Source organism: Alterinioella sp., from assembly GCF_058343375.1.
This window is the reverse complement of sequence record NZ_JBTUJH010000019.1, coordinates 57,672-113,957: the sequence shown is the minus strand read 5'-3', so window position 1 is coordinate 113,957 and position 56,286 is coordinate 57,672. Positions and strand designations below refer to the sequence as shown.

Sequence of the window (56,286 nt, the reverse complement as noted above, 5' to 3'; positions counted from 1 at the left end):
CCTTTTCCAGCCGCAGCGTTTCAATCGCCCGGTAGCCGGCATTGCGCAGCCCATACGCAGCCCCGGCCCGGTGCAGCGCATGATAGACCGTGACGGCATATTCGACCGGCAGATGCAGCTCCCACCCCAGTTCGCCCACATAAGTTATGCGCAGCGCATTGACCGGACAGCCCGCGATGCCGATGGTTTTTGCGGTGCCAAAGGGGAAACCCTCATGGCTCACATCATCGCGGGTGACCGCAGACAGGATGTCACGCGCGTTGGGGCCAAACAGCGACAGAACCGAATAAGATGATGTCACATCAACCAGTTGCGCATTCATGCCATCAGGGATCGAGCGCGCGATATGGCTGAAATCATGCGTCGCAAATCCGGTGCCGGTGATGATGTAATATTCATCCTCGGCGATCCGGACACAGGTCAGGTCGCACTCGATGCCGCCATGATCGTTCAGCATCTGGGTATAGGTCAGCGACCCCACCGGCTTGGCCACATCGCCCGCCGCGATCCAGCCAAGTGCTGCCTCCGCATCCGGGCCTTTCAGGATGAATTTGGCGAATGAGGTCTGGTCAAACAGCACCGCCTTTTCGCGGGCCGCCTTGTGTTCGCGCGCCACCGCAGCATGCCAGTTGGGGCGGCCAAATGTATAGATGTCGTGCTGCACTTCTCCCCCCTCCACATCCGCGAACCAGTTCGGCCGCTCCCATCCCAGTTTCTCGCCAAACACCGCGCCATCAGCCTTGAGGATCTCATAGAGCGGCGATGTCCGGCAGGGCCGCCCGCTGGAATGCTCCTCGGAGGGCCAGGCCATGGTGTAATGCTTGCCGTAAGCCTCATAGGTGCGGGCGCGGATCCAATCGGTATCGAAATGCGGCCGCCCGAAACGGCGGATATCGACCGACCACAGATCATAGGGCGGCTCGCCCCTGGCGACCCATTCCGCCAGCGCCATGCCGGCACCACCGCCGGCGGCAATGCCAAACGCGTTGAACCCCGCGCCGACGTAGAAATTCTTCAGCTCCGGGGCCTCTCCCAGAATGAAATTGCCATCAGGGGTGAAGCTTTCCGGCCCGTTGACCAATTGCTTGATCCCCGCCGTTTGCAGCGCCGGAACCCGGCCAAGCGACAGCTCCATCAACGGCTCGAAATGGTCGAAATTACTGTCAAGCAGCGTGTAGTGAAAATCCTTCGGGATGCCGTTTTCGGCCCACAGGATCGGGTTGGGCTCATAGCCGCCCATCACCAGACCGCCGACCTCCTCCTTGTAATAGGTCAGCCGGTCGGGGTCACGCAGCGTGGGCAGATCTCTGGGCATGCCGGGGATGGCTTCGGTCACCATATATTGATGCTCGACCGGAACCAGCGGCACATTCACACCCACGGATCTGGCAAAATCCCGCGTCCATTGCCCGGCGCAGGCAATGACCACGCCGCAGGCGATATAGCCGCGTTCGGTCTCGACCCCCTTGATGATGCCGCGATCCACATCGACCGACAGCACCTTGCAATCCTCAAATATCTGCGCCCCCGCCATCCGTGCGCCCTTGGCCAGCGCCAGGGTGATGTCAGACGGGTTCGCCTGCCCGTCAGTGGGCAAAAACGCCGCCCCCACGACATCGCCGATATCCATCAGCGGCCACAGATCCTGCGCCTCCGCTGGCGTCAAAAGCTGCATATCCAGACCAAAGGACTGCGCCGTGGTCGCCTGGCGCTTCACCTCAATCCAGCGTTCAGCGTTGCAGGCCAGCCGCAGCCCGCCATTCATCTTCCAGCCGGTGGCCTGCCCGGTCTCGGCCTCAAGCCGGTCATAAAGATCCACCGAATAACCCAGAAGCTGCGTGATATTGGCGCTGGATCGCAACTGCCCGACCAGCCCCGCCGCGTGAAACGTGGTGCCCGAGGTCAGCTTCTTGCGCTCCAGCAGCACCACATCCCAGCCAAGCCGCGCCAGATGATAGGCGGTGGAACAGCCGACAATGCCGCCGCCCACGATGACAGCCTGCGCCGTGTTCGGAAAATCACTCATGAGGAAAGCCTCCCGGCGGAAAACGCATCAAACGCGACCTGGAAACGGTCCATGTTTCTGGCGGTGTAATCGGCATAGTCGAAATCAAGCACCGAGGTCAGTTCCGAGACCATCGACCACATGGTTTCGCGCAGCAGCGAGGCGCATTTCATCGCCGCATAGCTGTGCAGTAATTCAGGCGTCGGCGCGGTGCCGAAATAGGCGCGCAGCATGGCGGCCTCGGCCTCCGGCCCCAGCCCGGCATTGGAGGCCAGCCCGCCAAGATCAAACAGCGGTGAATTGAAGCCGCCATATTCAAAATCAATCAGCCAGAACCGGGTGTCGCCGCGCAGGATATTGGCCGGCAGCAGATCATTATGGCCAAGCACCAGATCCACCGGCCCGACCGCGCGTTCCAGTATCGCAGCCTGATCCAGCAGGTCCTGCAACCGGTTTGCATGGCCCGAGCCACGATCGCGCAGGGTTCCGGCATAATCGCGCAGGATATGAAACACCCAGAATGTCAGCACCGGCCCGCGCAGGTATCCGGGGCCGTCACGGTGCAGGCGCGCCACCAGATCGACCACCTGCAACAGCGTGTCGGCATCGTGCAGGTCAGCCTCCGACAGCGCCCCGGCCTCCACGTAATCCAGCACCAGCACGCCGGGTTCGCAATGGACCACACCGGGGGCGACGCCGGCCCCATGGGCGGCGCGGCTGATGGCAAGCTCGTTCCAGCGCAGCACCTGATGTTCGGGAATATCCTCGCCCAGGCGCACCACGTAATGCCGCCCGCCATCGCCAAGCTTGATATTGTGATTGGTGATACCGCCCTCCAGCGGCACGGCATAATCGGCTGCGTCCCAGCAGGTCAGCGACAGGGCCTTTTGAATGGCGTCTTCCGGTGTCATGCCACCCCCAGATTTTCTTTGGATTTCTGTGCCATCGCCGACACCATGCGATCAGCGATGATCGCGATGAAGGCCACCGACAACCCGGCCACGATGCCCTGCCCGGTATCGGCGCGCGTCAGCGCGATATAGACCTCCTGACCCAGATCGCGGGTCCCCACCAGCGCCGTGATCACCAGCATCGACAGCGCCAACATGATGGTCTGATTGAGACCAAGCAGCATCGACGGGGCCGCCAGCGGCAGCTTGATCCGCCACAAGAGCTGCCATCTGGTGCAGCCCGAAATCAGCCCGGCCTCGATCATCTGTGGCTCGATGGTGCGAATACCGTGGGCGGCGTAGCGCACGGCAGGGGCCAAAGCATACAGCACCACCGCAATCATGGCCGAGAAATCACCAACCCGGAACAGCATCACCACCGGGATCAGATAGACAAAACTGGGCAAGGTCTGCAGCGTGTCGATGATACTGCCCAAAATGGCGTTGGCGCGCGCATTCTGCCCGGCCCAGATGCCAAGCGGCACCCCGATGACATAGGCGATCAGCACCGAAGTGCCGCAGAGATAGATCGTCGTCATCGCCTCGCGCCAAAGACCGACAGCGGCCAGAAACCACACCATCAACGCCGTCATCAGCGCCAATCCGGCTCCACCCACGCGCCATGCGGCCAGCGCCGCCGCCACGATACCCCATGGCCACGGAATGCCCGCGAAAAACCGTTTGATCGGCAGCAGCAGAAAGGTCAGGAAAAAGCTCTTGATGGCCTCGAGCGTGTCAAAGTAATTGACGTTGATATATTCCATCGCATCACGCCAAAAGGCCGAGGTTGTCAGCGTCAGCCCGTCCGGGAAATCGGTGATCTGCGGCAGGAAAAGACCCGCCACATAGGTCACACCCATCACCGCCAGCACCATGAACAGCCAGGGGTGGCGCGCCATCAGGCCAAGCCCCGCAGCAGGGATCGGATCGGGCGGCTTGCGGGCAAAGGCCTGGCTCAACCGGTCCAGCGCCACCGCCATCACCACGATCGCCAGCCCGGCCTCGATGCCGCCACCGATATCCAGCCGCCGCAGCGCGCTGAGCACATCAAAGCCAAGCCCGCCAGCCCCGATCATCGACGCGATGATGACCATGTTCAGGCTCAGCATGATCACCTGATTGACGCCAACCATCAGCGTCGGCGCGGCCGATGGGATCAGCACTTTCCACATCAATTGCCGGCGCGTGCAGCCGACCATGCGACCGGCCTCGACCACTTCCACCGGCACCCCGCACAGCGCCACCGTGGTCACGCGCACCATCGGCGGCATCGCGTAGATGATGGTCGCGACCAGCGCCGCGACCGGGCCAAAGCCGAACATGAACAGGATCGGCACCAGATAGGCAAAGACCGGCACCGTCTGCATCAGATCCAGCACCGGGCGCAGGATCCGGTCGACCCACCTGAAACGATAGGCGAGGATGCCCAGAAACAGCCCGCCCAGAACGCCAAGCGGCACCGCGATCAGCACCGAGGACAGCGTCACCATGGCGCTTTCCCATTGGCCAAATACGGCAATGTAGAGAAAACAGAGCCCCACCAGCAAGGCCAGGCCAAGATCGCGCGCATAGGCCCCAAGCGCCACCAGCGCCACGATGATGGCGATCCAGGACAGTTCCGGCGCGATCTCGACCGCCTGGCTGCCCTGCCCGCGCAGAAACCCGTCGGCGATGGCCGCGCGCACCAGATCATAGGGGGCCTCGATCATCGCCGATATGGCGCGGGTGACGTCGCGAAAGCTGACCGGGCCAATGGCGGCGTCCTCCATCAACCAGGCAATCGCGGCGCTGATACTGTCCTCCAGCGGCAGTTGAAACTGCGCCGGGTAGCGGATGATCCAACGCGCATCAAACGCCTGGTATATCTGCATGGCATTCGAGGACAGCACCCAGGTCACCACAAAAAGCGCGCCCCAGAACAGCCAGCCGCTGCGCAAGATCCGCGCAAGCCCGCCCTGTTCTGCACCCTCGCCCGTCATCGCCGCGCGCCCCTGGCCATCGCCGCCACGATCGCCTGCGCATCGACCGACCCCACCACTGTGCCACCCGCATCGACCACCGCCAAAGGCTGCGCGCTGGCGGCGATCCGCTCCATCGCATCGGCCAGGATCATATCTTCGCGCAAGCTATCCGCGACGGCATTGGCAGGCAGAACCGGCCCCATCACCGAGCGCAGTTTCAGCACTTTTTCGCGCGGGATGTGATGGGTGAACTCGGCGACATATTCATCGGCCGGGTTCAGCACCAGTTCTTCGGGCGTGGCGGTCTGCACGATCTCGCCATCCTTCATCACCGCGATCCGGTCGGCCAGCCGGATGGCCTCCTCGAAATCATGGGTGATGAACACGATGGTCTTGTGCAGCAGCGATTGCAGGCGCAGAAACTCATCCTGCATCTCGCGCCGGATCAGCGGGTCGAGCGCCGAAAACGGCTCATCCAGGAACCACAGTTCCGGGTCGCCGACCAGCGATCTTGCAATGCCGACGCGCTGTTGCTGACCGCCAGACAATTGCCGCGGAAAGGCGTTTTCGCGGCCCTCAAGCCCCACAATCGTGATCATCTCACGCGCCCGCGCCTCGCGCGCGGCCCGCCCCACACCCTGCACATCCAGCGGAAAAGCCACATTCTGCAACACCGTCAGATGCGGCAGCAGGGCAAAGTTCTGAAACACCATGCCCACCTTCTTGCGGCGCAGCGCGATCAGCTCTTTCTCGCGCATCCGCAACAGGTCATCCCCGGCAAACAGGATCGAACCGGCGGTCGGCTCCACCAGCCGAGAAAGGCAGCGCACCAGGGTGGATTTGCCCGATCCCGACAGCCCCATGATGACAAAGATTTCGCCCTCATGGATGGTGACATTGGCATCGCGCACCGCGCCGACAATGCCCGCCCGCGCCAGAATATCAGCCGAAGGTTTGCCGTCATGGGCGGCCAGAACCTCGGCCGCGCGCGGGCCATAGAGCTTCCAGACACCCTGACAATCCAGCTTGACGGTGTTGTTCATGCGCGCGTCCTTCGGTCACGGGCCCGGCAAATGCCGCAACCGTTCCGGGCAAAAAAACGGGTGGCAGGCAGGCGGGCCCGCATGCCACCCGGCAGATTGGGCAATGTTACTCGATCCAGCCCCGGATCGCCTCGGCATTGGCCGCGACCCAGGCTGCGGCGGCATCCTCGACCGACACGCCCTCCAGATCGATCTGCGCCACCAGCGCGCCCATATCGGCATTGCTGATCTGATAGTTGCGGATCACATCGGCAGCACCGGGCCATTGATCTTCGATACCGGCCCAGGCCACCGTCCAGATCGGGCCGCGCGGCTTGCCGCAATCATAGGCCAGATCGGGGTTTATGCCCCAGGACGGATCGGAATAGCATTCCGCCGCATATTCAGGAAACTCGATGAAACTGCCCTCATAGCGCGACGCGGCCCAATGCGGCACATAGACCCACAGCAGAACCGGGGCCTGGCGCTGATAGGCCGATTCCAGTTCCGCAAACAGCGCCGCATCGGTGCCGGCATGGACAACCTCGTAATCCAGCTCCAACGCCTCGATGCGTTCCTCGTCAAAGCCGCCCCAGGTGACAGGGCCGCCAAGATAGCGGCCAAAAGGCGCGGTTTCGGCGGTGGCAAACTCGGCGGCACAATCATTCAGCGCCTCCCAGTTGGGCAGGCCGGGGCAAACCTCCTCCATATAGGACGGATACCACCATTCCTCGATCGCCTGCATGCCGCCTTCACCCAGATTGATCACATCGCCGGTGGCAAAGGCCGCATCCATCGCCTCGCGGCCGGTGGTTTCCCAGATCTCGACCGCAACTGTCAGATCGCCGCTGCGCAGCCCCGCGAATTGCGCGATATAATCAGCCTGCACCAGTTCGGTATTATACCCGGCCTCTTGCAGGATCAGGCTGAGAATATTGGCATTCACGATCTGACCGGACCAGTCATGCGTGGTGATCCGGATCGGATCATCGCTGACCTGGGCCATTGCCGGTGCCGCGGCCAGAGCCATCGCCACGCCAAGCGCCGTTGAAATTCGCATGTTTCTTTCCCCCTGTTGATATCGTCCAGCGGCCCGCTGGCAGGCAGGCCATTGCCGGTAGCCTGCCCGATTTCGGGCATTTTGCAATATAAAACGTGTGTTTTTGTTGTTTCTTGCCCCAAATACGCAAATACTGGGCATTGAGGTGGCCGGGGTCTGCGCATAGACCGGCCGCCATGGCTTACGGGGGAACCGGGTTTGGACGCGCATCAGAATCATACGCAGCAGGCGATTGTCACCAGCCTGCGCCGCGCCGGTGGCAGTTTGCGCATCTCAGCCCTGGCCGAACAGCTGCACGTGTCCGAGGAAACCATCCGCCGCAATCTCAAACGGCTGGCCAGCCGCGGGGCCGTGGTCAAGATGCATGGCGGGGCCAAGCTCAGCGATGTCGATGATGAGGGCGATTTTCACCAGCGCCTGTCGCTGAACCCCGAGGCCAAGAAAATGGTCGCACGCGCCGCCGCCGGGATGATCCCCGATGGCAGCTCGATCTTTCTCGATGTCGGATCGACCACCTCCTATATCGCCGATGCGCTGCGCGACCATCATCGGCTGATGGTGGTCACCAATTCGGTCTCGGTCGCCTATAAGCTGGCCACCCGCAACGGCAATCGCGTCTATATGGCGGGCGGTGAATTGCGCGCCCATGATGGTGGGGCCTTCGGTGCCGAGGCGCTGGCCTTCGCGCGCAATTTCAAGACCGATTTCGCGGTTCTGTCCGCTGCCGGCATCAATGCGCATCACGGGTTCATGTTGTTCGATCTGCAAGAGGCGATGTTTTCGCGCGCCATCCTGGAAAACGCCGCCCACAGCATTGTGGCCGCCGATGGCAGCAAGTTTGGCCGCCCGGCCCCGATCACGGTCTGCGATCCCACCCAGATCGACATGCTGGTAACCGACCGCCCACCCGAACCCGATCTGGCCGCGGCGCTAAAGGGTTGGGGCATCGCAATGACCATCGCGCAGTGATGGATCGGGCCGCCATGGCCGCCACGCCAGATCAGCAGGCCAGCATGCGGGATCCCATCGCAGCCTACCCCGCCGCCACCGCCGCCAGATGCCCGTCCCATGCCGGATCGGCCATCAATGCCCTGCAGCGACCAAAGCGCCCCGCGGCATAGGCCCGGAAATCCTCGGCCTGATTGCCATCGGCCAGTTGGATCAACCCCCAAAGCGTCCATAAAAGATCACACATCGCCTTGTAGATCACCATCCGCCCGACCTGCGCCGGGCTCGGGTCGCCGCCGAAATAGCCGCGCAGCAGCTCCGCCTCCAGCGCGGGCGTCATTTCGGCCTCGACCGCCAGATCACCAACATCCCATAGCGGATCATTCATGCCGGAATATTCCCAATCGACGATCCACATCACCTTGCCATCATCGAGAAAGTTCTCGCAAAGCGGATCGCAATGGCACGGGGCCAGCGCGGCCGGATGCGCCGCCAGCAGATCCTTGACCGGTGCCGCGGCCGCCACCACGTCATGATAGCCCTCGGGCAGTGCCACATCCCGGCCCGACAGAACCTCCAGATACTCCGCGATCATCGCAAACAGCTCGAACCGGAACTCGAAGGAGACGCCGGATCGGTGCAGTTTCGCCAAAGCCACCCCGGCCCGCCCGGCGGCCCCGTCGCGGCTGGCAAAAAGCGCCGGCGTCATGGTGACGATATCGGCAATCGCCTGCGACACCATCAGCCCGGTCGCGGCATCGGCATGCAGCACCTTTGCCGAGACCCCGGCCCGATAGGCGGCGCGCGCATTGGCGGCCTCGACCGCGCGGTCGATATAATCGCCGGTGCCGGCGCCGGCGATCCGCACGATCAGGCTCTGGCCCCTGATATCAACGCGATGCACCAGATTGGTCAGGCCGCCAAGCCGGATGATCCGACATTCCTCTGCCCGCACATCGCCATATCCCGGCGCTTGCCGCAGCCCGGCCACAACCGCCTCCAAATGCTCACTCATCGCGCCCGCCTCTCATGATTTCAGCCGTTCATTGGTGGGATCATAAAGCGGCCCCTGAACCCGTGTCACGCCATGGCGCCGGCCAAATGCCTCGACCTCAAACGCGGTCTCATCCCATATCGGGCGCGCCAGATAGCCATACATGATCATCCGGCCGACGCTATGGCCATAGGCCTGCGAGGTCACCAGCGAAACAACCGCACCATCTTTCAGCAATGTCTCACCGCCAAAAAGCGGCAGCTTTTCCTGCGTCACGAAAGTGCAGAGCCTGCGCGCCGCACCTTCCGCCTTTTGCCGCGCCAGAACCTCGCGGCCCAGAAAATCACCGCCCGATTTCAGATGCACACGCCCCCCCAGCCCGGCCTCAACCGGCGTATAATCGGGGGACATATCGCCGGACCAATAGAGATAACCCTTTTCCATCCGCAAACTGTCAATCGCGCGGTAGCCGACATTGCGAATGCCCTGCGCCTGCCCCGCCGCCATCAGCAGATCATAAACATGAGGCGTGAACTCGGTGGGGATATGCAGCTCCCAGCCCAATTCGCCGACAAACCCGATCCGCACCGCGCGCAGCGGGGCCGCGCCAATGGCGATCTCGCGCATGGTGGCAAAGGGGAAGGCGGCGTTGCAGACATCCTCTTCCGCCACCGCCGCCAGCACATCGCGCGCCAGCGGACCGCAGAGATTGATCACCGCCCGGGCCGAGGTGACCTCGATCAGATGCACCGAGCCATCCCTTGGCATATGCCGCCGGATCCAATCCGCGTCATGGCCCCCGAACCCGGCCCCGGTGACGATATAGAAATGATCCCGCGCCAGCCTTGTGATGGTCAGGTCGGCCTCGATGCCGCCCGCCTCATTGCACATCTGCGCATAGATGACGGCCCCTGCGGGCCGATCCATATTGCAAGTTGTCAGGCGTTGCAGAAGGTCCAGAGCGCCCGGCCCGATGATCTCGAACTTGGCGAAACTGCTCTGGTCGATCAGCGCCACACCGGTTCGCACGGCCCGGTGTTCTTCGGCCGCGAAAGCGTGCCAGCCGGGGTCGAGAAAGCCGAGCTGATCGACCGGATCCACCCCATCTGGCGCAAACCACAAGGGCCGCTCCCAGCCATTCTTGGACCCGTAAACCGCGCCCTGATCCTTCAGCGTCTGATACAAAGGTGACCGGCGCAATCCCCGCACCGTCTCGGCCTCCTGCCCCGGATAGCGCAGTTTGTAATGATGCGCGTAATGCTCCACCGCGCGCGGATACATGAAGGCATTTGTGCCGTGATGCGGCCCGAAGCGGCGAATATCGAGCGCCCACAGATCCAGCGACGGGCGGCCCTCCATCACCCATTCGGCGATCATCTCACCGGCACCACCACCGGCGGCAATGCCATAAAGAAAGCCTGTCGCCAGCATCAGATTGTCGTGCCCCGGGGCCCATCCCATCACGAAATCACCATCGGCCGAATAGGGGATCGGCCCGTTGATCACCTGCCGGATACCGACCTGGTTCAGCACCGGCGTGATTTCGGCGGCCAGTTCCGCCAGCGGCCCGAAACGATCCAGATCATCGGGCAGCAACTGGCGCACGAATGTGCCGGGAATGCCACGCTCGCCAAAGGGGCGCGTGGCCGCCTCATAGCCGCCCACCACCATGCGCCCGCCCGCATCGGGCTTGTAATAGACCAGCCGTTCGGGATCGCGCAGTTGCGGCAGGTCGCGCACCAGTTCGGGCTCGGGCCACGGCTCGGTCACGATATACTGATGTTCGAGCGCGCAGGCCGGAATGCGCAGGCCCAGCTTCGCGCCCAATTCGCGGCTCCACATGCCCGCCGCCAGAATGACAACATCCGCGTCCCATCGCCCTTGCGAGGTCTCGACCCCGATGATCCGGTCATCCCTCAAAACGAAATCCAGCACTTCAACACCTTGCCTGATATCAACCCCGTGCAGCCGCGCCCCGGCGGCCACCGCTTGACACAGGCCCGCCGGATCGACATGGCCATCGGAGGGGATGAACGCCGCGCCCTCGATTTTGCTGGCGTCGATAAAGGGGAACAGATCCCTGGCCTCGGAGGCGCTCACCATCGCCATCTCCAGACCAAAGCTTTGCGCCATCGTGGTCAGGCGCTGCGCCTCCAGCATCCGGTCGGGCGTCGCCGCCAACCGCAGCGATCCGACCTTCTTCCAGTCGAAACTCATGCCGGTTTCGGCCTCCAACCGGTCATACATGTGGACGGATCGTTGCAGCATCCTTGTGGTGTTGCGCGACGATCTGAGCTGCCCGACCAGCCCCGCCGCGTGCCAGGTGGCCCCTTCGGTCAGCCCGGCGCGTTCCAGCAAGACAACATCCCGCGCGCCGTTCTTTGCCAGATGATAGGCGATTGAACAGCCAATGATGCCGCCGCCGATAATCAGATATTTGCACGCATGCATCGCCCGCACCTCCGCCCCCCCCTCGTTTCGTCAAGCCTGCCCGCATAACCAACATTAGACAACGTGTTTTGTTGTTTTATGTGGGTATTTGCCGCCATGGCGAAACTGCAACCGGTTGCACGCCCCCCCGCCACAAAGCTAACCTGCGCCGTGCAGGAAACCGGAAAAGGCAGGGGCCATGGCCGTCACATTGCGCGAAGTGGCTGAACGGGCGGGGGTCTCGCGCTCGGCCGTGTCGCGCACATTCACCCCCGGTGCCTCGGTCTCGCCCAAGACCCGCGCCAAGGTGGAAACGGCGGCGCTGGCGCTTGGCTACAGTCCCAATGCGCTGGCTTCAAGCCTGACCACAGGGCGCACCAAACTGATCGGGCTGGTCTCAGACAATTTCCAGAACCCGATCTTTCTGGAAGTGTTCGACCGTTTCACCCGCGCGCTTCAGGATCGTGGGCTGCGGCCGCTTCTGGTCAATCTTTCGGGCCAGACCGACCCGGCCAATTCGGTGCGCATGTTGCGGCAATATTCGGTCGATGGCGTCATCGTCGCCTCATCGACCCTGCCGCCCAGTTTCGCGCAAGCGTTTCACGATGCGGGCCTTCGGGTGGTCCATTCCTTTGGCCGCGCCACCGACCGGCCCAAAACCCATATCATTGGCATCGACAATGTCGAATGCGGGCGAATGGCGGCGCGCGCGCTGCTGGCGCGGGGTTACAGATCATTGGGGTTTCTGGGCGGCCCAAGCACGGCCACGTCAACCCAGGACCGGCTGGCCGGGTTTGTCGAGGAAATCGCCGCTCCTGCAACCTTGACCCACAGCTTTGCCGAAGCCTACAGCTTTGCCGCCGGGCGGGCCGAGATGCAGCGCCTGCTGAGCCGCCCGCCCCATGCCGAAGCCTATTTCTGCGGCGATGACGTGCTGTCCATCGGTGCGCTCAGCGCAATCCGCGATCACGGGCTGCGCGTGCCCGAGGATATCGGGCTGATCGGCCTCAATGACATGGAAATGGCGGGCTGGGAAAATATCAACCTGACCACGATCCGCCAACCCATCGCCCGGATCATCTCGGCCTCGGTCGATCTGGTGGTGGCGATGCTGGATGACCCCGACATCGCCCCGCAAACGCGCCTGTTCGATTGCGAGGTGATCAACCGGGCGACGCTGCGCCACCCCCAATAGGCGCGACGCAGGCCGGATCAGCGAAACATCGGTGGCCGCGCATCGACCCAGGCCCCATCCGCCTGACCGCTTTTTGCCACCGCAAACACCGCCGCCATGGATCGCACGCCATCCTCGGCGCGGGGGTAGAGATCGGCCGCCGGGTCACTATCGCGGCCTTCTTTGCGGGCACGAATGGCCTCGGCCAGATCGCTGTAGATATTGGCAAATGCCAGCGGCATGCCTTCGGCATGGCCAATGGTCACGCGGCTGGTGCGGTCGGCCTCGGGGCTCAGCCCGGCTTCGCCGCGTTCAATCACCTGCGACCGCCCGCCCAGAGGCATCCAGAAAAGCTGATTGGGGTGCTCCTGGCTCCAGCGCAGCCCGCCCTTTTCGCCAAATACCTGCAGGCTCAGCCCATGCTGGCGCCCGATCGCAACCGACGAGGTCCAGAGCCGCCCGACCGCGCCGCCGTCAAAGCGCAGATTGACCATGGCGTCATCCTCCAGTTGCCGGGCGGCAATGCAGGCGACCGTATCGGCCGACAGGCGCGTGGCCTGCTGCCCGATGACAAAACTGGCCATGTGCAGCGCATGGATGCCGCAATCGGCAAATTGCGCCGACACCCCCGCCTGCGCCGGATCATACCGCCAGCGCACCCGCGGGTTGTCGGCATCGGCCGCATCGGCGTGGTGGCCATGGGCAAATTCCGCCTTCACCAGACGAATCTCCCCCAGATCGCCGCGCGCCACCATCGCGCGCATATGGCGCACCAGCGAATAGCCGGAATAGCCGTAATTGACGGCGCAGATCTGCCCGGTTTCACGGGCAAGGCGCACAATCTCCTCGCCTTCTTCGACCGTCATGGTCATGGGTTTTTCGCATAGCACATGAAAGCCGGCCTCCAGATAGGCGCGGGTAATCTCGAAATGGGTGGCATTGGGGGTCGCGACCGTGACCAGGTCAACCCGATCCTCGCGGGTGCGTTCACCCTCCAGCATCTCCTGCCAGCTGCCATAGGCACGGGACGGGTCCAGCCCAAGCCGCCGGCCATAATCGCGACCCGCCTCGGGCCGATGATCGAGCGCGCCCGCAACGAATGCGAAATCGCCATCCAGCCCGGCCCCAAGCCGATGCGCCGGGCCGATCTGGCTGCCCTCCCCGCCGCCGATCATGCCCCAGTTCAGTTTCGTCATGTGCTGTCTCCGGTATCTGCACAGGGTGTGCACAGCCTGTGCACGGAATGTGTATGCCTCAAAACCCGATCGAGGCGCAGTCGATCCAGGCCTGGTCAGCCGATGATTGCAGCGCGGCGGCAATCACCTGCTGCACGTCCAGGCCATCGCGAAATGTCGGCCAGACGGCGGTGCCGCTGTCAATCGCGTGCAGGAAATCGCGGGCCTCGATGATGATCTGATCCTGATAGCCGGTGCCATGTCCGGGCCCCTGACAAAAGGGCAGGTAATCGGGATGCGCCGGGCCGGTCAGGATCTTGGCAAAGCCGCGCTCGGCCTCGGGCCCTTCGGACAGATACAGCCACAGCGCGTTCTGATCCTCCTGATCGAACCGGATGGCCCCTTTCGTGCCGGTGATTTCATAGGCATAGCCCATCTTGCGGCCGGTCGCGATGCGGCTGAAATACATATGCCCCATGGCCCCATTGGCAAAACGGCACATCATCTGGGCGTGGTCGTCATTGGTCACCGCGCCGCCGGGGCGCGTGGCATGCACGGTCTCGACCTCGGCCATCACCCGGTCAATCGGGCCCATCAGCGCCAGCCCGGCATTGATCATATGCGGGGCCAGATCGCCCATGGTGCCATTGGCCATGCCGGTGCTGCGCCAGGTTGCCGGGGCGTTCGGATCGGCGAAGAAATCCTCGGTGTGTTCGCCGCGAAACCAGGTCACATCGCCGATGCGCCCCTCGGCGATCAGCTGGCGCGCATATTGGCTGGCCGGGGTGCGGATGTAATTATAGCCCACCATATTGGCGCAGCCGCTGGCTTCTGCCGCGACCACCATGGCCCGGGCCTCGGTCAGATCAGCCCCCATGGGTTTTTCGCAAAACACCGGCTTGCCAAGCGAAAACGCCAATTCGGCAATCGCGCGATGGGTGTTCGGCGGGGTCGCAATGATAATGGCCTCAACGCGTGGGTCGCGCACCAGCGCCTGCCAGTCACCGGTGGCACGGGCAAAGCCGAACGCGGCGCGGTAGCGTTGCGCGCTGGCCTCGGTCGAGGCGCAGACCATCTCCAGGCGCGGACGCAGGGCGGTATCAAAGACAGCCCCGACGCTGGCCATGGCAACGGCATGGGCCTTTCCCATATAGCCACCACCCAGAATTCCGACACCAATCTCGGCCATTGCAGCGCTCCCGCCAAAACATGTTTGCAACCGGTTGCAAAATCTCTATCCTGCGTCTGTGAAAAGCGCAAGAACCCATGCGCGCGAAAGGACTGTAAAATGTTGATGGCCGGCATTGCCAAACGAAATTTTCTGGTCATCGGCCGGGTCGGCATGGATCTGTCGCCCGAACCCGTCGGCACGCCGACCGCCACGGCCCGAACCATGAGCGTCGGCATGGGCGGCAGCAGTGCCAATATCGCGGTCGGGCTGGTCAAGCTTGGCTGTCAGGCCGCGCTGGTCACTTGCGTCTCGGATGACGCGATTGGCTGGTATTGCCTGGATCAGCTCGATCACTACAAGGTCGACCGCACCCATGTGCGCAAGATCACCGGCGAGCCGCGCACTTCGCTGGCCATATATGAGAACCGCGTCGCGGATCACCAGAGCGTCATCTATCGCAACAATGCCGCCGATTTCCAGATGGATATGCGCGATGTCGAGGCGCTGGATTACGGCAGCTATGGCGCGCTGATCACGGCGGGCACGGTTTTTGCGGCCGAACCGTCGCGCGCGGCGACGTTCCGTGCCTTCGATCTGGCCCGCGCCGCCGGTCTGCCGATCATCTTCGATGTCGATTACCGCCCCTATTCCTGGCCCTCGCCCGAAATTGCCGCCGATGTGCTGTCGCGCGCCGGTGCCATGGCCGATGTGATCGTCGGCAATGATGAGGAGTTCGGCTTTATGGCAGGCGGCATCGACAAGGGCCTTGCCAAGGCCCGCGATCTGGCCGCGACCAGCGCCGCTATCGTGGTCTATAAGAAAGGCCCCGAGGGGGCCGTGACATTCGCAGATGGCAAGCAGATCGTCACCGGCATCTACCCGGTCGAAGCGATCAAACCCACCGGCGCGGGCGACAGTTTCATGGCCGGATTTCTGGCCAGCCTGTCGCAAGGCCACCCGATGCGCGAGGCGATATTGCGCGGCTCGGCCTGTGCCTCGATCGTGGTGGCGCGCCCCGGTTGCGCCCGCGCCATGCCCGTCGCCACCGAACTTGATGATTTCCTGGCCAGCCATCCCGGCCCGTCAGCGCCATAGGGTCAAGCCATGCACATCCCCCCCTTTGACAACCGGAACCGGCCCATCGTCGATATGGGCGACACAATGGTGCCACTGAATTATTTCAACATCGTCAAACTGAAACAGGGCCAGGTGTTTGAATATCAGGTGCCCGGCTATGAAACCTGCGTGGTGCCGGCCACCGGCTCGGTCGATCTGGAGGTCGAGGGCGTGGATTTCCGCGATCTTGGCCATCGCGGCGAAGATGTCTGGGATGGCGACCCCGAAGGGGCCTATATGCCGGTCGGGGCCAAGGTTCGCATGACCTGCGTGTCAAAGGAAACCGAGACCTTCATCGCAGGCGCGCGCCATGACAAGGTGCTGGACCCCTTTGACGTCCGCGCGCCTGACATGGACCTTGTGCAATATGGCTCGGACCACACCAGGACGCATCGCAAGATCAAGCATATTCTGGGCCGGAAACAGCAGGGCAAGGTGGGCCGGTTGCTGGTCAGCGAGCTGTTTACCGTGGGCCGGGGCGGTTGGTCGGGCTTTCCCAGCCACAAACATGACACCGACCGCCTGCCCCATGAAACCCGGCATGACGAAACCTATAATTTCCGCTTCAAACCCGATCACGGATCCGGCCTGCAAATGCTGCAACGCGTCGATAATGAACCGGGTGACGCCTATCATATCGTCAATGGCTCCACGATCTGCATCAATAACGGGTATCACCCCTGCGCGGTGCTGCCGGGCTATGAGATGTATTATTTCACCATTCTGGGCGGCCTGACGCAAAGGTCGCTTGTGCAGTATTTCCAGCCCACCCATGCCCATCAGATCGAGACGATTCCCGGCATCAAGGACATGATCGCGAGATTCAAATGACGCTTGCCACATTATCCGATGTCCTGCGCCCGGCGCTGTCGGGGGGCTATGCGGTGGCCGGTCTGGTGACGCATGGATGGGAGGACATGCGCGCCTATCTGGCCGCAGCCGAGGCCGAAGGCTGCCCGGTGATCCTGCAAGCCGGGCCGTCATGCCGGGCACATACACCGCTGCCGGTTCTGGGTGCGATGTTTCGGCATCTGGCGGAAACGGCAGAGGTTCCGGTGGTGGCGCATCTTGATCACGGCTATCGCGCCGATGAGTGTCGCCAAGCGCTGGATTGCGGCTTTACCTCGGTCATGTTTGACGGCTCGCAGCTTGATCTGGAGCAAAATATCGCGCAAACCGCGAAGATCGTGGAAATGGCTCATGCGGTCGGGGCGTCCTGCGAAGGCGAGATCGGGTTTGTCGGCTATGCAGGGGGCGCGGCCTCGGCCGGGACCGACCCCATTGAAGCCGCCCGTTTTGCAACCGAAACCGGCGTCGATGCGATGGCCATTTCGGTCGGAAACATGCATCTGCAACAAGATCAGGCAGGCGGGCTGAATGAGGCCCGCATTCGGGCAATCGAGGCGGTCACATCCGTGCCATTGGTCATTCATGGCGGATCAGGCGTGCCCGCGGCGCTGCGCCAGCGCCTGTCACGCGGCTCCAACATCTGCAAATTCAACATCGGAACCGAGCTGCGCATGGCCTTCGGGGCCGCGTTGCGCGACGCGCTGGCGCGCGACCCCGACCGGTTCGACCGGCTGGAGATCATGGATGACCTGCACGCGCCGCTGATGGCCGCCACCCGCCGGGTTCTGCAATCACTGCGGTGATCGGATTGGCAAACCGGGTCTGCTCTGCCATCCATTGCCCCGGACGGAAACGGGGGAATGATGCGCGATTGGCACCGATATGCGGTTTTTGCGGTGCCGCATGGCCGGTTCTACGAGGCCGGTACCACCTGGTTGGGCTGGGACAGCCTGGCCGGTATGGCGCGCGTGCAACCCCCGCTGCCGGGCCTGCCTTTGCCCGCCGCAGAACTGACGGCACGACCCCGAAAATACGGGTTTCACGGCACGCTGATGGCACCCTTTCATCTGATGGCCGGCGAAGATCTGACATCATTGCAAGCCGCCGTTTCAGATCTGGCGGCAAAAGCGGCCCCGGTCAGCATTGCCGATCTGCGGCTGACCAGCCTGGGCCGGTTTCTGGCCTTTGCCCCGGCACCCGATGCGCCTCTGACGGCCCTTGCCGCGCATGTCGTGACCGGGCTGGAGCCGCTGCGCGCCGCGCTAACGGCCTCTGAGCTTGCAAAACGCCAGTCCCCCCACCTCACCCCTCGACAGCAGGCGCTGCTTGCGCGCTATGGCTACCCCTATGTTCTGGATCAGTTCCGGTTCCATCTCACCCTGACCGGGCCGCTGCCGGATACGGCGCGTGATGGCGTGGCCCGGTGCCTGCGCGCCCATTTCGCACCCGTCCTGCCGCAGCCCTTGCGCATCGACGATCTGGCCCTGATGGGGCAGGACGCGGATGGGCGCTTTCATCTGCTGCAACGGTTCCCGCTCGGGGCCGCCTGACGGCAGTCAGCCGCGATAGATCCGCAAAAGCGCCGCGCCGCTGAGCGTCATCATGGTGGCGGCAACCTTGGCCAGGTTCAAAGGTTCCCGGAACAGGCCCACACCGATGAAAAGCGCGAAGATTATGCTGGTCTCGCGCAAGGCCGTGACCAGGGCGATGGGGGCTTGCGTAAAGGCATACATCACCAGCGCATAGGCTATGAACGACGCCCCGCCGCCCACAAGAAGCGACCGCCGCAAAGCCAGCGCCGCGGGCAGCAGGCATGGGCGCACCACACCGATCACGCCGGCAAACACCGCCGCATTGATCAACGCGTGCCAGGCGTAAAACCCAAGCGCCGTGCCCGCCACCCGCGCGCCAAGCCCATCGACAATGGAATAGGCGGCGATGAAGGCGCCGGTGACCAGCGCCAGCACCGCCGCCTTGCCCTGAAACACGCCGTCAGACCGGCGCACCAGCGCGATCGAGCCGATCCCCAGAGCGATCAGCAGGATACCCGCCAATTGCGGCGACGTGAATTCCTCGCCCAGAACAAGGATCGAAACGGCCGCCACAATCAACGGCGATGACCCGCGCGCAATGGGGTAGACCTGGCTCAGATCGCCGATCCGGTAGGCCGCGATCAAAAACACCTGATACCCGAAATGCAGCGCCACCCCGCCCGCAAGATAGGGCAGCGATGCGAGGTCGGGGAACGGCACGAAAGGCAACAGCAACAGCCCCGTCGCCCCCTGCCCGATCACCACCGCCGTCATTGCCGCCGCCTTGTCGGCACCGCCCTTGACCAGCGCATTCCAGAACGCATGCAGGCAGGCGGCAGCCAGCACCATGAGAAAGACCGCGCCGCTCACATCAAGGGTCCGGGGTGCAGGGGCATCGGGCGGGCGGCTCCGGTTCGGGGCTGGCAATGTCCAACCCTTACCCGAGCTTGCGCGCCGGGGCCAGCCGGGCCGGTCCTGCCCGCCGATATCCGGCCCCGGCCCTGCCCAGATGATCGCCGCGCGCCGGCCCATGACAGCGTCCGGGAAACGCGCAACGAAACCATGAAAATGTTGCGCTTTTTCTGCCTGCCCGGTTGATCTTATGCCCCGAACCCCGCAGGGTCGCGGGCGCAGGAAATTGACACGAACCAGCCCGGGCAGGCCTTACCATGACCGCGATCCTTCTGATCGAACAGATCCTGAACGGCCTGCAATTCGGCGTGATGCTGTTTTTGATGGCCGCCGGGCTGACGCTGATCTTTGGCGTCATGGGGGTGATCAACCTGGCGCATGGCTCGCTGTTCATGATCGGCGCTTTCGCGGCGGCGGCCACGGCGGCGGCAACCGGGTCTTACGTGCTGGCGCTGATGGCAAGCCTGACGGCCGCGGCCATTGCGGGCGTGCTGGTCGAAACCCTGATCATCCGCAGGCTTTACAGCCGCAACCATCTGGATCAGGTGCTGGCCACTTTCGCGCTGATCCTGATCTTTTCCGAGGGCACCCGGTTCCTGTTCGGCTCCTTCCCGCTCTATCTCGATACGCCCGATCTGCTGTCGGGCCCGATCACCTTGCCCGGCGGCATCCGATACCCGATCTACCGCCTGTTCATCATCGCCATGGGGCTGACCATCGCCGCCGGCCTGTTCTGGTTCATCGCCCGCACCCGGGTTGGCATCCAGATCCGCGCCGGCGAGGTCGATCGCGAGATGATCGGGGCATTGGGGGTCGATATCTCGCGGCTCTACACGGCCGTGTTTGCCCTTGGCGCGGCGCTGGCCGGTCTGGCCGGGGCGCTGATCGGGGCCATCCAGTCGGTCGAGGTCGGCATGGGAGAGCCGGTTCTGATCCTGGCTTTCGTGGTCATCGTCATCGGCGGTATCGGGTCGATCAGGGGGGCCCTGATCGGGGCGCTTCTGGTCGGGCTGACCGACACGCTTGGCCGGGTTTTCCTGCCGCAGCTTTTCGGGCTGATCATGGATGCCTCATCGGCCACCACGGTCGGCGCGTCGCTGGCCTCGATGACAATCTATGTCCTGATGGCGGCGGTGTTGATCTTCCGGCCCTCGGGCCTGTTCGGCAGGGCCACCTGATGCGCCGCGAAACCCTTCTGAACGGTGCCATCCTGCTGGCCTTTATCGCCGTGCCGCTCTGGGCCTGGGTGGCCAATGAGCCGTTCATCATCACATTGACCACCCGCGCCGCCATTCTGGCGCTGGCCGGGGTCGGGCTGAATGTGGCGCTTGGGCTTGGCGGGCTGGTCAGCTTCGGCCATGCCGCGTTTTTCGGGATCGGCGGCTATGCCATGGGCGTGCTGGCCTTTCACGCGCAGAATTACCTGCCCCTGATCGAGGCCCCGTTCCTGATCGAGGGCACCAAATCCATGCCGGTGATCTGGCTGGTGGCGATCCTGGTCTCGGCCCTGGCGGCCGTTCTGATCGGGGCGCTCAGCCTGCGCACCTCGGGCGTCTATTTCATCATGATCACGCTGGCCTTTGGGCAGATGCTGTATTTCTTCATGATCAGCTGGCCCGCCTATGGCGGCGATGACGGGTTGTCGATCTATATCCGCAACGGCTTTCCCGGCCTCAACACGCTGGATCCGATCCAGTTCTACGGCATCGCTTTCGGGTTGCTGCTGGCGGCGCTGTGGCTGGTGGCCCGGATCCAGAACTCGGGTTTCGGCCTGGCCCTTGCCAGCGCCCGGCAAAACCCGATCCGCGTCACCGCCGTGGGCATCCGGCCGCGGCACCTGCATCTGGTGGCCTTCACGCTATCGGGCGCGATCACCGGGTTGTCCGGCGCGCTTTTTGCCGATCTCAACCGTTTTGTCAGCCCGACAATGTTCAGTTGGCAGACCTCGGGCGAGATCATGGTGTTTGTCATTATCGGCGGGGTCGGGCGGCTTTTTGGCCCGGTCCTGGGGGCGGCCGTGTTCATCACGATGGAATACTGGCTGGATGGCATTTCCGACTATTGGCATATCTATCTGGGCGCGATCCTGCTTGGCATGGTGCTGTTTGCGCGCGGCGGGCTGATCGGGCTGATTGCGGGGCGCGAGGTGGCGCATGACTGAACCGGTGCTGCGCATTCAGGGGATCAGCAAGGCCTTTGGCGCATTGATTGCCAATGAGGATGTCAGCCTGGATCTGCGGGCCGGTGAAATCCACGCCCTGATCGGCCCGAACGGGGCCGGGAAATCGACCCTCATTCAGGTCATCAGCGGCGCTTTGGCCCCCGATGCCGGGCGCATTCACCTGTTGGGTCGTGATATCAGCGGCATGGATATGGCCGCGCGGGCGCGGGCGGGGCTGGCGCGCACCTTCCAGATCTCGGCCCTGGCGATGGACCATAGCGTGCTGCAAAACGCTGTTCTGGGCGCGCTTGGGGCATCGGGCCGCGCCTTTCGGTTCTTTGCGCCGGTGATGACCGATAAGGCGCTGCTGGAGGTCGCCCGCGATGCGCTGGCAGAGGTCGGGCTGGCAGATCTCGCCACAGCCCGCACCGCCGATCTCAGCCATGGCCAGCGCCGCCAGCTCGAGGTCGCCGTGGCCCTGACGCTTGCCCCGCGCGCCTTTTTGATGGACGAACCGATGGCCGGGCTCGGGCTGGAAGGCTCGCACCGGATGACCGGGTTTCTGGACAGGTTGCGCCACCGCGCCCCGATCTTGCTGGTCGAACATGACATGGATGCGGTCTTTGCCCTGGCGGACCGGATCTCGGTGCTGGTCTATGGCCGCATCATCGCCACCGGCACGCCCGATGAAATCCGCCATAACCCGGAGGTGCGCCGCGCCTATCTGGGCGATGAGGCCACGCCATGAGCCTGCTGGAGCTGCGCAATATCAGCGCCTTTTACGGGCCGTCACAGGCGCTGTTCGATGTCAGCCTGACCCTGGGGGCGGGCGAGGTTCTGGCGCTGATGGGGCGCAACGGCATGGGCAAATCCACCACCGTCAAGGTGATCTGCCGCTTGCTGCCCTATCGCAGCGGCACCCTGCAACTGGATGGCCAGGACATGGCCCGCATCCCCGCCCACAAGGCGGCGCGAATGGGTCTGGGGCTGGTGCCGGAAGGGCGGCGCTGTTTCGGCCCGCTGACGGTGCGCGAAAACCTGATCGCGGCGGCCCGCAAGGGGCATTGGGATCTCACCACCGTCACCGCGCTTTTCCCCCGGCTTGGTGAACGATCAGGGCAGATCGCGGCCTCGCTTTCGGGCGGCGAACAGCAGATGCTGGCCATCGGTCGCGCCCTGATGACCAATCCGCGCCTTTTGATCCTGGATGAGGCGACCGAGGGCCTCGCCCCCGTCGTGCGGCACGAGATCTGGGCCGCCATCGCCCGGCTGAAACGCGATACCGGGCTGGCCATTCTGGTGGTCGACAAATCGCTGTCGGAACTGGCCCGGGTGGCCGATCGTGGCGTGATCCTGGAAAAAGGCATCTCGGTCTGGGACGGCAGGTTCGACGCGCTGACCCCCGAGATCACCGACCGCTACCTGGGGGTTTGACGGCTCAAACACCAAAATGGGCATTTTTGGTTAGATAATATTACCAATATGGGATATTCATGGGCCAAGGAGCGCCGTTTGCGGGGAATCATCCGCATGCGCCGCAACGACAGGAGACCACCATGTCCACCATTGCCATGCCCAAACCTGCCGAAGCCATTCTCAACCGAAAACCCGAAATCGTCGCCGCATTGGAGGCCGCGATCGGCAAACAAGATGTGATCTCGGACCCGATGGAAACCCGCGCCTATGAATGCGACGCGCTGGTGGCCTATCGCTGCGCGCCGCTGGCCGCCGTGCTGCCGCGCACAACCCAAGACGTGGCCGCCGTGATGAAGGTCTGCCACGATATGGGCGTGCCGGTGGTGCCGCGCGGGGCGGGCACATCGCTGGCCGGGGGCGCGCTGCCCACCGCCGACAGCATCATCCTGGGCACCGCGCGGCTGCGCGATGTGCTGGAGCTGGATTATGACAACCGCTTCATCCGGGTGCAGACCGGGGTGACCAACCTGTCGGTCTCTGACCATGTCGATGGCGACGGGTTCTTCTACGCGCCCGACCCGTCCAGCCAACTGGCCTGCGCCATCGCGGGCAATATCGCGATGAATTCGGGCGGCGCGCATTGTCTGAAATATGGCGTCACCACAAACAATCTGCTCGGGCTGCGCATGGTGATGGCCGATGGTGAGATCGTCGAACTTGGCGGCCCCCAGATGGATGCGCCGGGCCTCGATATTCTGGGCATCATCTGCGGATCGGAAGGCCAGCTTGGCGTGGTGACCGAGGCCACCCTGCGCATCCTGCCCAAACCCGAAGGCGCGCGGCCGGTCCTGATCGGCTATGACGATGCCGAGGTGGCCGGGCAATGCGTTGCCGATATCATCAAATCGGGCGTTCTGCCGGTGGCCATCGAATATATGGACCGGCCCTGCATCGAGGTGGTGGAAAGCTTTGCCAAAGCCGGATACCCGATCTGCGAGGCGCTGCTGATTGTCGAGGTTGAAGGCTCCGAGGCCGAGATCGCCGACCAGTTGGACAAGATCACCACCATCGCCAATGCGCTCGATCCGGTCGAGCTGCGCGTGAGCCGATCGGCCGAAGAAAGTGCCGCGATCTGGAAGGGCCGCAAATCGGCCTTTGGCGCGATGGGCCAGATCAATGATTATCTCTGCCTCGATGGCACGGTGCCGGTTTCGGCCCTGCCGCAGACGCTGAAAACCATCGGCGATCTGTCGCGCAGCTATGGGCTGAAAGTGGCCAATGTGTTCCATGCCGGCGATGGCAACATGCACCCGCTGATTCTGTTTGATGCCAATGCTCCGGGCGATCTGGAACGCGCCGAAGCGCTTGGGGCCGAGATCCTGCGCGCCTGCGTCGCGGTCGGCGGCTGCCTGACCGGCGAACATGGCGTCGGCATCGAGAAACGCGATCTGATGTTTGATCAGTTCAGCCCTGCCGATCTGGAAATGCAGATGCAGGTGAAGGATGTCTTTGATCCGAAATGGGGCCTGAACCCGGCAAAGGTGTTTCCGCTTGAGGCCAGCGAAAGCCGCCGGTCGCCGCGTTGAAGCAATAAGATGAACAGCATGGCGCGGGGCATTTCGGCAGGCTGCAAGATTTGGTTGGACAGAATATGAGCACGCATTCCTTGAGGCAGTTTCAGAGTAAATCCCTGGGTTTACCGATCATCTTCAAATCGGTTTCGATGCCGACTGAAACGGAGGGCTGCCCATGACCGCCGCCCTGACCCCCACGACCGAAGCCGAACTGGCCGAGGCCGTGGCATCGGCCGCAGCCAGCGCCACCCGCCTGCGCATCACCGGCGGCACCACCCGCGCAGCCCTTGGCCAGGCGATCGAGACCGACGCCACCCTGTCGACCACCGGCCTTGCAGGCATCGAGCTTTATGAACCCGGATCGCTCAACATGGTCGTGCGCGCGGGCACCCCGCTTGCGCAGGTGACAGCCGCGCTCGAGGCTGAAAACCAGCAGCTTGCATTTGAACCGATGGACCACCGCGCGCTGTTGGGCTCGACCGGCACGCCGACAGTGGGCGGCATGGTCGCCGCCGCCGTCTCCGGCCCGCGCCGCTCCCTTGTCGGGGCCTGCCGTGACCATCTGCTTGGCGTGCGCTTCGTGAATGGCCGCGGTGAGGTGCTGAAAAACGGCGGCCGGGTGATGAAGAATGTCACCGGTCTGGATCTGGCCAAGCTGATGTGCGGCGCGTACGGCACCCTGGGCGTGTTGACCGAGCTGTCCCTGAAAACCCTGCCCCGGGCCGAAACCGCCCGCACGCTGGCCTTTGAAAACCTGACTGTCGCACAGGCCACGGCGCTTTTCTGCACCGCCCTCGGCACACCCTATGAAATCTCCGGCGCGGCCTTTACCGGTGGCACCGCCTATCTGCGGCTGGAAGGGTTCGAGATTCAGGTCAACAACCGCTCCACCCGATTGCAATCCCTGTTCGCAACCCATGAAAGCACGGTGATCGACGGCGCGGCGCATCAGGCGCTCTGGCTGGATATCCGCGATGTGAAGGCCTTGTCAGGGCGCGCCGGCAGCCTCTGGCGGCTCTCCGTCAAACCCACCGATGCCGCCCGGATCGTGAGCCATCTGCAGAGCACGCTTCAGGCCGAGGCCGCCCTGGATTGGGGCGGTGGACTGATCTGGCTGGCCGTGCCGGAATTCCACCCCGACCCCGCTACACGGATCCGCGACACGCTGGCCGAATATGGTGGCCACGCCACGCTGGTCAAGGGCGATACAACCCTGCGCCGCGACGCGCCGGTGTTCCAGCCGCTGGCCCCGGCACTGGCCAAAATCACCGCCGGGTTGCGCGAAAAATTCGACCCTGAAAACATCCTCAACCCCGGGCTGATGGGCTAAGACATGCAAACCACCTTCACCGATGAGCAATTGCAAGACGCCGGCACCGCACGCGCCAATGAGATCCTTCGCTCCTGCGTGCATTGCGGGTTCTGCACCGCCACCTGCCCCACCTATCTGCTGTTGGGCGACGAGCTTGACAGCCCGCGCGGCCGGATCTACCTGATCAAGGACATGCTGGAAAACGAGCGCGTGCCGGACGCCAAAACCGTCACCCATATCGACCGTTGCCTCAGCTGCCTGGCCTGCATGACCACCTGCCCCTCGGGGGTGCATTACATGCATCTGGTCGATCACGCCCGCAGCTATATCGAAACCCATTACAAACGCCCCCTGATGGACCGCCTGCTGCGCTGGACGCTGGCGCGCATCCTGCCCTATCCCTACCGGTTTCGCGCCGCGCTGGCCGGGGCCAAACTGGCCCGACCCTTCGCCCGCCTGATGCCCGACCCGCGCCTGCGCGCGATGCTGGAAATGGCCCCCAGATCCATCCCGCCGGTCAGCCGCAATGACGATGCGCAAGTATTTCCCGCCATTGGCGCGCGCCGCAAACGGGTGGCCCTGATGACGGGCTGCGCGCAAAAGGCGCTCAATACCGATATCAACGACGCCACCATCCGCATCCTGCGCCGCCATGGCTGCGAGGTCGTGGTCGCAAAAGGGGCCGGCTGCTGCGGGGCGCTGACGCATCACATGGGCAAGACCGGCGAAAGCCACGCCACGGCGGCAAAAAACATCCGCGCCTGGACGGCTGAACTGGATGGCGAGGGGCTCGACGCCATTGTCATCAACACCTCCGGCTGCGGCACCACGGTGAAGGATTACGGCCATATGTTCCGTGAAGATCCGCTTGGCCCCGACGCCGCCCGCATCTCGGCCATCTCGAAAGACATCACCGAATTGCTGGCAGAGCTCGACATCACGCCAACCGGCACGGCCCCGGCCCTGCGCGTCGCCTATCACGCCGCCTGTTCGCTGCAACACGGCCAGAAAATCACCTCGCAGCCGAAGGATCTGCTGAAACGCGCCGGCTTCACCGTGATAGAGCCGCGCGACGCGCATCTGTGCTGTGGCTCGGCGGGCACCTATAACCTGTTGCAACCCGAGATTTCAGGCCAGTTGAAGACCCGCAAGGTCGACATGATCGAGGCCACCGATCCACAGGTCATCTCGGCCGGCAATATCGGCTGCATGATCCAGATCGGATCCGGCACGGCCCTGCCGATGGTGCATACGGTCGAACTGCTCGATTGGGCCACTGGCGGGCCGAAACCACCGGCGCTGGTCGCGGCAGAAACCTGACCCCCATCTTCTTCTTTGTCCAGCGCCATGGGGCCGCGCATAAGTGACACATGTGTCACTTAAAAATGACGGATGTGTCATTTACAGCGCGTCGCGCCCCGTCAGCCGGCGGCCCAAGGCCCGTGCTGATCGCTGCGGCCATCATCGCGCCGGACGAACCCGTGCAGCCCGAAGAAATCGCGCTGGCCCTGGATCATGTTGGCAGTGCCGCGCGCGGTGCGCATGGTGTCGAAAAAACCCAGGCCCGCGGCAAGGGCGGGCACCGCGATGCCATGGCGGACAGCAATGGCGACAAGCCGGCGCAGGGGGCTGTGGGTCCGGGCCAGGAGACCCGCAAAAAACGGCGCGAAGATCAGATCCTGCCCGGGATGATCGGCCAGCGCCGCGGCCATGTCATCCAGCATCGCGGATCGGATGATGCAGCCGGCGCGCCAGACCTTTGCGACCTCGGGCAATGGCAGATCCCAGCCAAATTCCCGCGATGCCGCTGCCAGCATGGCGAAGCCTTGCGAATAGCACAGCAGCTTGCCGCAGATCAGCGCCGCCTCCAGCAATTCATCGGGCAGCGCTTCGGGGTCGATCGGCCTGGGGCCGGCGCCAAACAGCGCCTCACCGGCCTGCCGCTCGGCGCGCCGGGCCGACATGTTGCGCGCGGCAATCGCGGCCTCGATCACCGGGATCGGCGCGCCCAGATGCTGCGCCTCGATCGCGGTCCAGCGCCCGGTGCCTTTCTGGCCCGCCGCATCGACGATCACATCGAGCAGCGGCGCGCCGGTGACAGGGTCCGTCGTCGCGGCAATCTGCCCGGATATCTGCACCAGATAGGAGGAAAGCGGCCCGCCATTCCAGCGCGTGAACAGCGCCCCGATATCGGCCGCCGACCGGCCCAGCCCGTCGCGCATCAGCCCGTAGATTTCGGCGATCATCTGCATATCGGCATATTCGATACCGTTATGGACCGTCTTGACGAAATGGCCCGCCCCTTCGGGGCCGAACAGCGTGGCGCAGGGGGTGCCTTTGTAATCGGCGGCGATGGCGGTCAGGATCGGGGCCACGCGGGCCCAATGGGCCGGGTCTCCGCCACCCATGATCGAGGGGCCGTGGCGGGCACCATCTTCGCCGCCCGAAACACCGATGCCAAGGAATGCGCCGGGGGCGGCCATGCGACGGGCCGTGTCCCGGAAATTGGCATTGCCGGCATCGATGATCAGATCCTGACCGTCCAGCAGCGGGCGCAGCGCCGCGATCATCTGATCGACCGGATCGCCCGCAGGCACCATCAGGATAATGGCGCGGGGGGATTTCAGGGCGCCGACGAGGCTTTCAAGGCTGTGGGCCGGGGTGATTTTCGCCGCCAGATCGCCAGCACCGGATTTGAAATCATCGGTCACGCCATTGCTGCGGTTCCAGACCGCGATGCCAAAGCCTTTTTCGGCGATGTTGAGCGCCAGCGCCGAGCCCATCGTGCCCAGACCCACCAGCCCGATATCGCAATCTGCCATCTCTGCCTCCTGTATTGGGTTGCCCAGCTATAGCGCGCGACAGGCGCGGCGGCGATGGGCGGGCGGCGGCTTTAAAGCACGTCTCGAAATAAAGCACGTCTCGAAATAGAGCGCGTCGCGCCAAATCGAATTCACCGGCCGACCCGAACGCATTCGATTGCGCGAAGGCTGCCTCGGTCCGGGTGATGAATGCTCGAATCCGATCAGGCGCGACACGCTATAGCTGAGACAGGGTGCATCGCTTGGACCGCGTTGAAATCCTTGATTTCAGGCAGCGTCAAGGGGGTCAGGTTTTCCGAGACGTGCCATGGCGCGCGCCCAGCCCTGTCACCAGAACCAGGCGCCCGTTTGCAGCACAGATCACCAGCGCTTTGCCAAAGATCGTCGCTATCCCCCCGATCCCGGGCCGCCGAGCTGATTTCCCGGCAGCCACAGCGCAAGATCGGGGAACCAGATCAGCACGAACACCATCAGCACCATGATCATGAACATCGGCAGGCTGGCCTTGGAAATGTAGCTCATCTCGTGATCGGTCATGCCTTGCAACACAAAGAGATTGAAGCCGATCGGCGGCGTGATCTGCGCCATTTCCACCACCACCACGACGAAGATGCCGAACCAGATCAGATTGATGCCGGCATCGCGCACCATCGGTTCGACCACGGCCATGGTCAGAACCACCGATGAGATGCCATCGAGGAACATGCCGAGGATGATGTAGAACACCAAAAGCGCCATCAGAAGCTGGAACCGGGTCAGGTCCATCACCGCGATCATGTCGGCCAGCGCGCGGGGCAGGCCGGTAAACCCCATGGAAAGCTTGAGGAACGACGCCCCGGCCAGGATCAGCGCGATCATGGCGGAGGTCCGGGTGGCCCCCATCAGGCTTTCGCGAAAGCTCTCCCATTTCAGCGAGCCCTGGCTTGCCGCCAGCAACAACGAGCCGATCACGCCGAAGGCGGCCGCCTCGGTTGCGGTGGCATAGCCCAGATACATCGAGCCAATCACCACAAGAATCAGGCAGATCACCGGCAGCAGGAAGCGCGAATTCTTGAGTTTTTCGACAAAGCTCATCACAGGTTCGGGCTTGGGTTTCCAGCTTTTTGAAAAGATCGCATAAATCGCCACATAGCCCATGAACATGGAGGCCAGCACCAGGCCCGGAAAGACCCCGGCAAGAAACAGCTGGGTGATGGATTCATTGACCGTGACACCATAGACGATCAGCGCCAGCGAGGGCGGGATCATCAGCCCCAGCGTGGCGGCCCCCGCCAGCGTGCCGATGATCAGCGATTCGGGATAATTGCGCGCCCGCAATTCCGGGATCGACATCTTGCCCACCGTGGTCAGCGTTGCAGCCGAGGAACCGGACACGGCGGCAAAGACCGTGCAGCCGACGATATTGGTATGGACAAGCCCGCCCGGCAGGCGTGCCAGCCAGGGCGAAAGCCCCTTGAACATATCCTCCGATAATCGGGTTCGATACAGGATCTCGCCCATCCAGATAAACAGCGGCAGCGCCGTCAGGGTCCAGGACGAGGACGAGGCCCACATCGTGGTGATCATGGTGTCACCGACGGGGCGGGTGGTGAACAGCTCCATGCCGACCCAGGCCACGCCCATCAGCGCGATGCCGACCCAGAGGCCGGTGCCCAGAAGGAAGAAGAGAACGAAGAGAAAGATGAGGATGGCAAGAAGTTCGGTCATGTCCTCATTCCCCGAAGCTTTGATCGACAAGATCACGTTGGATGCGGTGGTCGCCGCGGAAGATGACATGGACCAGGTGATCGAGCAGCGCGATCCCCAGAATGGCCCCGCCGATCACCATCACCGATTGCGGAATCCATAGCGGGCTGGCGTCCTGCGCCTGGCTGACCTCATTGAATTTCCACGACCAGAAGGTGAACCAGAAGGCGTAATAGACGAAATACCAGATGATGATGGAGGCGAGGCCGAAGCACCAGACCTCCAGCGCCCATTTGGCCCTGGGCGGCACCGCATTGAGCAGGATCGACACCCGGATATGGGACCCCCGGTTGAGCGCGCTGGCAAAGGCCAGGAACGACGCGGCGGCCATGAAATAGCCTGCGTAATTGGGCGCTCCGGGGAAGATTTCGCCGGTCCAGCGGGCCACCATCTGGGCCACGATCAAAAGCAGAATGGCAATCAGGCAAAGCGCTGCCAGCACGCTGGAGGCCTTGTAGAGCCCGTCAAGAATGTTTCGTAGAAGCCCGAGTGGTCGTGCCATCATGGTCTGGCCCTCCGCCTGTTGCGTCCTGGAAGAATGAAAAATATCTGCGCGGCGGTGGCAATGGCATCGCCACCGCCGCGCAGACAGAACGGCGCGGTTACTGCGCCGCTGCTGCCGCCATTTCACGATAGCTGTCGACGATCGCCTGACCTTCGGGGCCGGCGGCCTCGAGCCATTCGGCGGTCATGATATCGCCGATGGCACGCAGTTCGGCCATCAGGTCGTCATTGGCCGGTTCCACCGTCATGCCACCTGCACGCAGGCCGGCAAGGGTAAAGCCGGTATATTCGCGCGCCCGCCACAGGCCGGCATATTCGGCCAGGTTTGCGCAGGCGTTGATGACGTTCTGGTTGGCCTCGGACGTGTCTTCCCAGACCTCGGCATTGACCATGATGTAGTTGCGCGGCAGCCAGGCATCGACCTGATAGAAATGGCTCAGGCTTTCCCAGACGCGGCGATCATAGCCGGTGGCCCCGGATGAGACCATGGACGAGGCCACGCCGGTGGCGAAGGCCTGGCTGATTTCGGCGGCCTCGATGGTCACCGGCAACATGCCGGTCAGTTCGGCCAGACGGTTGGTGGCGTTGTTGTAGGAGCGGAAGCGGATGCCCTCCATATCGGCGACCGAGTTGATTTCCTGATTGAAATAGAGACCCTGCGGCGGCCATGGCACCGAATAGAGCAGATGCAGGTTCTGGCTTTCCAGAAGCTCGGTGATGGTCGGCTCGGCCGCTTCCCACAGCATCGCGTGTTCGTCGAATGAGCCGACCAGGAAGGGGATCGAATCAAAGCCGAAAAGCACATCTTCATTCTGGTGGGCCGACAGCAGGCGTTCGCCGATCTGCACCTGGCCGGTCTGGATCGCGCGCTTGATATCGGCGCCGGCAAAGAGCGAGCCGCCGGGATGGGTCACGATCTCGATATCGCCGCCGGTGCCCGTGGTCACGCATTGGGCAAATTCGGACCCGGTGACGGAATGGAAATTGGTCGCGGAATAGGCCATCGGCATATCCCAGACGACCTGCGCCAAGGACGGGGTTGCGATGGCCATGATGGCAACGCTCAGCGTAAAGGTTTTCATTATGTTGTCTCTCCTTGTTGGGTTGGTTTTTTGGTCTTGTTATTGTGGTTGGTCAGCTCGCGAACCTCTGCGGGTCGTAAGGCCTCATATCCATATTGGGGGTTTGCCCGGTGATCATCTGTGCAAGCAGTCGGCCCGTTTTCGGCCCGCCGGTCAAGCCTATGTGGTGATGGCCAAAGCCGGCATAGACGCCGGTGGCCCCGACCGGGCCGATCAGGGGCAGGCTGTCGGCGGGGGCCGGGCGGTGGCCTTGCCATTCCTCCTCGCGGATGGCGGTAAGCCTTGGGAAAGCCTGCGCAACCTGGCGTCTGAGCAATGCGAATGGGGCCCGCGACGGCCCCGCATCCAACCCGCCGAATTCGACCACACCGGCGCAGCGCAGGCCGCCCTGCATCGGGGTGGCGACAAATTTGCCCGCCGCCACCATGAAAGGCGATGATGGCCCGTTCTCGGACCCTTCAAAGACGATGTGATAGCCGCGTTCCGATTCGAGCGGCACCTTGAGCCCCAGTTTCGCCATCAAGGGTTTCGACCAGACGCCGGTGGCCAGAACGACATCCGAACAGGGCAGGGTTTCGCGGTCGGTGACCACGGCGCGCACGCGGCCATCCGTGAGGGTGAAATCGCGCACCTCCGCCTGATGCCAGACCCCGCCCAGTGTCAGGAACTCATCGGCCAGCGCCGCGACATAAGCGCGTGGGTCGCGGATGAATCCGTGATCGCGCATCACCGCGAGGCAGGTGATTTCGGGGCCGAGCGCGGGTTCGAATTCCTGCACGGCACCCCCTTCGATGATGTCGGGGACAAAGCCATGTTCACGCCGGAGCGCAAAGCTGTAGGCGTCGGCCTCATAGGCGGCGCGATCCCTGAAGGCAAAGCTGTAGGGGCTGTCGGCCATCCAGGCGGCGGCGGCGGTGCCACGGGTCAGGCTCTTGTGCTGTTCGACGCTGTCGCCAACGATCGGGGCCAGCCCGGCGGCGATGCGGCGGGTATCGGCATCATTGGCGTGGCCCAGATAGCGGATCAGCCAGGGCAGCAGTTTCGGCAGGTAGGACCAGCGCAGAAACAGCGGGAAATCGCGGCTCATGAGATAGCCCGGCCCCTTGGCGATCAACCCCGGCGCGGTGACCGGCACCATCGCGCAGGAGGCCAGCACGCCGCCATTGCCATAGGATGTGCCCATGCCCGGCGCGCCGCGATCGACCAGGGTCACCTTGCGCCCGGCGCGGGCCAGCCAGATCGCGGTGGACACGCCGACAATGCCCGCGCCGATGACGATGACGGGACGCGTCATATCCGGCCCACCTTTGGGCTGCTTTCGAAAAACACCTCTGACACCAGCGATTTCCCCCCCCTCCATACAATGCCCGATTCCGACATAACGTCAACTTTTTGTTGACATTTTGTCGATATATTGCACAGTTTACCCATGTCACACACCGATCTTGGTCCTGTCGTTTCCTCCGCCCATCTGGCCGAAGGCAGCTTTCCCGAAATTTCGGAGTTCGAATTTGGCCTGACGCTTGCCAATAATGCCTTTCACCGCTGGATGATGCGCGCCATGGCGACGGCCGGTCACCCGGAACTGTCGGCGTTGGATGTGCTGGTCGTGCACTCGGTCTTTCACCGTGACCGGCCCAAGACATTGGCCGATATCTGCCTCGTCCTGCATATCGAGGACACGCATACCGTAAATTACGCCATCAGGAAGCTGGTCAAATCCGGGTTGGTGCGCGAAGGGCGGCAGGGCAAGGAAAAAATCGTCAGCACGACCGAGGCGGGGGCGGCGGTATGCCGTCGATACCGTGAAATCCGTGAAGCGCTGCTGTTGCGCGCAGTGACCGAACTGGGATTTGATCCGGACCAGGTTTCGCATCTCAGCACGCTGCTCAGGCTGATGTCGGGGCAATATGATCAGGCCGCGCGGGCGGCGACGACCTATTAGGGTCATGGCGAGCTCCTGAGCGTGTATTTCCCGATCACATCGGGGGCAGCTGCGCTGCCAAGGCCGGGACCGTCGGGCACGATGACCTGGCCGTTTTCAATGTGAAACCGGGTTTCGAGTATATCTTCTACAAGAAAATAGCGGGCCTGATAGAACTCGCAGCCAAGCGTGATTTCGGGGGTGGCGGCAATCATGTGGGTGCCCGCCAGATGGGCCAGCCCGGCCTCGAACATATCGCCGCCATAGGCCGACATGCCGACCGATCCGGCCATCCGCGCAACGCTTTGGGCGCGCGTCAGCCCGCCTGATTTCATGATCTTGACCGACACGCCATCGGCCAGCCCCATCGCCGCCGCCTGCATCATGTCTTCGGGGCCGAACACGGATTCATCGGCCAGCAGCGGCACGTCGATACTGTCGCGGATCCGCGCCATCAGATCGCGCAGATGCGCCTTGACCGGCTGTTCGATGAAATCGGGCTGGAACGTTGCGACATCACGCAGGCAGGCCAATGCAGTGTCATGGTGCAGGCCCTGATTATAATCGACCCGGATGGAAAATTCGGGGAAATCGGCGCGCAGCCGATCCAGCCGCATCATGTCGAAAGCGTGGGTCTTGAAGCCGGTCTTCAGCTTGATGATACGCAGACCGTCATCGCGCAACCGCGCCATCAGCGCCAGATCCTTGTCAAAATCGGGGTCGGCGATGGAACATGACAGCGCGATGGTCTTGCGGAACCGCCCGCCCAGAAGCGCCCAGACCGGCACCCCCAGAACATGGCCCGTCAGATCCAGCAGCGCGGTTTCCAGCGCCGCCTTGGCCTCGGTGCAATGGGCAACGGCGACCTGCGCATCAGCCATGATGGCGGCGCGGTCAGCCAGTTTGCGGCCCAGCACCAGCGGGCGGATGTAACGATCGAGCGCGGCATATGTGGCCTCGGGCGAGCCGGTGAACACAACCCAGGGGCTGGCCTCACCCCACCCGATGCTGCCATCCTCGCAGGTCAGCCGCAGCACCACGATATCGACGGCATGCTCCACCGATCCGATGCCGTGATCGCGCCGTGCAGTGACCGGCAGCGCCAGATGCCACAGATCCATGGCGGTAATTCTTTGGTTCAGTGGCACGCCGTCCCCCCACGGTTACGCCCGGCCAGCCTGCCCCGCCAATACTATCATTTCAAATACTATAATATCTGGAAGCCATCATCAAAGGTGATAGTATCGCGCCATGTCGCTCAGATTTCGCCAGCTTCAGGCCTTTCATGCCATTTTCGAGACCGGCACGGTCACCGGTGCCGCCCGGCAATTGGGCATCTCACAGCCCGGTATTTCCAACCTGCTGGCGCAGCTTGAACGCCAGACCCGGTTTCGCCTGTTTGACCGGATCAAGGGCCGGTTGGTGGCGACGCCCGAAGCCGGCGTGCTGTATCAGGAGGTCGATACCGTGGTGCGCGGGCTGGATCATGTGACGCAAGCGGTGGTCGATCTGCAGAACAAGCAGGCCGGGCAGCTTCAGGTCGCGTCGCAACATTCGATGTCATTTGGTTTCATGCCCAAGCTGATTGCGCAATTTGCCCGGGCGCGGCCCGATATGACGATCTCGTTCCAGTCGCAATATTCGGTCAAGATCCAGGAATGGGTCAGCGCCGGATTGTTCGAGATCGGGGTGTGCGAATTGCCGCTTCTGCAGGACGGGTTGAACGCGCAGCTGCTGCCGGTCGAGCTGATGCTGGCGCTGCCCGAGGACAGCCCGCTGGCCGCACATGAAATTCTGACCCCGCATTTGCTGGCGCGCCAGCCCTTTATCGTGATGGGGCCGGAACATGTCACCCACCGGCGGCTGCGCGAGGCCTTTGACAGCGCCGGAGTGACCCTGCGCACCCGGGTGCATTCGCATCTGTTCAAGAACCTTCTGAGCTTTGTGCAGGAGGGCATGGGCTGTGCGCTGATGGATCCGTTTGCGTTGAATTTTGCCCGCGAGGGGGGCTTTGTCAGCCGCAGATTTCGCCCCCGCCTGTTGATGGAAATGGCCGTGATCACATCACGCAGCCGCCCGTTGTCAACCGTGGGGCAGGAGTTTCTGGAATTGCTGAGCGGCGCGCTGGAGCCTTACCGGGCGGAGGACTAGGGCAAGGGGGGGCGTTTGTGGACTCAGAAAATATTCGGCGTTGCGCGTGATGCAACCACCCCGGGGCTCCGCCCGTTCGCGCCTGAAACGCTCCACTGGAGCGTTTCCGGGACGGCGCTCACCCCATCCACCGCCGCACCGGGGCGGCGGCTTCCTGCAGCGGTTGGGTCATCACATCCACCAGGCTCGGCCCGTCATGGGCGATGGCCGCAGCGAGGGTCTTCTCCAGATCGGCCGGATCGGTGACGGTGTAGGATTTGACGCCATAGGCCGCCGCCACCGCCGCATGGTCGACGCGGTTAAAATCAACATTGTAATAGCGCGCGCCCTTATCGGCCATCTGGCTGGCCTTGATCCAGCCAAAACTGGCGTTGGAAAACACGATATAGGTGATCGGGGCGCGGCAGCGGGCGACGGTTTCCAGCTCGCCCGCCGTAAAGCCGAAGGATCCATCCCCCATCAGCCCGACAATCTTGGACCCGGGGCGCCCATACCACGCGCCAAGTGCCGCCGAGAGGGAATAGCCAAGCGCGCCATGCGCCCGGTTGGTGATGAAAAACCGCCCCGGTTGCGCCTGCTGGTAATAGGCCGACATATAGGGGCAACTGGTGCCGGGATCTGACACCACGATGGCATCCGCGGGCAGCAGCCGGTTGAGCGTGGCAATGATGCGTTCGGGCCGGATCGGGGCCGCGTCGCTGATTGCCAGCGCGTTGAACCTGGCAAATTTGCGCGCCTTGCGGTCAGCCACCGCAGCCGCGCCGCCGAATGTGGCCACCCCCTGCCCCATGCCATCCAGCACCGCGTTGAGCGCCGCCAGCGCCAGACGCAGATCGCCGACCACGCCAACCTCGGTCTGGTAATTCGCGCCGATCACCATCGGATCGGCATCGAAATGGATGATGCGGGTGCCTTGTGTGGGGGCCTCCCACCGCGATGTGGTGGTCGATCCGGCGCGGAGCCCCATGAAGATCACCAGATCGGCGGCCTGCATCGCCTCCCAGGTTTCATCGGTGCCACCATTGGAGCCGACAACACCCAGGGATTGGGCATGGCTGTCGGCCAGCGACCCCTGCCCCGATATCGAGCTGGCGACCGCAATGTCGAGCCGCGAGGCAAGGCGCGCCAGCTCCTCCCAGGCCCCGGCAATCACCACCCCGCCACCGCAGACGATCAGCGGCGATTTGGCCGACAATATCGCCGCCACCGCCGCCTCGGCCGCGCCGGGTTCAGGCGACTGGCGATAGGCGGGGAATGTGGCATGTGCGGGGTCGGCCCAGATATCGCCCGGGTCCACATCCTCATATTGAATGTCATAGGGCAGCCCCAGATGCGCCGCGCCGGGGCGCCCCGTGGTCATGGCGCGAAAGGCCATGCGCACCATGCGCGGGATATGGGCGGCCTGCCGGATCACCGTATTCCACTTGGTCAGGGGCCGCATCAGCGCCTCTTGGTCCACTTCGGTCAGCGGGTATTTGCCATAGCTGCCGACGGATATGTCAGAGGTGATGCCAAGCACGGCAATGGAGCTTTCGGAGGCCTCGATCAGCCCCGGAAGGATATAGGTGGCCCCGCCGCCCGAGGGGCCTTCGGCGACGCCGGGGCGGCCCGTGACGCGGGCATAGGCATCGGCCATATAGGTGGCGGAGCGCTCATCGCGGGTCAGCACATGGGTGATCTGGTGATCAAGCCCGCGCATCGCATCGTAAAACGGCAGGCTGGTATCGCCGCAGAGGCCAAAGATATGGCGCACGCCATGCGCCTGCAGCATCCGCAGCAGCGCCTCGGCCCCGTTCATCCGGTTCGACATGCCCCGCCCCCCTTTTTTGCGCCTCGCATCGCCTGAATGATATACTGTATACAGGTCAATATATCTTGCGTCACTCACGAAAAAATATCAAGATGCCGGGCAGAATAGCGGAGACCCCGAGCGATGCCCGACACGACCCAGAGCAATGTTGACCGCATCACCGAGCAGCTGCGCCGGATGGCCGCCGAATTTACCATCAAACCCGAAGAGCGCATCCGCGAGGGGGAAATGGCGCGGGCGCTGTCGGTCAGCCGCACACCGCTGCGCGAGGCGCTGAACCGGCTGGTATCGGAGGGGTTTCTGACCTTCACCAGCGGCCAGGGGTTTTTCTGCCGCGCACTGACGCCGGAAAAGATCCTCGATCTCTATGAGGCGCGCATGGCGGTGGAATGCGAGGCCCTGCGGCTGTCGCTGGCACGTGCCGGGGATGGTGCGATTGCCGCAGTCAAGCAGGCGCTGGAGGCCGATGAGCCGCATTATTCCACCACCAGCGACCCGATCCGCCTGTTGCAGATGGATGAGGCATTTCACATGGCGCTGGTCGGGTTGTCGGGCAATGCCGAACTGGCCCGGATGCTGGACAATATCAACGGGCGTATCCGCTATGTGCGGATGATGGGGCTGTCGCTGCTGCGCGCCGATCAGGACGGGCGCGGCCGGATGGCGGACCATCGCGACATATTGCAGGCGCTGGCCGCGCGCGATGAGCCCCGCGCGGTTTCGATGTTGCGGGCCCATATCGGGATGCGGCGCGAAGATGCCATTCAGGCCGTGCGCAACGCGTTTTCCCATATCTATGTGCAGGCAGGATAACGACAAATGGCAACAACACGCGGCGGCAAGACGGTCTATGGGGCCAGCGTCGGCATCTTGATGCTGGAGACGCGATTTCCCCGCATTCCCGGCGATATCGGCAACGCTTTGAGCTGGGATTTCCCGGTGCACTACAAAGTGGTGCGCGGGGCCACGCCCGACATTATCGTGCGCGGCGTGGCGATGGACCGGCTGGAGGATTTCATCGAGGCCGGGCGCGAATTGGTGGCAATGGGCTGTGACGCGATCACCACCAATTGCGGGTTTCTTGGGGTGATGCAGGCCGAAATGGCGGCCGCCCTGCAGGTGCCGGTGCTGACATCCTCGCTGATGCAGGTGCCGATGGTGCAGGCGACGTTGCCGCCGGGCAGGCAGGTCGGCGTGCTGACCATATCGGCACCATCGCTGAGCCCCGAATTGCGCGCCGCGACCGGCATGGCACAAGATACGCCGGTGGTGGGCACCGAGGCCGGGCGCGCCTTTTCCCGCGACATTCTGGGCGATGCGGGTGAGATCGATTTTGACGCCTGCCGCCTGGACCTGCTGGATGCGGCCGATCAGTTGGTGACAGCGCATCGCCAGACCGGGGCCATCGTGCTGGAATGCACCAATATGGTGCCCTTTGCCGCCGATATCCGCCGCGCCACCGGGTTGGCGGTCTATTCGATCCACACCGCCATAAGCTGGTTTCAGGCCGGGCTGATGCCGCGCCGCTTTGGCCGTGATCTGGATGATCCGCGCGGGGGGTAATCCGGGGATTCGAGAAATCGCAGGAACATATTGCTGGTCGCGGCGGCATTGGTCAGCGTCACTGCCCCTTCATCGGCGCGCCAATCGAGCCCGCTTTTTCTGCACCATGCCAGCGCCCGGTCGAGCCGTTTGACGACAATATCCATCGCAACAATGCCGGGATCAGGCTGCGCCGCCAGATCGGGCGGCAAGGGCCCGAATATCGCCGTTATCGCGGCCCCGGTCTGCACCGTGATGGTGCCATTTGCCGTCGGAACGCGAAAGCCGCCCTGCACATCGCTTGGCGGGCCATAAAGCGCGCCCAGCATGGTTCGCAACGCGGGCTGGTCGGGGTTTTCGGCCCGGATCGTGACGCCCGCAATGCCCTGGGCCGAATTGGGATGGATCAGCCAGTCCGGCACATAGATCAGATCGGGCCGGTGTTGCTGGCACAGGAAAAACGACAGCCGCGGGAAGGTGGCATTGGGCAGCAGCGCCAGCGAGGTCTCGGTGCGCCCGCTGCGACCATCCGGCAGGGTCACGTCGCGGCCGAATTCGAGATGGCCCGCCACGGTAAGGCCGGCGCGTTTTGCGCGCGCGGCATCGGCCCGGGCATCGCTGCTGTGCAGGGCGGTCAGCGCCACGCCTTCGCGGGCTTGCAAATGGCGGTGGATATGGCGGCCAAAGCGGAACGCGCCGGCCGGGTGCTGATCCAGCAACGCCTCATCTGAGATGCCCATGATCTCGATCAGGCAGCCTTGAAACATCGCCAGGCTGGTATTGGTGCCCCAGGGGTGCTGGCCCACCGGCGTCATGGTGAAGCCAAGCGATATCAGACGGTTGCGCAGGCCCACGATGTCATGGGTCGCAATCAGCGGGTGGTCGATGCCGAACCGGCCGTTCATGGCGCGCCGGGGGCGAAGCTGACCCGGGCCGGGCCGCGGATTTCACCGCGCGGGCCGGCCAGGGTCATGGCGTCGGGCACATCGGACAGCACCACCGCACCGGCACCGATATTGGCCCCGGCCCCGATGCGGATATTGCCCAGCACGGTCGCGCCCGCGCCAATCACCGCCCCCGCCCCGATCCGCGGGTGACGCGCCGGGCCGCTCTGGGTCAGGGTGCTGCCAAGCGTGACATTGTGCCAGATCGAGACATTGTCGCCGATCACCGTGGTCTCGCCGATCACGCAGCCAAGCCCGTGATCCAGCCACAGCCCGCGCCCGATCCGCGCGCCGGGATGGATATCAACCCCAAGCGCCCGCGACAGGGCCGATTTCACCGCCAAGGCCCGGAGCCTGTCGCCCCCCGCCCAGATTTGATGCGCGACGCGATGGCCCATCACGGCATGGGCACCGCGCGAAAACAGCAACGTGGCCACCGCGCCGCCGGGCTCGAAATTGCGCCGCGCGGTCTCGGTTATGTCATAGGCGGAGGTTTCAGCCAGCACAGGGTTTTCGGCATAGACCGTATGGGCCGCGTCGCGGATGGCCGCATTGGCGCAGATCCCGCCTAGCAGCGCGCCTGCCAGGGTGGCGAAATCGGTGCAATCACCGGCTGACAGCCCCACCAGCGCCGCGATATCGGGCCGGTCGCTCAGCAGCGTTCGGCAATCATCGAGCAGGGTTCCGGGCATTTCAGGACACATAGCCAAACGCTATGCGCGGAATCGGGGCGGTGTCGAGCCAGACCGCCTTGGGCGCGGTATATTCCAGCAAGGCGTCAGTTCCGCTGGAGCGGCCAAAGCCGGACCCGCGCGAGCCGCCAAACGGGGCCGAGACGTGAATCGCCTTGTAGCTGTTGATCCAGAACGTGCCGGCGCGCACTGCCGCCGCCACCCGCTGCGCAAGCGCGCCATCATTGGTCCAGACCGCGCCGGCCAGGCCGAAATCACTGTCATTGGCCAGGGCGATGGCCTCATCCTCATCGCCGAAAGGGATTGCGGTGGCGACGGGGCCGAAGATCTCAGCCCGGGCGGCGGTGGCGGAATTGTCCAGCCCCGCCAGCAGCGTCGGGGCGACGAAAAAGCCGCGTTCGGGCAGGGTGTCGCGGGTCATCACGGCGGCCCCTTCGCCAGCCGCGCCCGCCACCATGGCCTTGATATGGGCCCATTGGCGCGCATTGCCGATCGGGCCGATTTCGGTGGCGTCCTCCAGCGGATCGCCAAGCCGGATCGCGTTCATGCCCGCGCTCAGCATCTCGAGCATCGCATCATGGCAATCGCGTTGCAGCAACAGCCGCGAGCCTGCGACGCAGCTTTGCCCGGCGCCCGAGAAGATCGCCGCCTGCGCCCCCAGACAGGCCGCTTTCAGATCGGCATCGGCAAACACGATATTGGCCGATTTGCCGCCCAGTTCGAGGATCACCGGCGTCAAGACCTGCGCCGCCGCAACCGCCACAAGGCGCCCGGTTTCGGGCGATCCGACGAACACCACCTTGCGAATTGCGGGATGCGCGATGGCCGCCTGCCCCGCCGTGGGGCCAAGCCCGGCCAGCACATTGACCAACCCGGCCGGCAGCCCCGCGGCTTCGGCCAGTCTGACCAGCGCCACGGTGGTGACCGGGGTCAGCTCTGATGGTTTGATGACCACGCCATTGCCGGTCGCGATGGCCGGTGCGATCTGCCAGCCGCCGGTAAAGACCGGCGCGTTCCAGGGCGTGATCTGGAACACCACGCCAAGCGGTTCGCGCAAAGTATAGGTCAGATGGCCCGAGGGCACCGGGATGACCTCGCCATGCAGTTTATCGGCCCAACCGGCGTAATAGGTGAACATCTCGGCCATTTTGGCCACCTCAACCCGGGCATCGCGGATCGGTTTGCCCGCCACCAGCGCCTCCAGCCGGGCCAGCGGTTCGGCATGGGCCAGCACGGCGCGGGCGATGTCAGTCATGACATGACCGCGCGCGGCGGGGGTGAAGCCCTGCGCCCAGTCACGTTGGGCCTTGGCGGCGGCGGCGCAAGCCTGCATGGCCAGATCGGCCCCGGCGTCCCTATAGGTGGTCAGCACCTCTTCGGTAAAGGGATCGACCAGGGTGATGGTATCGCCCTGCCCGTCAAGAAGCGTGCCGCCGATCAGGCTTTGCACCCGGTCGCCCAAGCCAAGTGCTGCCATGGTCTCGGCGAAGATATCCTGGCGGTTCATGGCTTTGCCTCCGGCATCCGGAACCCGGTGATCTTGTTGAAATCGGCAGCATCGGGCAAGGCGGCGGCGCTGGCGGCCCAGATCTGCGCGATGGCATCGAAGCCGGGCATATCCACGCCAGACCCCGCCGCCAGATCGCGCGCCAGACGCAGATCCTTGCGCATCAAACCCATGGTAAAGCCGCTGTCAAAAGCCTCGGACAGCACCCATTTGGGGTAATTCACCTCACTGACGCCGCTGCGCCCGGAACCGGCATTGATCGCCGCCAGCAACGCCTGCGGATCGACGCCTGCTGCCGCGCCCAGCCGCATCGCCTCGCCCATCAGCACCAGATTGGCGGCGCAGAGCATGTTGTTGACGATCTTGGCCGCGTGGCCCGCGCCTGGCCCCCCGACATGCACCGTTTTGGCGGTCAGGATGTCGAGCAGCGGGCGGAGGGCCTTGATGGCATCAGCGTCGCCGCCCAGAAGCATCGTCATGGTCCCGGCGCGCGCCGCAGCAGGCCCGCCGCTGACGGGGCCGTCAATGAAATGGAACCCCGCCGCCTGGCCCTGTGCGTATAGTGCCTGTGTGGTTTGCGGGTCCGAGGTGGAGCTGTCCAGCAGCGTCGTGCCGGGGCTGAGATGGTCCGCTATCTCTGCCATCACCGCCCGCACGATGGCCCCGTTGGGCAGCGACAGCACGATCACATCCGCCTGCGCGGCCAATGTGGCGGCGCTGTCGGTGATCTCTGCGCCCGCATCGGCCATGGCTGCGCGCGCGCCCGGGTCGGGGTCATGGCAGATCAACGCCTGAGCGTTCTGCAACAGGTGGCGCGCCATGGCCCCGCCCATATTGCCGCATCCGATAAGGCCCAGTTTCATGGGTCCACCCCTTTTTCATCGCCGGTATCGGGGGGCATTTTGGCATGGAAAGGTCGGGCCGGAAAGAACAACGAAAGAAGAATATCGTTGCGCTGCATGCAACGTATACCTAACCGGAAAAAGCCGACATATGCCGCGCCAGATGGCCCGCCAGCGCCTGCGCCGCACGCGGCAATTCGCGGCCCTCACGGGCGATCAGGGCGGCCTCGCTGGCGTCAAAACCTGGCTCTGCTATGTCACGCGCGATCAGGCGTCCCTCAGAGATATCGGCCATCGCGGCAAAGCGCGGCAGGAAGGTCACGCCCATGCCGGAGCGCGCGAAAGCCAGCAGGGCGGCGATGGATGCGGTCTGGACCACGGCAAACAGGCGCTGCCCGGCGCGCGCCTCGGCCCGGGCCAAAAGCGCGCCGATGCCAGTGCCGCCGATGGCCACCGCCGCCGGAAACCCGGCCAGCGCGGCCATGTCCAGCGGGCCGGGTGGCGTGGCAAAGCGGGTATCGGGGCGGGCCAGCATCACCAGCGGCTGGCGGTGCCGGGCGATCTGTTTGATCTGCCGGTCGGGGGTCACGTCATAGGCCAGACCGATATGGGCCTGATCGGTGAGGATCTGATGCGTCACCGCCTCGGTGGTGCCGACATTCATCGTGTAGGTAATGCCGGGATGGGCCGCCACGAAGCCGGGCAATGCGCCGCTGACCAGATCACCGGCAAAGCCTTCGCCCACGGCCAGCGCCACCTTGCCGCGCGCCATGCCCTTGAGCGCGTCAAACTGCGATTGCAGCGCCTCGAACTCTCCGGCCTGACGGCGCAGCAGTTCCTGCAACAGCGCGCCGGCTTCGGTCAGTTGCACGCCGCGCCGGCCGCGTTCGATCAGCGTGGTGGCAAGCTGGCGTTCCAGGCCTGCGATGGCGCGGCTGATGGTCGAGGGTTGGACCGCCAACGCCTCGGCCGCGCCGCGCACCGTGCCCGCCTGAATGGCGGCCAGAAAGGCGCGGGTCTGTTTCGGGTCGAGACTGTGCATTGCATCCTTTCTGCGCATAAGAACCGGCGGGCTACGATCGCGGGCCGCAAACCCGGGTCAGTAATCCCGCTCAAAGAATATCCCCAAGCCGCCCTGCCCGTCCGAGCCCAAGCTGCCGCGCGCGGTCAGGTTGGGCGTCAGGTCGAGGTTCAGCGACAGCTCCGCGTCACCATCCGAGCCGATGCCGATATCGGTATAGGCGTTTTCGCCGATATAGCGGCCCAGGCGCAGCTCGGAATTGCCCGCCGCATCGGTGCCCAGATCCAGATCATCGACGCCGAGAGCGTCGCGGATCGAGCCGATGATGCTGCCCGACCCGGCCAGCCGCGACAGCCCATCGACCAGTTGCAGCGCCTGCACCGCCGACAGGCTGGAAGTGCCGCGCCCGAACAGCAGCCGCGACAGGATCTCATCCTCGGGCAGGCTTGGCAGTGAACTGAGCGTCAGTTCGGGGGCCTGCGCCGGGCCGGACAGGGTGATGATGATCAAGGTGTCGCCGGCCCTTGTCTGGCCCACGACCTCCAGGAACGGATCGAAACTGCCCGACAGGGTGACCGAGGCCCGGGTCAGGTCAAAGCGCTGCCCGAGCAGCGACAGGCGGCCCCGGATCAGATCGAACTGGCCCGAGGGAATGACATTGGCGCTGCTGCCGCCGACCCGGATCGACCCGCCCAGTTCGGCGTCCAGCCCGCCGCCGCGCAGGAAGATCCGGTTGGCGGCGATGATGGTCAGATCGAGCGGCAGCGGCGGCCCGGATGCGCCCGCGCCCCGCAGCAGCCCGGCATTGGCGCGGGTGGCGTATTGGGCGGCATTTTCGCCGATATGGCGGATCTCGGGGATCGGTTCGGCACTGCCGAAAGAGGTGGGTTCGATCAGGATATCGGTCTGGCCAAGCGTGATCCGGCCGCTCAGCGCGGGGCCACCCGTCATCGGCCCGGCCAGCGTGATATCGCCGCGTGTTATCATTGTCTGGAACAGATCACCCTGCGCAATGCGGGCCGCATCGAGGCCGATGTCAAAGCGGCCCGGCAGGCCCGGCGCGCCCAGATCGAGGCTGCCCGACAGGGTCACGGCACCGCCCGCGGCCAGGCTACCCTGCCCGGTCAGATCGGCGCGCCCGCCCGCCAGCGTTATCCTGGCCGATGCGCCCTCGACCGCCAGCCCGGCATCGGGGGCGGCAATCCGCATGTCGCGCAGCGCGATGGTGCCGCTGAGCGCCGACAGGCCCGGCGGACCGGCAAGGGCAAGGTTCAGATCGGCGGTTCCCTGCACCGAATTTGGCGCGATGAAGGGGTTGACCAGCGCCAGTGCCGCGCTGCCGCTCAGCGCCAGATCGACCGCGCCACCGGGCAGGCCCACCTGCCCCGTTGCCGCCATTGCGACACCGTTTTGCAGGCTTGCCTCTGCGGTCAGATCCCAGGGCAGGCCGGCGGTTTCGCGGGTCAATATGGCCTGGGCGCTCAGCGGGCCCGATAGTGACGGGCTGAGCAGGCCCGCATTGGCCAACCGGGCCGCGATCTGCAGGCGGCTGGCGGTTGAGGAGAGGCTGGCATTGCCATCGGCCCCGATCTGGCTGCCCGCGATATCGAAGGCCTCAAGGCGCAAACCTTGCGCGTCGCGGATGGCGCGCGCCGTGGCCCGGGTTTCGCCGCCAAAAAGCCCGGCCGGTTCGCCAAGGCCCAGAGACAGATCCTGCGCCACCGCCACCAGATCCAGATCAAAGGCACCGGACAGCAATTCGACCTCGCCGGCAATCTCTGCCGTCACCGCGCCCGTCAGCTCCGACCCGGCCAGACCCGAAAAGGCAGCGATATCGGGCAGGGTGGCTTGCAGGTCGGTGGTCAGGATCAGCGCGTTTTCCGCTGCCGCGATCCGGGCCTGCCCCTGCATCCGGGCGTTGTCAGCGGCGATCATCAGGGCATCGATGCGCAGCGGCTCACCCCTTTGCCAAAGCACCGAGAAGGCGGCCTGCCCGGCCCCGCCAACTGCTGTCTGCATGGCCGCATCGGGCAGCGCCAAGCCGCTAAATTCCGTTTCCACTTCAGCCGTGACCCGGGCCAGCAGATTGCCCGGGGCGCTGATACTGCCCGACAGCGTCAGTTCGGCGCGATCCAGGCGCGTCTCATCGACGCGCAGCGCAAGCAGCACGGCCTGACCGCTCCAGCTATCGCCCGCCGCACGGTCATAGCTGAGGCTGATATCGGCGGCGGCAACCTCCACCACCTGACCCGGCACCGGCAGGCGCACGGGGCCTGATCCATCCGGGCGCAGTTCGGCGCTCAGGCTGAAATTTTCCGGCACGCCGCCGGGATCGAGCGCAGCCCTGCCGGCGATACGCAGCGACGCGGTCGAGAGGTCGAACGCCTGCAACTCCATGGCCCCGTCAGCGGCCCGCACGGCGCGCACCGTCGCCCGGGTATCATCGCCAAAGAAGGGCTGATATTCCGGCAGCAGGAACCGCGCGACATCACCGGCCAGATCGAGCGCCAGCCATTGGTCGCCGTTCTCAGTACGCGCCAGGGTGATATCGCCCGAAATGCGCGCCACCCCGTCACTGGCCAGCGTGAGGGTGCTGGAAAAGTCGCTCAAGGGGCCGCTGCCCGCGATGGCAAGCTCGATCGCGGGCGCATCATTGATGCCCAGAGCCGTGACCACGATGCCGCCGGGATCTTCGCGCAGGTCAAGGGCAAGATCGAGCTGGCGGCTGTCATTGCCAAAGGACGCGGCCAGGGCAAAGACGCCTTCGGGACCGTCGAGCCGGATCAGATCGAGCGCCGCGCGGCCCTCCCCCTCGGCCAAGCTGACCCGGCCGCTGGCGCTGGCCACCACCGCGACCCCCAGAACCGGCGCGCCCAGTTCGATCCGGGCCGCCTCAAGGCTTGCAATGCGGATCGAGACCGGCAGATCCGGCAGCGCAAAGGGCGTGGCCTCGGGCCTGGCCGGGTCGGGGTCGGTTTCCGGCAGGCGGGCCAATATGATGCGGGTCGCGGCCAGCCGGGTGATATCAATCTCGCCGCGCAGCAGCGCCGCGCGCCGCCAGGTCAGTTCGGCCCCCTCAAGGGTCAGCCAGATGCCCGCGGCATCGGCGATGGTCAGGCGCTCCAGCGTGGCGGAGGAACTGAGCGCGCCGGCAAAACCTTCGATCCGCACCTGCCGCGCGGCCCCGTCCGACAGCGCATCCTCCAGAAACCGCACCAGACGCGAGCGGTCATCTTCCTGCGCCTGCGCCGGGGGAATGGCGCTGAACAGGGCCAGGAAAAGGAGGATCAGAAACCGGGTCAAAAGCTTTGCCCCAAGCCAAGATAGAGAAACAGATCGCGCCCCGCGCCGGGGCCGGTGATGGGCGTGGCAAGATCCAGCCGGATCGGGCCGATCGGGGTGGCATAGCGCAGCCCGAGCCCGGCCCCGGCCTGCTCACCACTGCGGCCCGCCCCCCAGGCATCCGATGAAATCCACCCGAAATCGGCAAATGCCACCGCGCCGAAATTGCCCACCAGATCCTGACGCAGTTCCAGCGATGCCCCCAGATAGCTGCGCCCGCCAGTGGCGACACCGCCCTGCAACGCGCCCAGCGATTGATAGCCCTGCCCGCGCACCGTGCCCGCGCCGCCCGAGTAAAACAGCCAGTCGGGCGGCAGGGCCGTGATGTCACCGCCATCGACGCTGCCCAGTTGCAGCCGGGCCGCGACCCGGGTTTGGTTATCAGCCCCGAAGCCACGATAGGCGCGCAGATCGGCGGTCAGGCGGATACCGCTACCATCGCGGAACATGGTGAATGGGATCAGTTCGGCCGCACCATACCAGCCCTGCGCCGCGTCAAAGGCGTTGTCGCGCCCGTCCCAGGTCAGGCCGGCGGGCAGCGCCAGCATCAGGATCTGACGATTGGAAAATGCATCCCTGACATCCGAATATTGGATCATCGCCGCCAGATCGCCGTCCAGCCGGTCGGAAAACCGATGTGCCAGGCCCAGTTCGGCGGCAAGGCTGTCGGCGCTGAAAAGCACCTCATCGAGATGTTTGGCCTGCAGGCCAAAGCGCAGGGTCGTGTCGGGGGTCAGATCGGCGGGGCGTGAAAACTGCACCCCCAAAAGACCGTCAAAGCCGCCATCAGCCCCGCCAAGCCCCGAAATTTCGGCGTCAAAGCGCAGCCGTTCGGCCCCGCCCCAAAGGTTGCGATGCAGCCAGAACCCGCTGAGCGAGAGGCCCTCCGGCGTGGCAATCTCGGCCCCGAAGCCGAGGCGACGCAAGGGCGCTTCGACCAGATCGGCGCGGATATCGACCCGGCTGCTTTGCGCGCGCGGCACTTCGCTGAGGCTGACCGAGGCAAAGACGCCGGTATCGCGCAGCCTTGCCGCCACCCGGGCCAGCGTTTCGGGATCAAAGCGCGCGCCCTCGGGCAGGCCCGCGATACGCGCAATCCGCTCCGCGCGCATCCGGTCCTGGCCTTGCGGGATCAACTGGCCAAACTGGTTCAGCGGCCCGGGCGTCAGGGCGATATCGACATCCAATTCGCCCGCTTGCTGGCGGGCCGTGATCTGCTGGCCGGAAATGGCGGCACCGGCATGGCCGGCGGCGCGCCAGCCGTCAATACCCGCCTCGGCCGCCTGGCGCAGCACCCGGGTCGAGGCGATCTGACCGGGCGCAAAGCCCGGCGGCAGGGAAGTGCCCGGGGCCAGCGGCGCAATATCGGCGCGGCCAAGCCGAAACGCGGTGCCGGGATCAATGGTGATGGCCACCGATTGCACCGATGCGGGCGGGCGAAAGGGCGACAGCGCCGCAACCTCAACCCCGTTCACCCGGATCGAAATTTCCGGGCCGAAATAGCCGAATTCATACAGCACCGCCAAAAGCCGGGCGTAATCGGACCTTGCGGCGGCCAGAATGTCCTGCGCAGGCGCCCCGGGTTCACCGATGACGGCCTGGCTGCGCGACGCCGCCAAAAGGGCTGCGCGCAGATCATCCGAGGCCCCCGGCACCTCAAGGCGCAGGGCATTCTGCGCCAGCGCCATTCCGGCCATCAGGCAGAATGTGACACTGAGAAGGGTCAGGCGGCGCATGGCATGGATCCGGGGCTGCATTGCCCCAAATCTAGGGCAGCCGGGGCAACTGTGCCACCGGCAAAAACGATTATCCGGCGGGCGCGGCGCAAAGCGCGGACCGGCGGGGCTGCAAATGGCGGGTTTCCGCCGCCCGTTCAGATTTCCCCCAGTTTCATGATGTCATGCGCCCCGGTGGCAAATCCGATATGTTTTTGTTCCATGTAGAATTCGAATGACCAATCGCCGCCATCGCGCCCCATGCCCGAGGCCTTGACGCCGCCAAAGGGCGTCGGCAAATGTCGGACATTCTCCGAGTTCACCCAGATCATTCCGGCCTCCAGCGCGTCGCTTACCCGCAGGGCGCGGGTCAGGTCATTGGTCCAGACATAAGCAGCCAGCCCGTAAGGCGTGTCATTGGCGATCTGCAGCGCCTCGGCCTCAGAGCCAAACGGGATCGAGCTCAGCACCGGGCCAAAGATTTCCTCGCGCGCGATGCGCATCTGATTGGTGGCATTGGTAAACAGCGTCGGGCGGATGAAATAGCCCGCGCCGGCCAAAGCCACGCCGCCCGCCGCCAGCGTCGCGCCATCGGCGCGGGCTATATCGAAATAGCTGGTGACCTTGTTGAAATGTTCTTCGCTGATCAGCGGCCCGATCTCGGTGGCGGGGTCCAGCGGGTGGCCGACCTTGATGGCGTTGACGCGCGCCACCAGCCTTGCCTCGAAATCTTCCTTGATACTCTCCTGCACCAGCAGCCGCGAAGAGGAGGTGCAGCGTTCGCCATTGACCGAATAGATCATGAAAATCACCGCATCCAAAGCGCGCTCCAGATCGGCATCCTCGAATACGATCACCGGGTTCTTGCCGCCCAGTTCCAGATGCACCCGTTTCAGCGTGTCGGCCCCCTGTTTGGTGATCAGGGTGCCGGTGCGGCTTTCGCCGACAAAGGCGATGGCCCGGATCAGGGGATGTTCGGTCAGGGCGCGCCCGGCCTCCTCGCCAAAGCCGTTGACCAGGTTCAGCACGCCCGGCGGCAGGCCCGCGCTTTCGGCGATCTCGACCAGCAGGCGGGCGGTCAGCGGCGAGGCCTCGGCCGGTTTGTGAACCACGGTGCAGCCCGCCGCCAGCGCCGGGGCGATCTTCCAGGTCGACAGCATGAAGGGCGTGTTCCATGGCGTGATCACGCCGACCGGGCCAATCGGCTTGCGGGTGGTGATGTTGAGCAGCGTCGGCGAAGGCAGGGTCTGGCCATCGCGCGCCGATGTCGCTTGCGAAGCGAAATAGCGAAAGTTCTCGGCCCCGCGCAGCGCCGCCTTGGACATGAAGCGCAGGGTCTGGCCGGTATCCCAGCATTCGCAAAGCGCGATCTCCTCGGCGCGGGCCTCGATCGCGTCGGCCACATCCATCAGGATCTTTTTGCGCCTGGTCGCGGCCATGTCGCGCCAGGCCGGAAAGGCTTCTGCGGCGGCGCGGGCTGCGGCATCGATATCGCCCGCATCGCTGCGCGCGACATCGCAGATCAGGCTGTTATCGACCGGGCTGATGGTTTGAAACAGGCCGCCCGCGCCGTCCCGGTCCTGCCCGCCGATGCGGTTGCGAATGCCGGTGTCACGAAACCGCGCCAGATGGCCGTTCAGCCTGTCAATATTGCGGGCAAGGTCGGACATTGGCAGTTCCTCATGATTCAGTTGCGATGTTAAGCATTTTCCTTAACATGTCAACCAACAGGACCCATATCGCCCTGTTCTTGCCGCAACACTTAGGATATTAAGTAACTTCCATACCCGATAAAGCCGGAGCCTTTTTCGCGATGAGCCCCGATCAGCCCCCCGATCTGCCCCCGGCCCGCCGATCCCTGCCCTTTGCCCTGATGCGTGCGCGCGAAAAGGTGATGGCCCCGATCCGCGACATGCTGGGTGCCAGCGGCATCACCGAACAGCAATGGCGGGTGTTGCGGATGCTGTCGGAAAACGGTGCCATGGATGCCAGCAAACTGGCCGAACAGACCAGCCTGTTGCTGCCAAGCCTGACCCGGATCGCGCAGAACATGGTGGCGAACGGGCTGATTACGCGGGCCACCGACACCACTGATCGCCGCCGTCTGGTGTTGCAGATCACCCCTGCCGGGCAGGCGATTCTGGACGATAACCGCGCTGAGGCCGCCCGTATCGCGCAACGTTTCACGGATGTTCTGGGCCGCGAGCGGCTGGATGATCTGCTGGACGCGCTGGCCATGCTCGACGATCTCTGACCGGTTCCCTGTCAGGTCTTTTTCTTGTCATCAACGATGTTCATCGTGGCCACGCCGCTCTTGCCAAGTTCGACCGAGGCGAAGGGCCCGCCATGGCACATATGGCCGGGATCGGTCGGGTCCATCGGCTCGGCATCCGCCAGCACCTGGGCCGCGAATTGTTCGGCATTGTCGCGCGGGCGGTAGCCCAAAAAAGCGGCATTTGAATTATCCACCGGCGCGCGGTCATTGTCGGAGACCCCATAGATCACGGTAAACCCGGTCACCGGCGTGTCGATGGCGCGGGTGACAAGCTGGATCAGATCCTCATAGCTGAGCCAGGAACCAAGCGACCGGGGGTTGTTCACTTGCGCCGCGCTGAGAATGCGCAGATGCACGCTTTCCAGGCCGCGCTTGTCCCAATACATGCTGCCCAGATCCTCGGCAAAGCATTTGGCGAGACCATAGAACGTGTCGGGCCGGTGGGGCACGTCGGTGCCGATGAAATCGGTCTTGGGATACATCCCCACGGCATGGATCGAACTGGCATAGACCACCCGGCGCAGCCCGTTGCGATGGGCCGCCTCCCAGACATTATAGGCCCCGATGAAATTCGGCCCCAGCAGTTTTTCAAACGGCCCCTCATCGCAATAGGCCCCGAAATGGATCACCATATCGGCCCCGTCGAGAACCGCGATCATGGCATCGAGATCGGCCAGATCGGCGCGCATATAGCTCTCGCCCGGATAAAGCCGGCCGATATCCTCGACGATGTCGGTCGAGACCAGCGTATCGCACATCGCGGCCAGCGGTTCGCGCAGGTAGGATCCCAGACGGCCCGCGGCCCCGGTCAGAACGAGTTTCTTCATGTCATGTGTTTCCTTATCCCAAACGGTTCTTCACATCGGCCAGAAGCGCATCACTGGCGCGCGCCAGCAGCCCGCTATCCAGCCCGCAGGCCACGAAAGCAAAGCCTTCCTCCATCAGTTCCGCCGCAAAGCCCGGATCGCTGACCAGCGTGCCCACCGGCATGCCTTGCGCAATCAATCGCTGCGCCACCGGGCGGATCAGCGCCCAGACCTCAGGGTCCATCGGATTGCCCAGCTTGCCGATATCGGCGGCAATATCGGCCGGGCCGAAAAAGATGCCATCGACCCCGTCCACGGCTGCAATGGCCTCGGCGCGCCCCAGCGCCGCCGCCGTTTCCAGTTGCAGCAGCACGGTGGTTTCGGCCTCGACCCGGTCCAGATAATCGCCCACCCGGCCAAATCTGGTGGCCCGCGTGGTGCCCGAGACGCCGCGAATGCCACGCGGCGGATAGCGGGTGGCGGCCACGGCCTTTTCGGCCTCCTCGACAGACTGGATCATCGGAAACAGCAGGCCTTGCGCGCCCAGATCCAGCAGCCGCTTGACCGCGACGCCATCATTCCATTCGACCCGCACCAGCGCGGTAGTGTCGCTGCCGGCAAAGACCTGCAACTGGGCCAGAACCGACAGGTAATCATTCGGCGAATGCTCCATGTCGACCAGCGCCCAGTCAAACCCGGCATGGGCCGTCACCTCGGCGGCGATAGTGCTGCACAGGCTGATCCAGAGGCCGATCTGCTTGTCGCCAGCGGCCAGCGCGCGGCCAAAGCGGTTCGGGGGCAGGTTCATATCACGGCCTTTTCGATGAAGGGTGTATTTCTCACGACCCGATCAAAACCGAGCGGGCTCAGATCAAGGCTACGATATTCGCCATGGGTCAGCAATTCCGCCATGCCGCGCCCCATGGCGGGCGCTTGTTGCAGCCCGTGGCCGGAAAACCCGTTCAGGAAATAGAAGTTTTCCACCTGATCATGCGGCCCGATGATCGCGTTCTGATCAAGGATGTTATAGGCGTAATGCCCGGCCCATTCATTGACCACTTTGATCGCCTCAAAGGCCGGGATGCGGTTGGCCAGCACCGGCCAGATGTGATCGGCCCAGAGGGCATGATCCATCTCGAAATCATCATAGGCCACCGCCGGGTCATGCGGGCCATGCCCCCCGACCTGATAATAGCTGCCCTCCTGGCGGACATGCACGCCCGAAGGGTCGATGGTCAGCGGCAAGACCCGGTCCAGCGGCTTTTCGGCCTGAAACACCCAAGAGTAGCGCTTGCGCGGCTCGACCGGAATGTCGATCCCGGCCATGGCCGCACTGCGCGCGGCGCGCGGGCCCGAGGCATTCACCACCTTGCCACAGGCAATCTCCGCGCCCGATTTCAGCGTCACGCTCTGCACCTTGGTGCCTTGCGCGTTGCGGGTCATGGCGACCACTTCACCGGCGAAAAATTCAACGCCGCGCCGTTTTGCCGATCGCCGCCACCAGTCAAACACCGTGGCCCCGTCGAAATAGCCCTCATCGCGGGTGTTGTGGCTGCCCAGCACGATGTCACCCAGCTGGTAGAACGGGTATTGCGCCGCGATCTGGTCGGGGGTCAGCAACCGCGTGCCCGCGCCACAGGCGACCTGCACGGCATGGGCCGCGCGCAGCGCATCGGCAAATCCTTCGCTATCGGCCAGATAGAGATAGCCGAAATTGCGGATCGTCAGCGCCGGGGCCTCGGGCTCATTCATGTATTCGGCCAGATTGGTCACGAACTCGGCCCCGAATTGCGAGATCCGCACATTCAGCTCGGTCGAAAACTGCTGCCGGATACAGCTATTGGTGTGGGCGGTGGAGCATTTGGCATAGCTCGGGTCCATCTCCACCACCAGCACCCGGCCGTCGAAATCGGGATCATCCGCCAGGAACCAGGCGGTCGCGGCCCCCATCATCGCGCCGCCGATGATGATGATGTCATAGCTGGAATGCTCGGGCTGGCCGGTCACGTCACATCCTCTCCTCTTGCCACGGCGGCCTCGACTTCGGCGATCTCCGCTTGGCTCAGCCCATAATCGCGCGCCGCCGCCGCGCCCGAGATATAGCCGCGCGCCAGATCGCGCCGCACCGCGCGCCCGTCGCGCGCGCCCGGATCACCGTAACCGGCCCCGCCGGGAAACCCCAGCACCACGCGCACACCATGCGGCACGAATTGCTTGCCCTTGCCGCGCATGGCGACGCCATCATCGCGGATAATGGTGGTTGGGGCACCCGGCCCACCGCCGCGCCGCCCGCGCGCCGGGTGATCGACGCGGTCGAACATGGCCGAGAAATCAAATTCATGGCCGGCGCGCGCGCCGACCTCCATATATTGCCCCAAACCGCCGCGCTGCTTGCCGATACCGCCCGAATCTGGGCGCAGCTCCTTGCGCCAGATGATCACCGGGCCGGCATGTTCCGTCGCCTCCACCGGCATTGTCATCACACCCGAGGGAAAGGCGGTGGCATTGAGCCCGTCATATTCGGGCCGCGCACCCGCGCCGCCCGAATTGAAGGACAATACCTCCGAGCGGACCGCATCGGGCGGGGCCGGGGCATCGCTGCGCGGGCGCAGGGAAAGCTGGAAATTGCACAGACAGCCAGCCCCTTCGGCCGGCACCAGCCCGGGCAGGATCTTGTCCAGCGCATCAAACACCACATCGGGCACGAAATGGCCGATGATATGGCGCAGCGCCACCGGCGCGGGGTGGAGGGCATGCACGATGCTGTTTTCGGGGGCCTTGATCTGGAACGGGGCCAGCGAGGCCGCATTATTGGGGATCTCGGGCGCGATGGCGCATTTCAACGCATAGCAGGCATAGGCCTTGGTATAGACCAGCGGGCAATTGATGCCCTTCTTGTCCACCCCCGAGGTGCCGGCAAAATCGGTGATGATCCGGTCGACCTCGATGCGCAGGCGCAGCTTCAGCGTGATCGGGCTGTCAAAGCCGTCAATTGTCATCTCGCCATCGGCCACTTGCCGGGGCAGCGCCGCGATCCGCTGCAATGTGGCGCGGCGCGAATTGTCCAGGATGAAGCTGCCGATACCGGCCAGATCATCGAGGCCGAATTCAACCATCATGTCGATCAGCCGCCGGTGCCCGATCTCGTTGCAGGCGGCCAGCGCATAGATGTCGCCGACCAGTTGATCGGGTTCACGCACATTGCCGCGCACGATCTGCAACAGCGTCGCATCCACCACGCCGCGTTCGGCGAATTTCATGATCGGCAGGTAGAGCCCTTCTTCATAGACGCTGGCCGCATCAGCGCCAAAGCCGCGCCCGCCAATATCGACCACATGCGCGGTGCAGGCAAAGAATCCGACCAGCGCGCCATTGTGAAACGAGGGGCTGACCATGGTGATGTCATGCAGATGGCCGGTGCCTTCCCAGGGGTCATTTGTGATGTAGACATCGCCCTCGAATATATTGTCACGCCCGATCCGGCGGATGAAATGGGCCACCGCATCGGCCATCGCGTTGACATGGCCGGGCGTGCCGGTGACCGCCTGCGCCAGCATCTGCCCCGCCACGTCATAGACGCCTGCCGACAGATCTCCGGCCTCGCGAACGCTTGTTGAAAACGCCGTGCGCACCAGCGCCTGGGCCTGTTCCTCGACCACCGAAATCAGCCGGTTCCACATCACCTGATAGGCGACATTTGAATGAGTCTGTGCCATGGGATCAGCCTTTCACAGTGATGTCGATGCAGCCATCGGGCTGGCGGATGGCGGTGCAACTGGCCGGCAGGATGATGGTGGTC

Annotated in this window: 48 protein-coding genes (1 of these 48 cut by a window edge); 18 read left to right on the top strand and 30 right to left on the bottom strand. The window is 64.2% G+C overall.

Annotated features, from left to right (window positions below; all coding sequences use genetic code 11):
- From ACW8PS_RS03760 to ACW8PS_RS03740, 5 genes are all read right to left on the bottom strand, one after another.
- Positions 1 to 2,026 (bottom strand): GcvT family protein (locus tag ACW8PS_RS03760; protein WP_491525936.1); only part of this gene is annotated, 2,026 nt, incomplete at its 3' end.
- Positions 2,023 to 2,916 carry a phosphotransferase gene (locus tag ACW8PS_RS03755; protein WP_491525935.1) on the bottom strand — a complete coding sequence of 298 codons (894 nt, stop codon included), beginning with the start codon at positions 2,914 to 2,916 and terminating at the stop codon, positions 2,023 to 2,025. The genes ACW8PS_RS03760 and ACW8PS_RS03755, both read right to left, overlap by 4 nt.
- Positions 2,913 to 4,934 carry an ABC transporter permease gene (locus ACW8PS_RS03750; RefSeq protein ID WP_491525934.1) on the bottom strand — a complete coding sequence of 674 codons (2,022 nt, stop codon included), beginning with the start codon at positions 4,932 to 4,934 and terminating at the stop codon, positions 2,913 to 2,915. The genes ACW8PS_RS03755 and ACW8PS_RS03750 overlap by 4 nt, the downstream gene beginning before the upstream one ends.
- A complete protein-coding gene (locus tag ACW8PS_RS03745; protein WP_491525933.1) occupies positions 4,931 to 5,959 on the bottom strand; it encodes a quaternary amine ABC transporter ATP-binding protein in 1,029 nt (342 codons plus the stop codon). Before ACW8PS_RS03745 ends, ACW8PS_RS03750 begins: the two co-directional genes overlap by 4 nt.
- A gap of 106 nt (positions 5,960 to 6,065) precedes the next feature.
- Complete coding sequence (locus ACW8PS_RS03740; RefSeq protein ID WP_491525932.1) at positions 6,066 to 6,998, bottom strand: ABC transporter substrate-binding protein; 933 nt, start codon at positions 6,996 to 6,998, stop codon at positions 6,066 to 6,068.
- A gap of 198 nt (positions 6,999 to 7,196) precedes the next feature.
- On the opposite strand from ACW8PS_RS03740, the gene ACW8PS_RS03735 reads away from it, so the two are divergent.
- Positions 7,197 to 7,967 (top strand): DeoR/GlpR family DNA-binding transcription regulator, encoded by a 771-nt coding sequence (locus ACW8PS_RS03735; RefSeq protein ID WP_491525931.1) that lies wholly within the window; start codon positions 7,197 to 7,199, stop codon positions 7,965 to 7,967.
- Between the two features lie 64 nt (positions 7,968 to 8,031).
- Here the strand turns inward: ACW8PS_RS03735 and ACW8PS_RS03730 are convergent, their stop codons facing one another.
- Both ACW8PS_RS03730 and ACW8PS_RS03725 read right to left on the bottom strand, forming a co-directional pair.
- Positions 8,032 to 8,961 (bottom strand): choline/ethanolamine kinase family protein, encoded by a 930-nt coding sequence (locus ACW8PS_RS03730; RefSeq protein ID WP_491525930.1) that lies wholly within the window; start codon positions 8,959 to 8,961, stop codon positions 8,032 to 8,034.
- Between the two features lie 12 nt (positions 8,962 to 8,973).
- On the bottom strand, positions 8,974 to 11,391 hold the full coding sequence (locus ACW8PS_RS03725; protein ID WP_491525929.1) for a GcvT family protein: 2,418 nt from the start codon (positions 11,389 to 11,391) through the stop codon (positions 8,974 to 8,976).
- Between the two features lie 178 nt (positions 11,392 to 11,569).
- Here ACW8PS_RS03725 and ACW8PS_RS03720 point away from each other — a divergent pair, with 178 nt between their 5' ends.
- Positions 11,570 to 12,565 (top strand): LacI family DNA-binding transcriptional regulator, encoded by a 996-nt coding sequence (locus tag ACW8PS_RS03720; RefSeq protein ID WP_491525928.1) that lies wholly within the window; start codon positions 11,570 to 11,572, stop codon positions 12,563 to 12,565.
- A gap of 17 nt (positions 12,566 to 12,582) precedes the next feature.
- Here the strand turns inward: ACW8PS_RS03720 and ACW8PS_RS03715 are convergent, their stop codons facing one another.
- Positions 12,583 to 13,740 carry a Gfo/Idh/MocA family protein gene (locus ACW8PS_RS03715; RefSeq protein ID WP_491525927.1) on the bottom strand — a complete coding sequence of 386 codons (1,158 nt, stop codon included), beginning with the start codon at positions 13,738 to 13,740 and terminating at the stop codon, positions 12,583 to 12,585.
- 58 nt (positions 13,741 to 13,798) lie between these two features.
- Positions 13,799 to 14,908: a Gfo/Idh/MocA family protein gene (locus tag ACW8PS_RS03710; RefSeq protein WP_491525926.1), complete on the bottom strand. Its 1,110-nt coding sequence runs from the start codon at positions 14,906 to 14,908 to the stop codon at positions 13,799 to 13,801.
- Positions 14,909 to 15,007: 99 nt separating this feature from the next.
- On the opposite strand from ACW8PS_RS03710, the gene iolC reads away from it, so the two are divergent.
- From iolC to ACW8PS_RS03690, 4 genes are read left to right on the top strand one after another with little or no spacing between them, the layout of a single operon-like run.
- Positions 15,008 to 15,985: a 5-dehydro-2-deoxygluconokinase gene (iolC, locus tag ACW8PS_RS03705; RefSeq protein ID WP_491525925.1), complete on the top strand. Its 978-nt coding sequence runs from the start codon at positions 15,008 to 15,010 to the stop codon at positions 15,983 to 15,985.
- A 9-nt stretch (positions 15,986 to 15,994) separates the two neighbouring features.
- Positions 15,995 to 16,837, top strand: coding sequence for a 5-deoxy-glucuronate isomerase (locus ACW8PS_RS03700; RefSeq protein WP_491525924.1), 843 nt, complete (start codon positions 15,995 to 15,997; stop codon positions 16,835 to 16,837).
- Positions 16,834 to 17,658, top strand: a complete 825-nt coding sequence (locus ACW8PS_RS03695; protein ID WP_491525923.1) for a class II fructose-bisphosphate aldolase — start codon at positions 16,834 to 16,836, stop codon at positions 17,656 to 17,658. Before ACW8PS_RS03700 ends, ACW8PS_RS03695 begins: the two co-directional genes overlap by 4 nt.
- Before the next feature lie 57 nt (positions 17,659 to 17,715).
- On the top strand, positions 17,716 to 18,405 hold the full coding sequence (locus ACW8PS_RS03690; RefSeq protein WP_491525922.1) for a DUF1045 domain-containing protein: 690 nt from the start codon (positions 17,716 to 17,718) through the stop codon (positions 18,403 to 18,405).
- Between the two features lie 6 nt (positions 18,406 to 18,411).
- Here ACW8PS_RS03690 and ACW8PS_RS03685 read toward each other — a convergent pair whose 3' ends face one another.
- A complete protein-coding gene (locus tag ACW8PS_RS03685) occupies positions 18,412 to 19,257 on the bottom strand; it encodes an EamA family transporter (protein WP_491525921.1) in 846 nt (281 codons plus the stop codon).
- Positions 19,258 to 19,556: 299 nt separating this feature from the next.
- Here ACW8PS_RS03685 and ACW8PS_RS03680 point away from each other — a divergent pair, with 299 nt between their 5' ends.
- From ACW8PS_RS03680 to glcF, 7 genes are all read left to right on the top strand, one after another.
- Positions 19,557 to 20,477, top strand: a complete 921-nt coding sequence (locus ACW8PS_RS03680) for a branched-chain amino acid ABC transporter permease (RefSeq protein WP_491525920.1) — start codon at positions 19,557 to 19,559, stop codon at positions 20,475 to 20,477.
- A complete protein-coding gene (locus ACW8PS_RS03675; RefSeq protein WP_491525919.1) occupies positions 20,477 to 21,460 on the top strand; it encodes a branched-chain amino acid ABC transporter permease in 984 nt (327 codons plus the stop codon). The genes ACW8PS_RS03680 and ACW8PS_RS03675 overlap by 1 nt, the downstream gene beginning before the upstream one ends.
- Complete coding sequence (locus tag ACW8PS_RS03670) at positions 21,453 to 22,208, top strand: ABC transporter ATP-binding protein (protein WP_491525918.1); 756 nt, start codon at positions 21,453 to 21,455, stop codon at positions 22,206 to 22,208. Before ACW8PS_RS03675 ends, ACW8PS_RS03670 begins: the two co-directional genes overlap by 8 nt.
- Positions 22,205 to 22,894 carry an ABC transporter ATP-binding protein gene (locus tag ACW8PS_RS03665; RefSeq protein WP_491525917.1) on the top strand — a complete coding sequence of 230 codons (690 nt, stop codon included), beginning with the start codon at positions 22,205 to 22,207 and terminating at the stop codon, positions 22,892 to 22,894. The genes ACW8PS_RS03670 and ACW8PS_RS03665 overlap by 4 nt, the downstream gene beginning before the upstream one ends.
- Positions 22,895 to 23,025: 131 nt before the next feature.
- Positions 23,026 to 24,462 (top strand): FAD-linked oxidase C-terminal domain-containing protein, encoded by a 1,437-nt coding sequence (locus ACW8PS_RS03660; RefSeq protein WP_491525941.1) that lies wholly within the window; start codon positions 23,026 to 23,028, stop codon positions 24,460 to 24,462.
- A 163-nt stretch (positions 24,463 to 24,625) separates the two neighbouring features.
- Positions 24,626 to 25,780, top strand: coding sequence for a glycolate oxidase subunit GlcE (glcE, locus tag ACW8PS_RS03655; RefSeq protein WP_491525916.1), 1,155 nt, complete (start codon positions 24,626 to 24,628; stop codon positions 25,778 to 25,780).
- A gap of 3 nt (positions 25,781 to 25,783) precedes the next feature.
- Positions 25,784 to 27,082: a glycolate oxidase subunit GlcF gene (gene glcF, locus ACW8PS_RS03650; protein WP_491525915.1), complete on the top strand. Its 1,299-nt coding sequence runs from the start codon at positions 25,784 to 25,786 to the stop codon at positions 27,080 to 27,082.
- A gap of 101 nt (positions 27,083 to 27,183) precedes the next feature.
- Here glcF and gnd read toward each other — a convergent pair whose 3' ends face one another.
- From gnd to ACW8PS_RS03625, 5 genes are all read right to left on the bottom strand, one after another.
- The gene (gnd, locus tag ACW8PS_RS03645; protein WP_491525914.1) at positions 27,184 to 28,584 is read right to left on the bottom strand and encodes an NADP-dependent phosphogluconate dehydrogenase; all 1,401 of its coding nucleotides are present in this window, start codon (positions 28,582 to 28,584) and stop codon (positions 27,184 to 27,186) included.
- Positions 28,585 to 28,971: 387 nt separating this feature from the next.
- A complete protein-coding gene (locus tag ACW8PS_RS03640) occupies positions 28,972 to 30,291 on the bottom strand; it encodes a TRAP transporter large permease (RefSeq protein WP_491525913.1) in 1,320 nt (439 codons plus the stop codon).
- 4 nt (positions 30,292 to 30,295) lie between these two features.
- The gene (locus ACW8PS_RS03635) at positions 30,296 to 30,832 is read right to left on the bottom strand and encodes a TRAP transporter small permease (RefSeq protein ID WP_491525912.1); all 537 of its coding nucleotides are present in this window, start codon (positions 30,830 to 30,832) and stop codon (positions 30,296 to 30,298) included.
- A 100-nt stretch (positions 30,833 to 30,932) separates the two neighbouring features.
- Positions 30,933 to 31,916 carry a TRAP transporter substrate-binding protein gene (locus ACW8PS_RS03630; RefSeq protein WP_491525911.1) on the bottom strand — a complete coding sequence of 328 codons (984 nt, stop codon included), beginning with the start codon at positions 31,914 to 31,916 and terminating at the stop codon, positions 30,933 to 30,935.
- Between the two features lie 52 nt (positions 31,917 to 31,968).
- On the bottom strand, positions 31,969 to 33,210 hold the full coding sequence (locus ACW8PS_RS03625) for an NAD(P)/FAD-dependent oxidoreductase (protein ID WP_491525910.1): 1,242 nt from the start codon (positions 33,208 to 33,210) through the stop codon (positions 31,969 to 31,971).
- Between the two features lie 135 nt (positions 33,211 to 33,345).
- Between ACW8PS_RS03625 and ACW8PS_RS03620 the strand changes: the two genes are divergently transcribed.
- On the top strand, positions 33,346 to 33,861 hold the full coding sequence (locus ACW8PS_RS03620) for a winged helix DNA-binding protein (RefSeq protein ID WP_491525909.1): 516 nt from the start codon (positions 33,346 to 33,348) through the stop codon (positions 33,859 to 33,861).
- 2 nt (positions 33,862 to 33,863) lie between these two features.
- Here the strand turns inward: ACW8PS_RS03620 and ACW8PS_RS03615 are convergent, their stop codons facing one another.
- Positions 33,864 to 34,961 (bottom strand): enolase C-terminal domain-like protein, encoded by a 1,098-nt coding sequence (locus ACW8PS_RS03615; protein ID WP_491525908.1) that lies wholly within the window; start codon positions 34,959 to 34,961, stop codon positions 33,864 to 33,866.
- Positions 34,962 to 35,091: 130 nt separating this feature from the next.
- Between ACW8PS_RS03615 and ACW8PS_RS03610 the strand changes: the two genes are divergently transcribed.
- Positions 35,092 to 35,991, top strand: coding sequence for a LysR family transcriptional regulator (locus tag ACW8PS_RS03610; RefSeq protein WP_491525907.1), 900 nt, complete (start codon positions 35,092 to 35,094; stop codon positions 35,989 to 35,991).
- Positions 35,992 to 36,109: 118 nt separating this feature from the next.
- On the opposite strand, the gene ACW8PS_RS03605 is transcribed toward ACW8PS_RS03610, so the two are convergent.
- Positions 36,110 to 37,801: a thiamine pyrophosphate-binding protein gene (locus ACW8PS_RS03605; RefSeq protein WP_491525906.1), complete on the bottom strand. Its 1,692-nt coding sequence runs from the start codon at positions 37,799 to 37,801 to the stop codon at positions 36,110 to 36,112.
- 123 nt (positions 37,802 to 37,924) lie between these two features.
- Here ACW8PS_RS03605 and ACW8PS_RS03600 point away from each other — a divergent pair, with 123 nt between their 5' ends.
- A complete protein-coding gene (locus ACW8PS_RS03600; protein WP_491525905.1) occupies positions 37,925 to 38,614 on the top strand; it encodes a GntR family transcriptional regulator in 690 nt (229 codons plus the stop codon).
- A 6-nt stretch (positions 38,615 to 38,620) separates the two neighbouring features.
- A complete protein-coding gene (locus ACW8PS_RS03595; protein WP_491525904.1) occupies positions 38,621 to 39,364 on the top strand; it encodes an aspartate/glutamate racemase family protein in 744 nt (247 codons plus the stop codon).
- Here the strand turns inward: ACW8PS_RS03595 and ACW8PS_RS03590 are convergent.
- The 8 genes from ACW8PS_RS03590 to hpaE all read right to left on the bottom strand — a co-directional run bounded on the left by ACW8PS_RS03590 (position 39,304) and on the right by hpaE (position 51,076).
- Positions 39,304 to 40,248 carry a VOC family protein gene (locus tag ACW8PS_RS03590; RefSeq protein WP_491525903.1) on the bottom strand — a complete coding sequence of 315 codons (945 nt, stop codon included), beginning with the start codon at positions 40,246 to 40,248 and terminating at the stop codon, positions 39,304 to 39,306. The two genes, ACW8PS_RS03595 and ACW8PS_RS03590, sit on opposite strands and share 61 nt — an antisense overlap.
- Positions 40,245 to 40,979: a serine O-acetyltransferase EpsC gene (epsC, locus tag ACW8PS_RS03585; protein WP_491525902.1), complete on the bottom strand. Its 735-nt coding sequence runs from the start codon at positions 40,977 to 40,979 to the stop codon at positions 40,245 to 40,247. The genes ACW8PS_RS03590 and epsC overlap by 4 nt, the downstream gene beginning before the upstream one ends.
- Position 40,980: 1 nt before the next feature.
- A complete protein-coding gene (locus ACW8PS_RS03580; protein ID WP_491525901.1) occupies positions 40,981 to 42,486 on the bottom strand; it encodes an aldehyde dehydrogenase family protein in 1,506 nt (501 codons plus the stop codon).
- The gene (locus ACW8PS_RS03575) at positions 42,483 to 43,349 is read right to left on the bottom strand and encodes an NAD(P)-dependent oxidoreductase (protein WP_491525900.1); all 867 of its coding nucleotides are present in this window, start codon (positions 43,347 to 43,349) and stop codon (positions 42,483 to 42,485) included. Before ACW8PS_RS03575 ends, ACW8PS_RS03580 begins: the two co-directional genes overlap by 4 nt.
- 109 nt (positions 43,350 to 43,458) lie before the next feature.
- Positions 43,459 to 44,370 carry a LysR family transcriptional regulator gene (locus ACW8PS_RS03570; protein WP_491525899.1) on the bottom strand — a complete coding sequence of 304 codons (912 nt, stop codon included), beginning with the start codon at positions 44,368 to 44,370 and terminating at the stop codon, positions 43,459 to 43,461.
- 57 nt (positions 44,371 to 44,427) lie between these two features.
- On the bottom strand, positions 44,428 to 47,652 hold the full coding sequence (locus tag ACW8PS_RS03565; RefSeq protein ID WP_491525898.1) for a translocation/assembly module TamB domain-containing protein: 3,225 nt from the start codon (positions 47,650 to 47,652) through the stop codon (positions 44,428 to 44,430).
- Positions 47,649 to 49,427 (bottom strand): autotransporter assembly complex protein TamA, encoded by a 1,779-nt coding sequence (locus ACW8PS_RS03560; protein ID WP_491525897.1) that lies wholly within the window; start codon positions 49,425 to 49,427, stop codon positions 47,649 to 47,651. Before ACW8PS_RS03560 ends, ACW8PS_RS03565 begins: the two co-directional genes overlap by 4 nt.
- Before the next feature lie 137 nt (positions 49,428 to 49,564).
- Positions 49,565 to 51,076, bottom strand: coding sequence for a 5-carboxymethyl-2-hydroxymuconate semialdehyde dehydrogenase (hpaE, locus tag ACW8PS_RS03555; RefSeq protein ID WP_491525896.1), 1,512 nt, complete (start codon positions 51,074 to 51,076; stop codon positions 49,565 to 49,567).
- Between the two features lie 143 nt (positions 51,077 to 51,219).
- Here hpaE and hpaR point away from each other — a divergent pair, with 143 nt between their 5' ends.
- A complete protein-coding gene (gene hpaR / locus ACW8PS_RS03550; protein WP_491525895.1) occupies positions 51,220 to 51,660 on the top strand; it encodes a homoprotocatechuate degradation operon regulator HpaR in 441 nt (146 codons plus the stop codon).
- Positions 51,661 to 51,671: 11 nt separating this feature from the next.
- Here hpaR and ACW8PS_RS03545 read toward each other — a convergent pair whose 3' ends face one another.
- The 5 genes in view from ACW8PS_RS03545 to ACW8PS_RS03525 are tightly spaced (at most 13 nt apart) and all read right to left on the bottom strand, a layout consistent with a single transcriptional unit that may run on beyond the window.
- A complete protein-coding gene (locus tag ACW8PS_RS03545) occupies positions 51,672 to 52,508 on the bottom strand; it encodes an NAD-dependent epimerase/dehydratase family protein (RefSeq protein ID WP_491525894.1) in 837 nt (278 codons plus the stop codon).
- A gap of 13 nt (positions 52,509 to 52,521) precedes the next feature.
- The gene (locus ACW8PS_RS03540; RefSeq protein ID WP_491525893.1) at positions 52,522 to 53,295 is read right to left on the bottom strand and encodes an HpcH/HpaI aldolase family protein; all 774 of its coding nucleotides are present in this window, start codon (positions 53,293 to 53,295) and stop codon (positions 52,522 to 52,524) included.
- Positions 53,292 to 54,494: an NAD(P)/FAD-dependent oxidoreductase gene (locus ACW8PS_RS03535; protein ID WP_491525892.1), complete on the bottom strand. Its 1,203-nt coding sequence runs from the start codon at positions 54,492 to 54,494 to the stop codon at positions 53,292 to 53,294. The genes ACW8PS_RS03540 and ACW8PS_RS03535 overlap by 4 nt, the downstream gene beginning before the upstream one ends.
- Positions 54,491 to 56,203 carry a hydantoinase B/oxoprolinase family protein gene (locus tag ACW8PS_RS03530; protein WP_491525891.1) on the bottom strand — a complete coding sequence of 571 codons (1,713 nt, stop codon included), beginning with the start codon at positions 56,201 to 56,203 and terminating at the stop codon, positions 54,491 to 54,493. The genes ACW8PS_RS03535 and ACW8PS_RS03530 overlap by 4 nt, the downstream gene beginning before the upstream one ends.
- Positions 56,204 to 56,207: 4 nt before the next feature.
- Positions 56,208 to 56,286, bottom strand: the 3' end of a protein-coding gene (locus ACW8PS_RS03525; protein ID WP_491525890.1) for a hydantoinase/oxoprolinase family protein. 2,000 nt of this gene lie beyond the right edge of the window; 79 of the gene's 2,079 nt are visible here — the last part of the coding sequence; its start codon lies beyond the right edge, outside the window — the gene reads right to left on this strand; its stop codon occupies positions 56,208 to 56,210.

Coding starts and splice junctions, on each gene's coding strand:
- ACW8PS_RS03755 (WP_491525935.1), bottom strand. CDS start 2,916: ATGACACCGGAAGACGCCATTCAAAAGGCCCTGTCGCTGACCTGCTGG.
- ACW8PS_RS03750 (WP_491525934.1), bottom strand. CDS start 4,934: ATGACGGGCGAGGGTGCAGAACAGGGCGGGCTTGCGCGGATCTTGCGC.
- ACW8PS_RS03745 (WP_491525933.1), bottom strand. CDS start 5,959: ATGAACAACACCGTCAAGCTGGATTGTCAGGGTGTCTGGAAGCTCTAT.
- ACW8PS_RS03740 (WP_491525932.1), bottom strand. CDS start 6,998: ATGCGAATTTCAACGGCGCTTGGCGTGGCGATGGCTCTGGCCGCGGCA.
- ACW8PS_RS03730 (WP_491525930.1), bottom strand. CDS start 8,961: ATGAGTGAGCATTTGGAGGCGGTTGTGGCCGGGCTGCGGCAAGCGCCG.
- ACW8PS_RS03725 (WP_491525929.1), bottom strand. CDS start 11,391: ATGCATGCGTGCAAATATCTGATTATCGGCGGCGGCATCATTGGCTGT.
- ACW8PS_RS03720 (WP_491525928.1), top strand. CDS start 11,570: ATGGCCGTCACATTGCGCGAAGTGGCTGAACGGGCGGGGGTCTCGCGC.
- ACW8PS_RS03715 (WP_491525927.1), bottom strand. CDS start 13,740: ATGACGAAACTGAACTGGGGCATGATCGGCGGCGGGGAGGGCAGCCAG.
- ACW8PS_RS03710 (WP_491525926.1), bottom strand. CDS start 14,908: ATGGCCGAGATTGGTGTCGGAATTCTGGGTGGTGGCTATATGGGAAAG.
- iolC (WP_491525925.1), top strand. CDS start 15,008: ATGTTGATGGCCGGCATTGCCAAACGAAATTTTCTGGTCATCGGCCGG.
- ACW8PS_RS03700 (WP_491525924.1), top strand. CDS start 15,995: ATGCACATCCCCCCCTTTGACAACCGGAACCGGCCCATCGTCGATATG.
- ACW8PS_RS03695 (WP_491525923.1), top strand. CDS start 16,834: ATGACGCTTGCCACATTATCCGATGTCCTGCGCCCGGCGCTGTCGGGG.
- ACW8PS_RS03690 (WP_491525922.1), top strand. CDS start 17,716: ATGATGCGCGATTGGCACCGATATGCGGTTTTTGCGGTGCCGCATGGC.
- ACW8PS_RS03680 (WP_491525920.1), top strand. CDS start 19,557: ATGACCGCGATCCTTCTGATCGAACAGATCCTGAACGGCCTGCAATTC.
- ACW8PS_RS03675 (WP_491525919.1), top strand. CDS start 20,477: ATGCGCCGCGAAACCCTTCTGAACGGTGCCATCCTGCTGGCCTTTATC.
- ACW8PS_RS03670 (WP_491525918.1), top strand. CDS start 21,453: ATGACTGAACCGGTGCTGCGCATTCAGGGGATCAGCAAGGCCTTTGGC.
- ACW8PS_RS03665 (WP_491525917.1), top strand. CDS start 22,205: ATGAGCCTGCTGGAGCTGCGCAATATCAGCGCCTTTTACGGGCCGTCA.
- glcE (WP_491525916.1), top strand. CDS start 24,626: ATGACCGCCGCCCTGACCCCCACGACCGAAGCCGAACTGGCCGAGGCC.
- glcF (WP_491525915.1), top strand. CDS start 25,784: ATGCAAACCACCTTCACCGATGAGCAATTGCAAGACGCCGGCACCGCA.
- gnd (WP_491525914.1), bottom strand. CDS start 28,584: ATGGCAGATTGCGATATCGGGCTGGTGGGTCTGGGCACGATGGGCTCG.
- ACW8PS_RS03640 (WP_491525913.1), bottom strand. CDS start 30,291: ATGACCGAACTTCTTGCCATCCTCATCTTTCTCTTCGTTCTCTTCTTC.
- ACW8PS_RS03635 (WP_491525912.1), bottom strand. CDS start 30,832: ATGGCACGACCACTCGGGCTTCTACGAAACATTCTTGACGGGCTCTAC.
- ACW8PS_RS03630 (WP_491525911.1), bottom strand. CDS start 31,916: ATGAAAACCTTTACGCTGAGCGTTGCCATCATGGCCATCGCAACCCCG.
- ACW8PS_RS03625 (WP_491525910.1), bottom strand. CDS start 33,210: ATGACGCGTCCCGTCATCGTCATCGGCGCGGGCATTGTCGGCGTGTCC.
- ACW8PS_RS03620 (WP_491525909.1), top strand. CDS start 33,346: ATGTCACACACCGATCTTGGTCCTGTCGTTTCCTCCGCCCATCTGGCC.
- ACW8PS_RS03615 (WP_491525908.1), bottom strand. CDS start 34,961: ATGGATCTGTGGCATCTGGCGCTGCCGGTCACTGCACGGCGCGATCAC.
- ACW8PS_RS03610 (WP_491525907.1), top strand. CDS start 35,092: ATGTCGCTCAGATTTCGCCAGCTTCAGGCCTTTCATGCCATTTTCGAG.
- ACW8PS_RS03605 (WP_491525906.1), bottom strand. CDS start 37,801: ATGTCGAACCGGATGAACGGGGCCGAGGCGCTGCTGCGGATGCTGCAG.
- ACW8PS_RS03600 (WP_491525905.1), top strand. CDS start 37,925: ATGCCCGACACGACCCAGAGCAATGTTGACCGCATCACCGAGCAGCTG.
- ACW8PS_RS03595 (WP_491525904.1), top strand. CDS start 38,621: ATGGCAACAACACGCGGCGGCAAGACGGTCTATGGGGCCAGCGTCGGC.
- ACW8PS_RS03590 (WP_491525903.1), bottom strand. CDS start 40,248: ATGAACGGCCGGTTCGGCATCGACCACCCGCTGATTGCGACCCATGAC.
- epsC (WP_491525902.1), bottom strand. CDS start 40,979: ATGCCCGGAACCCTGCTCGATGATTGCCGAACGCTGCTGAGCGACCGG.
- ACW8PS_RS03580 (WP_491525901.1), bottom strand. CDS start 42,486: ATGAACCGCCAGGATATCTTCGCCGAGACCATGGCAGCACTTGGCTTG.
- ACW8PS_RS03575 (WP_491525900.1), bottom strand. CDS start 43,349: ATGAAACTGGGCCTTATCGGATGCGGCAATATGGGCGGGGCCATGGCG.
- ACW8PS_RS03570 (WP_491525899.1), bottom strand. CDS start 44,370: ATGCACAGTCTCGACCCGAAACAGACCCGCGCCTTTCTGGCCGCCATT.
- ACW8PS_RS03560 (WP_491525897.1), bottom strand. CDS start 49,427: ATGCGCCGCCTGACCCTTCTCAGTGTCACATTCTGCCTGATGGCCGGA.
- hpaE (WP_491525896.1), bottom strand. CDS start 51,076: ATGTCCGACCTTGCCCGCAATATTGACAGGCTGAACGGCCATCTGGCG.
- hpaR (WP_491525895.1), top strand. CDS start 51,220: ATGAGCCCCGATCAGCCCCCCGATCTGCCCCCGGCCCGCCGATCCCTG.
- ACW8PS_RS03545 (WP_491525894.1), bottom strand. CDS start 52,508: ATGAAGAAACTCGTTCTGACCGGGGCCGCGGGCCGTCTGGGATCCTAC.
- ACW8PS_RS03540 (WP_491525893.1), bottom strand. CDS start 53,295: ATGAACCTGCCCCCGAACCGCTTTGGCCGCGCGCTGGCCGCTGGCGAC.
- ACW8PS_RS03530 (WP_491525891.1), bottom strand. CDS start 56,203: ATGGCACAGACTCATTCAAATGTCGCCTATCAGGTGATGTGGAACCGG.